This window comes from Brevundimonas sp. (assembly GCF_016463295.1).
In the GTDB taxonomy this organism is placed as follows: Bacteria; Pseudomonadota; Alphaproteobacteria; order Caulobacterales; family Caulobacteraceae; genus Brevundimonas.
Window position 1 is genome coordinate 1 of the sequence record NZ_JAEMRO010000006.1, and the last position, 55,418, is coordinate 55,418.

54 protein-coding genes, 1 tRNA gene and 1 other annotated feature (1 of these 56 running past the window's edge) are annotated in these 55,418 nt (G+C 66.8%); of the genes, 22 read left to right on the forward strand and 33 right to left on the reverse strand.

The genetic code is table 11. From position 1 onward, the window contains the following. The 3 genes from JHC81_RS03120 to JHC81_RS03130 all read left to right on the forward strand — a co-directional run. Nucleotides 1-638 (forward strand): NADP-dependent isocitrate dehydrogenase (locus JHC81_RS03120; RefSeq protein ID WP_292170534.1); only part of this gene is annotated, 638 nt, incomplete at its 5' end. A 161-nt stretch (nucleotides 639-799) separates the two neighbouring features. Next, nucleotides 800-1,369 carry a DUF2939 domain-containing protein gene (locus JHC81_RS03125; RefSeq protein ID WP_292170536.1) on the forward strand — a complete coding sequence of 190 codons (570 nt, stop codon included), beginning with the start codon at nucleotides 800-802 and terminating at the stop codon, nucleotides 1,367-1,369. A gap of 70 nt (nucleotides 1,370-1,439) precedes the next feature. Continuing rightward, nucleotides 1,440-1,988, forward strand: coding sequence for a DUF2939 domain-containing protein (locus tag JHC81_RS03130; protein WP_292170538.1), 549 nt, complete (start codon nucleotides 1,440-1,442; stop codon nucleotides 1,986-1,988). 6 nt (nucleotides 1,989-1,994) lie between these two features. Here the strand turns inward: JHC81_RS03130 and alaS are convergent, their stop codons facing one another. Continuing rightward, entirely contained in the window at nucleotides 1,995-4,640 is a 2,646-nt protein-coding gene (gene alaS / locus JHC81_RS03135; protein ID WP_292170541.1) for an alanine--tRNA ligase, read from the reverse strand. Nucleotides 4,641-4,947: 307 nt separating this feature from the next. Beyond that, nucleotides 4,948-6,030, reverse strand: coding sequence for a recombinase RecA (gene recA / locus JHC81_RS03140; protein WP_292170544.1), 1,083 nt, complete (start codon nucleotides 6,028-6,030; stop codon nucleotides 4,948-4,950). A 225-nt stretch (nucleotides 6,031-6,255) separates the two neighbouring features. Here recA and JHC81_RS03145 point away from each other — a divergent pair, with 225 nt between their 5' ends. Continuing rightward, a complete protein-coding gene (locus tag JHC81_RS03145; RefSeq protein WP_292170548.1) occupies nucleotides 6,256-7,806 on the forward strand; it encodes a bifunctional GNAT family N-acetyltransferase/carbon-nitrogen hydrolase family protein in 1,551 nt (516 codons plus the stop codon). On the opposite strand, the gene JHC81_RS03150 is transcribed toward JHC81_RS03145, so the two are convergent. The 4 genes from JHC81_RS03150 to chpT form a co-directional block, all read right to left on the reverse strand. Continuing rightward, nucleotides 7,776-9,674 (reverse strand): M20/M25/M40 family metallo-hydrolase, encoded by a 1,899-nt coding sequence (locus JHC81_RS03150; RefSeq protein WP_292170551.1) that lies wholly within the window; start codon nucleotides 9,672-9,674, stop codon nucleotides 7,776-7,778. The genes JHC81_RS03145 and JHC81_RS03150 overlap by 31 nt on opposite strands. Before the next feature lie 214 nt (nucleotides 9,675-9,888). After that, complete coding sequence (locus JHC81_RS03155; RefSeq protein ID WP_292170553.1) at nucleotides 9,889-10,704, reverse strand: protein-glutamate O-methyltransferase CheR; 816 nt, start codon at nucleotides 10,702-10,704, stop codon at nucleotides 9,889-9,891. 4 nt (nucleotides 10,705-10,708) lie between these two features. Beyond that, nucleotides 10,709-11,080 (reverse strand): response regulator, encoded by a 372-nt coding sequence (locus tag JHC81_RS03160; protein WP_292170556.1) that lies wholly within the window; start codon nucleotides 11,078-11,080, stop codon nucleotides 10,709-10,711. Between the two features lie 100 nt (nucleotides 11,081-11,180). After that, nucleotides 11,181-11,858, reverse strand: coding sequence for a histidine phosphotransferase ChpT (gene chpT / locus JHC81_RS03165; protein ID WP_292170559.1), 678 nt, complete (start codon nucleotides 11,856-11,858; stop codon nucleotides 11,181-11,183). Nucleotides 11,859-11,951: 93 nt separating this feature from the next. Here chpT and cysQ point away from each other — a divergent pair, with 93 nt between their 5' ends. Next, the gene (gene cysQ, locus JHC81_RS03170) at nucleotides 11,952-12,752 is read left to right on the forward strand and encodes a 3'(2'),5'-bisphosphate nucleotidase CysQ (RefSeq protein ID WP_292170562.1); all 801 of its coding nucleotides are present in this window, start codon (nucleotides 11,952-11,954) and stop codon (nucleotides 12,750-12,752) included. Here the strand turns inward: cysQ and JHC81_RS03175 are convergent. The 4 genes from JHC81_RS03175 to JHC81_RS03190 form a co-directional block, all read right to left on the reverse strand. Beyond that, nucleotides 12,749-13,990 (reverse strand): hypothetical protein, encoded by a 1,242-nt coding sequence (locus tag JHC81_RS03175; RefSeq protein ID WP_292170565.1) that lies wholly within the window; start codon nucleotides 13,988-13,990, stop codon nucleotides 12,749-12,751. The genes cysQ and JHC81_RS03175 overlap by 4 nt on opposite strands. 106 nt (nucleotides 13,991-14,096) lie before the next feature. Further along, the gene (locus JHC81_RS03180) at nucleotides 14,097-14,681 is read right to left on the reverse strand and encodes a YbjN domain-containing protein (protein WP_292170568.1); all 585 of its coding nucleotides are present in this window, start codon (nucleotides 14,679-14,681) and stop codon (nucleotides 14,097-14,099) included. A 37-nt stretch (nucleotides 14,682-14,718) separates the two neighbouring features. Beyond that, on the reverse strand, nucleotides 14,719-15,069 hold the full coding sequence (locus JHC81_RS03185; protein ID WP_292170570.1) for a hypothetical protein: 351 nt from the start codon (nucleotides 15,067-15,069) through the stop codon (nucleotides 14,719-14,721). A gap of 85 nt (nucleotides 15,070-15,154) precedes the next feature. Next, a complete protein-coding gene (locus JHC81_RS03190) occupies nucleotides 15,155-16,801 on the reverse strand; it encodes a peptide chain release factor 3 (protein WP_292170571.1) in 1,647 nt (548 codons plus the stop codon). 189 nt (nucleotides 16,802-16,990) lie between these two features. Between JHC81_RS03190 and JHC81_RS03195 the strand changes: the two genes are divergently transcribed. Beyond that, nucleotides 16,991-17,128, forward strand: a complete 138-nt coding sequence (locus JHC81_RS03195; RefSeq protein WP_292170574.1) for a hypothetical protein — start codon at nucleotides 16,991-16,993, stop codon at nucleotides 17,126-17,128. Here JHC81_RS03195 and JHC81_RS03200 read toward each other — a convergent pair. After that, on the reverse strand, nucleotides 17,125-17,505 hold the full coding sequence (locus JHC81_RS03200; RefSeq protein ID WP_292170576.1) for a hypothetical protein: 381 nt from the start codon (nucleotides 17,503-17,505) through the stop codon (nucleotides 17,125-17,127). The two genes, JHC81_RS03195 and JHC81_RS03200, sit on opposite strands and share 4 nt — an antisense overlap. Before the next feature lie 128 nt (nucleotides 17,506-17,633). Further along, nucleotides 17,634-17,972 (reverse strand): DUF1491 family protein, encoded by a 339-nt coding sequence (locus JHC81_RS03205; protein ID WP_292170671.1) that lies wholly within the window; start codon nucleotides 17,970-17,972, stop codon nucleotides 17,634-17,636. 57 nt (nucleotides 17,973-18,029) lie between these two features. Between JHC81_RS03205 and JHC81_RS03210 the strand changes: the two genes are divergently transcribed. Next, nucleotides 18,030-18,902, forward strand: a complete 873-nt coding sequence (locus JHC81_RS03210) for a hypothetical protein (RefSeq protein ID WP_292170579.1) — start codon at nucleotides 18,030-18,032, stop codon at nucleotides 18,900-18,902. Nucleotides 18,903-18,925: 23 nt separating this feature from the next. Here the strand turns inward: JHC81_RS03210 and JHC81_RS03215 are convergent, their stop codons facing one another. Both JHC81_RS03215 and JHC81_RS03220 read right to left on the reverse strand, forming a co-directional pair. Then, nucleotides 18,926-20,167 (reverse strand): MFS transporter, encoded by a 1,242-nt coding sequence (locus JHC81_RS03215; protein ID WP_292170581.1) that lies wholly within the window; start codon nucleotides 20,165-20,167, stop codon nucleotides 18,926-18,928. Nucleotides 20,168-20,271: 104 nt separating this feature from the next. Further along, nucleotides 20,272-22,974 carry a TonB-dependent receptor gene (locus JHC81_RS03220; protein WP_292170584.1) on the reverse strand — a complete coding sequence of 901 codons (2,703 nt, stop codon included), beginning with the start codon at nucleotides 22,972-22,974 and terminating at the stop codon, nucleotides 20,272-20,274. A gap of 174 nt (nucleotides 22,975-23,148) precedes the next feature. On the opposite strand from JHC81_RS03220, the gene JHC81_RS03225 reads away from it, so the two are divergent. Then, nucleotides 23,149-24,186: a LacI family DNA-binding transcriptional regulator gene (locus JHC81_RS03225; protein ID WP_292170586.1), complete on the forward strand. Its 1,038-nt coding sequence runs from the start codon at nucleotides 23,149-23,151 to the stop codon at nucleotides 24,184-24,186. 8 nt (nucleotides 24,187-24,194) lie between these two features. Here JHC81_RS03225 and JHC81_RS03230 read toward each other — a convergent pair whose 3' ends face one another. Further along, a complete protein-coding gene (locus JHC81_RS03230; protein ID WP_292170588.1) occupies nucleotides 24,195-26,672 on the reverse strand; it encodes a glycoside hydrolase family 3 protein in 2,478 nt (825 codons plus the stop codon). 111 nt (nucleotides 26,673-26,783) lie between these two features. On the opposite strand from JHC81_RS03230, the gene JHC81_RS03235 reads away from it, so the two are divergent. The 3 genes from JHC81_RS03235 to JHC81_RS03245 all read left to right on the forward strand — a co-directional run bounded on the left by JHC81_RS03235 (nucleotide 26,784) and on the right by JHC81_RS03245 (nucleotide 30,239). Then, nucleotides 26,784-27,641, forward strand: coding sequence for a glycoside hydrolase family 16 protein (locus JHC81_RS03235; RefSeq protein ID WP_292170590.1), 858 nt, complete (start codon nucleotides 26,784-26,786; stop codon nucleotides 27,639-27,641). Between the two features lie 316 nt (nucleotides 27,642-27,957). After that, the gene (locus JHC81_RS03240) at nucleotides 27,958-29,460 is read left to right on the forward strand and encodes a DEAD/DEAH box helicase (protein ID WP_292170592.1); all 1,503 of its coding nucleotides are present in this window, start codon (nucleotides 27,958-27,960) and stop codon (nucleotides 29,458-29,460) included. Nucleotides 29,461-29,612: 152 nt separating this feature from the next. Continuing rightward, nucleotides 29,613-30,239: a hypothetical protein gene (locus JHC81_RS03245; protein WP_292170594.1), complete on the forward strand. Its 627-nt coding sequence runs from the start codon at nucleotides 29,613-29,615 to the stop codon at nucleotides 30,237-30,239. Nucleotides 30,240-30,357: 118 nt separating this feature from the next. Here the strand turns inward: JHC81_RS03245 and JHC81_RS03250 are convergent, their stop codons facing one another. Further along, nucleotides 30,358-31,647, reverse strand: a complete 1,290-nt coding sequence (locus JHC81_RS03250) for an outer membrane protein transport protein (RefSeq protein WP_292170595.1) — start codon at nucleotides 31,645-31,647, stop codon at nucleotides 30,358-30,360. A gap of 728 nt (nucleotides 31,648-32,375) precedes the next feature. Continuing rightward, nucleotides 32,376-32,440 (forward strand) — a sequence feature (sul1 is cis-regulatory element that is thought to sense ions involved in sulfur or methionine metabolism; They are found in Alphaproteobacteria). A 42-nt stretch (nucleotides 32,441-32,482) separates the two neighbouring features. Here JHC81_RS03250 and JHC81_RS03255 point away from each other — a divergent pair. Then, a complete protein-coding gene (locus tag JHC81_RS03255) occupies nucleotides 32,483-33,958 on the forward strand; it encodes a SulP family inorganic anion transporter (protein WP_366465523.1) in 1,476 nt (491 codons plus the stop codon). A 118-nt stretch (nucleotides 33,959-34,076) separates the two neighbouring features. Here the strand turns inward: JHC81_RS03255 and ctrA are convergent, their stop codons facing one another. Continuing rightward, a complete protein-coding gene (gene ctrA / locus JHC81_RS03260; RefSeq protein ID WP_292170600.1) occupies nucleotides 34,077-34,784 on the reverse strand; it encodes a response regulator transcription factor CtrA in 708 nt (235 codons plus the stop codon). Nucleotides 34,785-35,090: 306 nt separating this feature from the next. On the opposite strand from ctrA, the gene JHC81_RS03265 reads away from it, so the two are divergent. From JHC81_RS03265 to JHC81_RS03275, 3 genes are all read left to right on the forward strand, one after another. Then, nucleotides 35,091-35,447, forward strand: coding sequence for a chromosomal replication initiator DnaA (locus tag JHC81_RS03265; RefSeq protein WP_292170602.1), 357 nt, complete (start codon nucleotides 35,091-35,093; stop codon nucleotides 35,445-35,447). After that, nucleotides 35,444-36,148, forward strand: a complete 705-nt coding sequence (locus JHC81_RS03270) for a DUF6456 domain-containing protein (protein ID WP_292170604.1) — start codon at nucleotides 35,444-35,446, stop codon at nucleotides 36,146-36,148. Before JHC81_RS03265 ends, JHC81_RS03270 begins: the two co-directional genes overlap by 4 nt. 138 nt (nucleotides 36,149-36,286) lie before the next feature. After that, entirely contained in the window at nucleotides 36,287-36,802 is a 516-nt protein-coding gene (locus JHC81_RS03275) for a hypothetical protein (protein ID WP_292170605.1), read from the forward strand. Here the strand turns inward: JHC81_RS03275 and JHC81_RS03280 are convergent. After that, nucleotides 36,791-37,252 carry a SufE family protein gene (locus JHC81_RS03280; RefSeq protein WP_292170606.1) on the reverse strand — a complete coding sequence of 154 codons (462 nt, stop codon included), beginning with the start codon at nucleotides 37,250-37,252 and terminating at the stop codon, nucleotides 36,791-36,793. The genes JHC81_RS03275 and JHC81_RS03280 overlap by 12 nt on opposite strands. Nucleotides 37,253-37,425: 173 nt before the next feature. On the opposite strand from JHC81_RS03280, the gene JHC81_RS03285 reads away from it, so the two are divergent. Further along, entirely contained in the window at nucleotides 37,426-39,135 is a 1,710-nt protein-coding gene (locus JHC81_RS03285; RefSeq protein ID WP_292170608.1) for a HAMP domain-containing sensor histidine kinase, read from the forward strand. A 104-nt stretch (nucleotides 39,136-39,239) separates the two neighbouring features. On the opposite strand, the gene JHC81_RS03290 is transcribed toward JHC81_RS03285, so the two are convergent. Beyond that, a tRNA-Lys gene (locus JHC81_RS03290) sits at nucleotides 39,240-39,315 on the reverse strand. A gap of 244 nt (nucleotides 39,316-39,559) precedes the next feature. Here JHC81_RS03290 and JHC81_RS03295 point away from each other — a divergent pair. The 3 genes from JHC81_RS03295 (at nucleotide 39,560) to JHC81_RS03305 (ending at nucleotide 42,212) form a co-directional block, all read left to right on the forward strand. Continuing rightward, complete coding sequence (locus JHC81_RS03295; protein ID WP_292170611.1) at nucleotides 39,560-40,312, forward strand: alpha/beta hydrolase; 753 nt, start codon at nucleotides 39,560-39,562, stop codon at nucleotides 40,310-40,312. Between the two features lie 125 nt (nucleotides 40,313-40,437). Next, complete coding sequence (locus JHC81_RS03300) at nucleotides 40,438-41,859, forward strand: amino acid permease (protein ID WP_292170614.1); 1,422 nt, start codon at nucleotides 40,438-40,440, stop codon at nucleotides 41,857-41,859. Continuing rightward, nucleotides 41,859-42,212 (forward strand): Hpt domain-containing protein, encoded by a 354-nt coding sequence (locus tag JHC81_RS03305; protein ID WP_292170616.1) that lies wholly within the window; start codon nucleotides 41,859-41,861, stop codon nucleotides 42,210-42,212. Before JHC81_RS03300 ends, JHC81_RS03305 begins: the two co-directional genes overlap by 1 nt. Here the strand turns inward: JHC81_RS03305 and JHC81_RS03310 are convergent. Next, nucleotides 42,193-43,041 carry a CPBP family intramembrane glutamic endopeptidase gene (locus tag JHC81_RS03310; protein ID WP_292170619.1) on the reverse strand — a complete coding sequence of 283 codons (849 nt, stop codon included), beginning with the start codon at nucleotides 43,039-43,041 and terminating at the stop codon, nucleotides 42,193-42,195. The two genes, JHC81_RS03305 and JHC81_RS03310, sit on opposite strands and share 20 nt — an antisense overlap. Further along, on the reverse strand, nucleotides 43,038-43,394 hold the full coding sequence (locus JHC81_RS03315; RefSeq protein ID WP_292170622.1) for a hypothetical protein: 357 nt from the start codon (nucleotides 43,392-43,394) through the stop codon (nucleotides 43,038-43,040). Before JHC81_RS03315 ends, JHC81_RS03310 begins: the two co-directional genes overlap by 4 nt. Before the next feature lie 43 nt (nucleotides 43,395-43,437). On the opposite strand from JHC81_RS03315, the gene JHC81_RS03320 reads away from it, so the two are divergent. Then, nucleotides 43,438-44,232: a LytTR family DNA-binding domain-containing protein gene (locus tag JHC81_RS03320; RefSeq protein WP_292170625.1), complete on the forward strand. Its 795-nt coding sequence runs from the start codon at nucleotides 43,438-43,440 to the stop codon at nucleotides 44,230-44,232. Here JHC81_RS03320 and JHC81_RS03325 read toward each other — a convergent pair. From JHC81_RS03325 to JHC81_RS03335, 3 genes are all read right to left on the reverse strand, one after another. After that, nucleotides 44,229-44,573 carry a chorismate mutase gene (locus JHC81_RS03325; protein WP_292170627.1) on the reverse strand — a complete coding sequence of 115 codons (345 nt, stop codon included), beginning with the start codon at nucleotides 44,571-44,573 and terminating at the stop codon, nucleotides 44,229-44,231. The genes JHC81_RS03320 and JHC81_RS03325 overlap by 4 nt on opposite strands. After that, on the reverse strand, nucleotides 44,545-45,360 hold the full coding sequence (locus JHC81_RS03330; protein WP_292170630.1) for a ferredoxin--NADP reductase: 816 nt from the start codon (nucleotides 45,358-45,360) through the stop codon (nucleotides 44,545-44,547). Before JHC81_RS03330 ends, JHC81_RS03325 begins: the two co-directional genes overlap by 29 nt. 63 nt (nucleotides 45,361-45,423) lie before the next feature. Continuing rightward, nucleotides 45,424-46,218 carry a folate-binding protein gene (locus JHC81_RS03335; protein WP_292170631.1) on the reverse strand — a complete coding sequence of 265 codons (795 nt, stop codon included), beginning with the start codon at nucleotides 46,216-46,218 and terminating at the stop codon, nucleotides 45,424-45,426. 95 nt (nucleotides 46,219-46,313) lie between these two features. Here JHC81_RS03335 and JHC81_RS03340 point away from each other — a divergent pair, with 95 nt between their 5' ends. Further along, nucleotides 46,314-47,261, forward strand: a complete 948-nt coding sequence (locus JHC81_RS03340; protein WP_292170634.1) for a glycosyltransferase family 9 protein — start codon at nucleotides 46,314-46,316, stop codon at nucleotides 47,259-47,261. Nucleotides 47,262-47,426: 165 nt separating this feature from the next. Here the strand turns inward: JHC81_RS03340 and JHC81_RS03345 are convergent, their stop codons facing one another. From JHC81_RS03345 to JHC81_RS03385, 9 genes are all read right to left on the reverse strand, one after another. Next, entirely contained in the window at nucleotides 47,427-48,485 is a 1,059-nt protein-coding gene (locus JHC81_RS03345) for an endo-1,4-beta-xylanase (protein WP_292170636.1), read from the reverse strand. 236 nt (nucleotides 48,486-48,721) lie between these two features. Beyond that, nucleotides 48,722-49,132, reverse strand: coding sequence for a flagellar FliJ family protein (locus tag JHC81_RS03350; RefSeq protein ID WP_292170639.1), 411 nt, complete (start codon nucleotides 49,130-49,132; stop codon nucleotides 48,722-48,724). Nucleotides 49,133-49,160: 28 nt separating this feature from the next. Next, nucleotides 49,161-50,504 (reverse strand): flagellar protein export ATPase FliI, encoded by a 1,344-nt coding sequence (fliI, locus tag JHC81_RS03355; protein ID WP_292170641.1) that lies wholly within the window; start codon nucleotides 50,502-50,504, stop codon nucleotides 49,161-49,163. Nucleotides 50,505-50,631: 127 nt separating this feature from the next. Further along, the gene (locus JHC81_RS03360) at nucleotides 50,632-51,147 is read right to left on the reverse strand and encodes a CBS domain-containing protein (RefSeq protein ID WP_292170643.1); all 516 of its coding nucleotides are present in this window, start codon (nucleotides 51,145-51,147) and stop codon (nucleotides 50,632-50,634) included. 13 nt (nucleotides 51,148-51,160) lie between these two features. Beyond that, a complete protein-coding gene (locus JHC81_RS03365; RefSeq protein WP_292170644.1) occupies nucleotides 51,161-52,024 on the reverse strand; it encodes a Brp/Blh family beta-carotene 15,15'-dioxygenase in 864 nt (287 codons plus the stop codon). 138 nt (nucleotides 52,025-52,162) lie between these two features. Continuing rightward, complete coding sequence (locus JHC81_RS03370; RefSeq protein ID WP_292170645.1) at nucleotides 52,163-52,939, reverse strand: bacteriorhodopsin-like; 777 nt, start codon at nucleotides 52,937-52,939, stop codon at nucleotides 52,163-52,165. Nucleotides 52,940-53,045: 106 nt separating this feature from the next. After that, nucleotides 53,046-53,663, reverse strand: a complete 618-nt coding sequence (locus JHC81_RS03375) for a LuxR C-terminal-related transcriptional regulator (protein ID WP_292170647.1) — start codon at nucleotides 53,661-53,663, stop codon at nucleotides 53,046-53,048. Between the two features lie 132 nt (nucleotides 53,664-53,795). After that, entirely contained in the window at nucleotides 53,796-54,233 is a 438-nt protein-coding gene (locus JHC81_RS03380; protein ID WP_292170650.1) for a hypothetical protein, read from the reverse strand. 36 nt (nucleotides 54,234-54,269) lie between these two features. Further along, nucleotides 54,270-55,178 (reverse strand): DMT family transporter, encoded by a 909-nt coding sequence (locus JHC81_RS03385; protein ID WP_292170652.1) that lies wholly within the window; start codon nucleotides 55,176-55,178, stop codon nucleotides 54,270-54,272. 185 nt (nucleotides 55,179-55,363) lie between these two features. On the opposite strand from JHC81_RS03385, the gene cysK reads away from it, so the two are divergent. Beyond that, on the forward strand, nucleotides 55,364-55,418 hold the 5' end (the start) of the coding sequence (gene cysK / locus JHC81_RS03390; RefSeq protein WP_292170653.1) for a cysteine synthase A. Its footprint extends 929 nt past the window's final position; the window shows 55 of its 984 coding nt (coding positions 1-55); it begins with the start codon at nucleotides 55,364-55,366; the stop codon falls past the right edge of the window.

Consider the following 55,418-nt stretch of genomic DNA (forward strand, 5'->3'; position numbering starts at 1 on the left):
CCAGCTTCTCGTTCGGCCTGCAGCGCAACTATCCGGTCTATCTGTCGACCAAGAATACGATCCTGAAAGCCTATGACGGCCGCTTCAAGGACATCTTCCAGGACGTGTTCGACAAGGAGTTCGCCGCCGACTTCAAGGCCAAGGGCCTGACCTATGAGCACCGCCTGATCGACGACATGGTGGCCGCGGCCATCAAGTGGTCGGGCGGCTTCGTCTGGGCGTGCAAGAACTACGACGGCGACGTCCAGTCCGACGTGGTGGCCCAGGGCTTCGGCTCGCTGGGCCTGATGACCTCGGTCCTGATGACGCCGGACGGCAAGGTGCTGGAGTCCGAGGCCGCCCACGGCACCGTGACCCGCCACTATCGCCAGCACCAGAAGGGCGAGGCCACCTCGACCAACTCCATCGCCTCCATCTACGCCTGGACGCGCGGTTTTGCGCACCGGGCCAAGCTGGACGACAACGCCGAACTGGCCAGGTTCGCCGAGACCCTGGAGCGGGTCGTGGTCGAGACGGTCGAGGCCGGTCACATGACCAAGGACCTGGCCCTGCTGGTCGGCGATCAGCAAGGCTGGCTGACCACCGAAGGCTTCATCGACAAGGTCGCCGAAAACCTGACCAACGCGATGAAGGTCTAGTTTAAGGGCGCTACCGCTCGCCACGCGGTAGCTCGCTGCTTGAGCGCAGGACGTCATTCAACCCCGCCGGATTTGCGTCCGGCGGGGTTTGTGTTTGAACGGGTCACCGGGCGGCGCGTTGTGGTCACGCTTCCGCTGATGGAGGCGAAGAGGGCGAGCACTTGGGCCGACTGATCCGCAATCTGCTGCTGCTGGCCGTCATCGTGGCGGGGATCAGCTTCTTCGTCGCCCCGGTGGTGGCCTTCTATGGCATCCGGTCGGCGGCGGATGCGCGTGACGAGCAGGGTCTGGTCCGGCTGATCGACTTCTCCGAGGTGCGCCGCAGCCTGCGTCCGCAACTGGGTGAGGGCAACGCCGCCATTGTCGCGCCCGCGCCGTCATTTCTCGAGAATCCCATCGAGGCCATGCGGCGACAGTTCGAACAGGTGCGTCCCGCTGCGGCCCGGCCAAACCCCGACCTCTATCTGAGCCCCGCCGCTCTGGCCGCCCTGACGCGCGGCGAGGGGCGGGACGCGTCGCGCAGTGTCGCCGTCTCGCCCGATCGCCGCGACCCCTTGCCGCGCCTGGCCTATTGGGGCGTGAACCGCACGCGACTGGCGGTGCGCGATCCATCGAAGGCCCAGACCATTTTCACCTTCGAGCGCAAGGGCCCGTTTGACTGGCGGCTGGTACATATCGGTCTGCCGCCCGCTGAGCCCACCGTGCCGACGACACCCGCATCCGCACCCTGAGCCACTGGCGCAGCGCCGCGACTTCTGGCAACCCTGACCGTCAGGGGGCGTTTCGACGCCAGAGGGACCCATGATCAAGAAGTTGCTTACCGGCGTGGTGATCGCCGGCGTCATCGGCCTTGTCGGCTTCTGGGCGGCCGCGCCCGTGTTGACCGGCCAGGCCATCATCCGCGCCGCCGAACGGGGGGACGAGGCCGCCTTGGAGCGGCTGGTCGATTTCCCGGCCCTGCGCGAGAGCATGAAGGGCGAGCTGAACGACCTGCTGGTCGCCGAGATGCGCAACGACCCGCGCGTGGTCGAAAACAATCTGGGCGGTCTGGCCACCATGCTGGGCCCCATGTTCATCTCGGGCGCGGTCGATACGGTGGTGACGCCGCAGGGCGTGGCCGCCATGGTGACCACGGCCAAGGCCCCCGACGCGGATGGTGCCGTGCCGTCGGAGCCCGTTAAGGGTCGTGACGAGCCTGACCTGCATAAGGCCTGGGGCTATCGCAGCCTGGATGTCTTTGCCGTCACCCTGACCGACCGCGACCGACCGGAGAACAACCTGGCCCTGCTGCTGGAGCGCCGCGGCCTGTTCACTTGGCGGCTGGCGGCGGTGGACCTGCGGACGGAATAGGCGGGATCAGCCCGCCAGTGCCGCCCGCACGGCGGCCAGACCCTCTTCCGCCCGCAACCCATCAGGCGCTCCGCCCTGGGCAAAGTCGGGCTTGCCACCGGCACCCTGACCGCCCAGCGCCAGAACGGCGGCGCGGGCCAGGTCGGCGGCGTTGACGCGATCCGTGACGTCAGCAGTCGCGGCCACGGTGATCGCGGCCTTGCCATCGGTGACGCCGATCAGGGCGACGACGCCGCTGCCGACCTGCTTGCGGAAGTCCTCGGCCACGCCGCGCAAACCCTTGCCGTCGACGCCGTCCAGGACGCGGGCGATCAGCTTGATGCCGTTGATCTCTTCCGGGGCGGCACTGGCCGAACCGCCGCCGCCGAGCGCCAGCTGCTTCTTCAGATCGGCGACCTGCTTCTCCAGCGCCTTGCGTTCGGTGGTCAGGGCCTCGACGCGGGCCGGCACATCCAGCGGCTGTATCTTGAAGGTCTGGGCCAGCTTGCGAGCGACCCCGGCCTGGCCTTCCAGATACTGACGCGCGGCCTCACCGGTCAGGGCCTCGACACGGCGGACACCGGCGGCGATGCCGGTCTCGGCCGTGATCTTGAACAGGCCGATGTCGCCGGTGCGCGCGACATGGGTGCCGCCGCACAGTTCGACCGAATAGGGCTTGTCGTCGGTGAGGCTCTTGCCGAGCGTCAGCACACGCACCTCATCGCCGTATTTCTCGCCGAACAGGGCGACGGCGCCGGCGGCGATGGCCTCCTGCGGGGCCATCAGCTTCGTCTCGGCGGGCAGGTTCTGGCGGATCACCGCATTGACCTCGGCCTCGATGGCCTCGATCTGGGCCTCGGTCACCGGGGCGTTGTGGCTGAAGTCGAAACGCATGCGTTCGGCATCGACCAGCTGACCCTTCTGGGCGACGTGGGGGCCCAGCACATTCTTCAGCGCGGCATGCACCAGGTGGGCCGCGGAGTGGTTGGCGCGGGTCGTCAGGCGGGCGTCCGGGGCGGCGCGAAGCTGGGCGCGGGTGCCGATGGTCAGGGTGCCTGACGTTACCTCGACCGTGTGGGCATATAGGTCGCCCGTCGGCTTCTGGACGTCCAGGACGCGGGCGCTGCCGCCCTCCCATTCGATCTCGCCCTTGTCGCCGGCCTGACCGCCACCCTCACCATAGAAGGGGGTCTGGTCGAACAGGATCTCGGCGGTCTGGCCGGTTTCGACGCTGTCGACCTGGGCCCCGTCCTTCAAAATCGCCAGCACCTCGCCCGAGCCGTCGACGGCGTCATAGCCGGTGAAGACGGTCGACCCCAGACGGTCCTTCAGCGCCAGCCATTCGCCGGTCGAGGCGGTCTGGCCCGAACCCTTCCAATTGGCTTTGCCGCGCGTCTTCTGCTCTTCCATCGCCTCATCGAAGGCGGCGGTATCGACGGTGAAGCCGCGACGGCGGGCCTCGTCCTGGGTCAGGTCCAGCGGGAAGCCATAGGTGTCGTAAAGGGTGAATGCCGTCTGGCCGGGGATGACGCCGCCTTCCGTCAGATCGCGCGTGGCGTCCTCCAGCAGGCCCATGCCGCGGCCCAAGGTGGTGCGGAAACGGATCTCTTCCTGCTTCAGCGTGTCCTCGATAGTCGCCTGGGCGCGGGCCAGCTCGGGATAGGCCTCGCCCATTTCGCTGACCAGCGTCGGCACCAGCCGGTGCATCAGGGGATCACCGGCGCCCAGCAGATGGGCGTGGCGCATAGCCCGTCGCATGATCCGGCGCAGGACATAGCCCCGGCCTTCGTTCGACGGGGTTACCCCGTCGGCGATCAGGAAGGACGAGCTGCGCAGATGGTCGGCGATGACCCGGTGGCTGGCGGCGCGGTCACCCTCGGCCTTCGTCGAGGTGGCGTCCTCGGAGGCGGCGATCAGCGTCTGGAACAGGTCGGTGTCGAAGACCGAGTTCTTGCCTTGCAGCACCGAGGTCATGCGCTCCAGCCCCATGCCGGTGTCGACCGAGGGCTTGGGAAGGTTGCGAACGATCTCGTCGTTCTCCTTCTCGAACTGCATGAAGACGTTGTTCCAGATCTCCACGAACCGGTCGCCGTCCTCGTCCGGCGAACCGGGAGGGCCGCCGGGGACGTGGTCGCCATAGTCCCAGAAGATCTCGGTGCAGGGGCCGCAGGGGCCGCTGTCGCCCATGGCCCAGAAGTTGTCGGCGCCGGCGATGCGGATGATCTTGTCGTCACTGAAACCCGTGACCTTCTTCCAGATCGCGGCGGCCTCGTCGTCGTCGATATAGACGGTGACCAGCAGGCGTTTGGGGTCGAGGCCGAAGTCGTTCGTGACCAGCTTCCACGCGCTGTCGATCGCGTGGTCCTTGAAGTAGTCGCCGAAGCTGAAATTCCCCAGCATCTCGAAGAAGGTCAGGTGGCGGGCGGTGTAGCCGACGTTGTCCAGGTCGTTGTGCTTGCCCCCGGCACGGACGCATTTCTGCGACGACGTGGCGCGCGGGTAGGGCGGTGTCGCCGCGCCGGTGAAATAGTCCTTGAACGGCACCATGCCCGCATTGACGAACATCAGGGTCGGATCGTTCTGAGGGACCAGCGGTGCCGAGTGGACCTTGGCGTGACCGTCGGCCGCGAAATAGTCGAGGAAGGTCGATCGGATCTGTTTCAGGCTGGACATGGCGAACGGTCGTCTCGGTCAGGAAAAGGCGGAACGGGCGTCATATAGGGCTTTGGAACCCAATGCATCACCAGCAGCCTCGTCTGCCGGGCTCGGGTTCACAAAAAAGGCCGCCCGATCCGCGTGAGATCGGGCGGCCGCTTCGTCCGGTCTGGCCCGGCAGGGTCATGGCGGGTCACCTGGACCCGACCGGAGAAGGTTGGTTTGGACTCCGATAAGCCGAGTCCAAAAGTGCAAAGTCAGAAGGTGATCTTTCTTTGGGCGCTAACGCTTGCCACGCGGTGGCTCGCGACCTGAGCGCGGTTGATCACCCCTCCAGGTCCTGACCTTCGTCCGGCTCGGGCGTGCCCAGCAGTTCGTCGGCGATCTTGGTCGTGGAGGCGCGGACGGCCTTTTCGATCGAGTCGGCGACGTCGGGGTTAGCCTTCAGGAAGTTGCGCACATTCTCGCGCCCCTGACCGATCCGCTGGCTGTCATAGGAGAACCAGCTGCCCGACTTCTCGACGATGCCGGCCTTCACGCCCAGGTCGATGATCTCGCCCAGCTTGGAAATGCCTTCGCCGTACATGATGTCGAAGATGACCTCGCGGAACGGCGGTGCGACCTTGTTCTTGACGACCTTGACGCGGGTGGTGTTGCCCACGACCTCGTCGCGGTCCTTGATCGCGCCGGTGCGGCGGATGTCGAGGCGGACCGAGGCGTAGAACTTCAGCGCATTGCCGCCCGTCGTCGTCTCGGGGCTGCCGTACATCACCCCGATCTTGTGACGGATCTGGTTGATGAACAGGACGATGCACTGCGACTTGTTGATCGAGGCGGTCAGCTTGCGCAGGGCCTGGCTCATCAGGCGCGCCTGAAGACCGGGCAGGCTGTCGCCCATTTCGCCTTCGATTTCGGCACGGGGCGTCAGGGCGGCGACCGAGTCGACCACCACGATGTCCACGGCCCCGGAGCGCACCAGGGTGTCGACGATCTCCAGCGCCTGTTCGCCCGTGTCGGGTTGCGAGACCAGCAGGTCATCCAGATTGACGCCCAGCTTCTGGGCATACCCCGGATCCAGCGCATGTTCGGCGTCAACGAAGGCGGCGACGCCGCCGGCCTTCTGGATTTCGGCCACGGTGTGCAGGGCCAGTGTGGTCTTGCCCGAGCTTTCCGGCCCGAACACCTCGATCACCCGTCCGCGCGGCAGGCCGCCGATGCCCAGGGCCATGTCCAGACCCAGCGAACCGGTCGAGACCGAGGGAATGGCCTCGGTCGTGCCGTTCTTGCCCAGCTTCATGACCGAGCCCTTGCCGAAGGCGCGGTCGATCTGCGCGATCGCCGCCTCCAAGGCGCGTTGCTTGTCGCCGTCGTCCTTGCCCACCAATTTCAATGCCGCCTGTGCTGCCACCTTACCACTCTCCCTTGCCATGATTCCCGTTCGGTACCCGTAGAGGGAGAGGCCCGCCTTCGATCCTGTGATCGTGACCCGCTCCCTGTGAGATGGACTATGTGCACGGTTTGTTCCGGTTGCCAATATGTTCTTTTTGGCGCGCTGAACGATGCGACCGATTTTGACGTATCGCATTTCCCCGCACGGCGCTGATCCAATGGCCAAGCTGAGCGTTAGGGGCGCATGACAAAATCCGCAAAGCCTGCCGTCCTGACCATCCGCAATGCCGCCCTGACCGATGTCGACGCGATCACCCGGCTAGGAACCAAGGTATACCGGCAGGGGGGCATGTCCCTGACGCCCGGCATGCTGAGGGGCCAGATCGCCACATATCCCGAAGGGCAGTTCGTGGTGGAATATGAGGGGGCCATCGTCGGCTATGCCGCCGGTTTCCGCATCGACGAGGCCATCGCCATGGCCCCGCACACCTGGGATCAGATCACCGGCAACGGCTATGCGGCGCGCCACGACCCCGACGGCGACTGGTTCTATGGCATGGAGGTCTGTGTCGACCCCAGCCGTCGTCGCCTACGTATCGGCCAGAGGCTGTACGACGCCCGGCGCGAACTGTGCGAGGCCGAAAATTTGAAGGGAATAGTCTTTGGCGGCCGCATGCCCGGGCTGGCGAAGAAGAAGGGGGCCTATCCCCAGGCCCGCGACTATCTGGATGCGGTGACGGCGCGCCAGCTGAACGACCCGGTCATCGGCTTTCACCTGCGCGGCGGGTTCGAGCCGGTCGGGGTGCTGGAAAACTATATGACGTCCGACACCGCCTCGATGGGACACGCGGCCCACATGGTCTGGCGCAATCCCTATCACGTCGAGGCGCGGGGCAAGGGCGCGGCCTTCGCCACCAAGGAGACGGTGCGTGTCGCGACCGTCCAGCTTCAGGCCCGCAAGGTCGAGAGCTTCGAGGAGTTCATCTCGAACGTCGAATATTTCGTCGATGTGACCTCGGATTACCGGTCAGACTTTGTGGTCTTTCCCGAGCTGTTCACCCTCCAGCTGCTGTCGCTGGAGAAGAAGAAGCTGACGCCCCAGGAATCGATCGAGGCCCTGACCCGCTATACGCCGCGTTTCGTCGAGGCCCTGCGCAAGCTGGCGGTGGAATACAACATCAACATCATCGGCGGTTCGCACCCGACGCGGGCCGAGGACGGCGACATCCAGAACGTCGCCTATGTCTTCCTGCGCGACGGCTCGGTGCACGAGCAGGAGAAGATCCACCCCACCCCGAACGAGCGGCACTGGTGGAACATCAAGGGCGGCGACCGGGTCCATGCCATCCCGACCGACTGCGGGCCGATCGGGGTGCTGATCTGTTACGACAGCGAATTTCCGGAGCTGGCGCGGCGATTGGTGGACGAGGGGGCGCGGCTGCTCTTCGTGCCCTTCTGCACCGACAACCGGCAGGGCTATCTGCGCGTGCGGTACTGTTCGCAGGCTCGGGCCATCGAGAACCAGTGCTATGTCACCATGTCGGGCAATGTCGGCAATCTCCCCAATGTCGAGAACATGGACATCCAGTATGCCCAGTCCTGCATCCTGACGCCGTGCGACTTCCCCTTCGCCCGCGACGGCATCGCGGCTGAGGCGTCGGAGAATGTAGAGACGGTCACGGTCGCCGATCTGGACCTGTCGGACCTGGCCTGGGCGAAGTCGCAGGGGACGGTGCGCAACCTGCGCGACCGCCGCTTCGACCTCTACAAGACGGTCTGGACCGACGGCGGCTGAGGCGGCGGCGAGGGCTCGGCGATCCGGCTGGCCAGCGACAGGGCTCCGCCCAGCATGAGAGCGATCAGGCCCGCCGCAAGCAGCGGTCGCACCGCCGACCGCTCCGGCGACAGCGGTCTTACGAACATCAGCATCAGCAGGCCCAGCAGCACCAGGACGGCGGGCAGGTCCATGCCGATGCCCAGGAACACCGGATGGGCCAGGGTCATCAGCCAGCCGACGCCGAGAACGGCTCCGATACCGATGGGGATGAGGCTGGCGCGCCGGGTCAGGCCGGGATCGATGAAGGCCGTGATCGCGGCGACGACGCCGGCCAGCAGGGCGGGCCACAGGAACAGGAAGGCGGTCTGCGGCGCGGCGAACTGGGCCAGACCTGCCAGCACGACGACCAGGCCGATCAGGCCGCTCCAGCCGCCCCAGACGGTCTTCACCGCCAGTTTGGGCAGGAAGGACAGGGCGATGGCGACAGCGGCTGCCCCGACGACCACATAGTCCACGCCGCCCAGGCCTATGGTCATCAGCGCGGCCAGGGCGATTCCGCCTGCCGTCACGCGCGGGTCGGACCGAGCGCGCCCGCCCAGCACTGCCAGCCCGACAGCCAGAACAGTCAACACGGTGCCTGCCTCGATCCACGGCAGGCGGGCCAGCAGGATGTAGTAGGCCTCCGCACTCTCGGCGCGGGCGGACAGCGGCCCGGCCAGCAGCCGTACGGCCTGGGTCAGGACGATGCCGGTGGAGACGAACCAGACGGCCTCGATGACACCGCGCCCGCTGTCCGCGAGGGTCAGACCCGCATGCGACCGCGCCCGCCAGACGGCGATGCCCAGCGCACCGATCGCGAGTAGAAGCAGGCTCCAGCCCCAGGCCGGATGATGGCCGATCACCGCTCGCCCGAAGAGGTCGGCATAGACGGTGTCGTAGGCCGCGGTGGGCAGGGCCTCGGCCCTCAGCAGCGCATCGGTCATCTCTAGCGCCTGGCTGCCGATATGCTGGACGCTGCCCTGATCCAGGGCGTCGGGCGTGGAGGCCTGGGCGTGATACTGGTCCGGTCGCCCAATAAAGGCCAGGTTGATGCCCTGCACGCCCCGCTCGCGCGGCACGGTGAAGTCGGTGCCGTTGGGCATAACGCTGTAGACGAAGACAGCCAGGGCGTTGGACGTCACCCCTCCGTCCACACGTCCGGCGATGTCGGCGAACAGGTCGATGGTCTGGGCATTGCCGCGCCCGGTCTCGAACATCATGGCCCGACCGCCGCCGCCGCGCGCCTCCAGATTGACCACCGCTCCGATGCGGTCGCGCAAGGGATGCCCGCCCCAGAAGATGCGGGCCCCGTCCAGGTTCAACTCCTCCGCATCGGTCAGGATGACCACCAGCGTCCGCTCCGCCGGACCGCGCGCGCGGATGGCGCGGACGGATTCCAGAATGGCGGCCACGCCCGTGGAGTCGTCCGCCGCGCCGGGGCTTTCGGGCACGGTGTCATAGTGCGCCATCATGGCGACAGCCGGCAGGTCGGGACGGCTGCCGGGCAGTACGCCGATCAGATTGGTCGCCGTCAGGGCCTCTGGCGGCAGGGTCAGGCCCGAGCGCTCGATACGCTGCACGGCCCGGGGCGACAGCGGCCCGCGTTGGGCCGAGACTTGCAGGCCCAGCGCCTGCATGCGCCGGACCAGCAGGGCTTGCACGCGCGCATGGTCCGCCGAGCCTATGGGATGGGGGCGCTGGGCGATCTCGCGGACGATGATCATGGCGCGAGTGGCGGAAAAGAGATCACCGTTGGCGCTGGCGTCGCGCGGCGAGGGACTCTGCAAGGCGAGCACGGCCAGCAGCAGCGCCAGAGCCAGTGATCCAACCAGTGCGACCAGACGCATGCGCGGTTCCTCCCCCAAGACGGATGCAAGCTAGCGGCCTATTCGAGCAGCGTCATCCCGGGACGATCACACACGATTTCCGCTCATCCCGGCGAATGCCGGGATCCAGATCACATGACTCGCTTTCGCTTGCCCGTGCACTGAGCATACTGCTTCGGCTGTCTGAGTTTCTGCATCTGGGTCCCGGCATTCGCCGGGATGAGCGGACAAAAAACTAAGCCGCGCGCCTCAGCGCCGACGGGGCCTTGACGTACAGGCCCTTGCGGCCCGCCACGGGTCGGAAGGCCACGCTGTCGCCGGCCAGTTGCTCGTCAGGCCCCAGGAACAGGCAGCCGTCGTCGACCAGCCGACGCTCCAGATTGTCCAGGATGTCGCCCCGCCGCGACGGCTCGGCGTCGCTGAGCACATGGCGGCAGAAGATGACATCGAAGCGATAGTCGTCCTTGGGCGGCTCGACCAGGTTGGAGCGGGCGAACTGCACCGCGGCCTTCAGTTGCGGCTTGGCGACCCAGGTGTCCTCGACCTGATCGAACCAGCGCAGCATGGTCTGGGCCTTCAGCCCCCGCTGGATCTCGAAACCGGTGTAGGCGCCCGACTTGGCCTTCTCCAGCGCCCGGCGTGACAGGTCGGTCCCCGTAACCTCGATGGCCAGCCCTTGTTCCAGCGCCGGCATGGCCAGGGACCAGGCCTCCTGCCCCGTCGAACACCCTGCGGACCAGACGGTGACGGGCGCTCCGCCCCGCGCGGCAGACAGGGCGGGCAGAAGTTCCCCGGCGAAGGTGTCGAACGATGACCGATCACGTCGAAACCAGGTCTCCGGCGTCAGCAGGGCCTCGATCACCGCCCAGCCCAGCGAGGCCACCGGCTTGGCCCACAGCGCCGCCAGCATGGTCTCGACGCTTTCGAACGATTGCGCCCGTGCCACCGGCCCCAGCCGATGCTCGACCAGCTTCATCCGCTCGCGCGTCAGCCGCATCCCCGCACGCGAGGACATCAGGGCTTGCAGGCGATCGAAATCGTCCGGTGACATCAGGTCAGACGGCTCCCACTTCGGCGAATTTGGAGGTCAGGATGTCGCCGTCGAACGGCTTCATTACATAGTCGTCGGCCCCGGCGGAAAGGGCCTCGGCGATGCGTTCGGCGCGGGTCTCGATGGTGCAGAACAGGACCTTCGGCGCGCCGCCGCCGGGCAGGGTGCGCAGCCGACGCAGAAAGGCCATCCCATCCATCACCGGCATGGACCAGTCCAGCAGGATCACCTCCGGCATGGAAGACGAGCAGAAGATCAAGGCCTCGGCACCGTCGCCTGCCTCGTCGACCTCGAAGCCCAGGCCCTCGACGATCCGGCGCGCCACCTTGCGGATGATGCGGCTGTCATCGACGATCAGACAGGTTCTGGGGGTCAAGACAGTGTCACTCCGACTGGCGTCCACAACGTTTACGTGTGCGACGCCCCTATGATGGTCGGAGCCGGTTAACGGAACCTTGGCAAGCCGCGTTAAGACATTACGCGGGTATTGTGACGGTGAGGATAACTCGCCCCTCTTCGGCCTGTACCGTCAGGTTTCCCCCCGCATCGTGGGCCGTCAGCCACAGCCAGTAGGGCTGAATCCATTGGCCTTGGAGGCCCTCGGTCAGCGGTTGACCCGCCAGGCCAGCGATCGCCTCGGGTTTCAAGCGCGCACGCGTGCCCTCGGCCAGGCCCTCGAACACAACCATACCGTCCTCGACGCGGCTGGACACGGTGGCGATGCCGCCGGACGGCAGGGCCGCCATGGTCAGATAGGCCAGATTGACCAGCGCCCGCGACTGGGCTTTGGACCAGGTCTGGTCCGGCACTTTCCAGACCAGGCTGGCGCGACCGCCGCCGGTCAGGGCATCGACGATCCCACCCAGTTCGCCACCCGAAAACGTCTCCGAGGTCGTGGCGGCCCCGAAGGCGACGCGGGCGAAGGCGACGAGGGCGACCATCTTGGCCGCGCTGGCCTCGATCAGGCCCATGGCGTCGTCGCGCATGTCCTGGGCCGAAGGGTCCTTCAGCAGGTCCAGACCGGACGAGATCGCCCCCGCCGGGCTGATAAAGTCGTGGCACAGCTTGCCCGCGATCAGGGCGGCCAGGGCTTGGCCGTCTGGCATGTCGGCGGCAGGGCGGGCAGGGGCGTCGAGCGTATCGGTATCGGTCATCGGGCCTTGGAAACGGATTACTTGAGGAGATGCGGCGACGCTGCCCTGATTTGCCGGTTCATGAAACCGTGCGGATGCTCTATCGCAGCGCGAATGATCGCCGCCGCCAGACCCGACCTGATCGCAGACCTTGCCTCCGGTGCCCTGACCGAAGCCCTGGCCGACATCGCCGAGGACGCCGCTCGGGTCATTCTGCCCTACTGGCGGACCGGCACGGTGGTGACCACCAAAGCCGACGACAGCCCCGTCACCCTGGCCGATCAGCAGGCCGAGGCCCTGATCCTGTCGCGGCTGGCAGCTCTGTATCCGGACGTGCAGGCCGTGGCGGAAGAAGCGGTGGCCGACGGCGGTGTGCCCGCCATCACCGGCGACTGGTTCTGGCTGATCGATCCGCTGGACGGCACGCGCGGCTTCGTGGCGGGCAAGGAAAGCTTCACCGTCAACATCGCCTTAGTGCGCGGCGATGCGGTGGTCGCCGGGGTGGTGACGGCGCCCGCGACCTCGACCACCTGGCGCAGCGGCCCGCATCCCGACGGCGGAGCCTTCCGTCGCCGCTTCGGTGAGGGCTGGCAGGCTATCAAGGTCCGCGACCGCCCGGCTCGCCCTGTCGCGGTCATGAGCCACAGCCTGACGGACGAGGAGGCCCAGCGACTGGCCTCGCGCCACGGCTGCATGGACTGGCAGGGCACGGATTCATCGCTCAAGTTCTGCCTGATCGCCGAGGGGCGCTTTGATGCCTATCCCCGCACCGGCCCGACCTCGGAATGGGACACCGCGGCGGGCCAGGCGGTGCTTGAGGCCGCCGGCGGGCGGGTCATGGCCGAGGACGGCACGCCGTTCCGCTATGGCAAGCCCGGCTTCCTGAACGGTGGCTTCGTGGCGGTCGGCAGCTAGGCCCGCGCCATCCGAAGCGACACCTGCTCGGCGCGTTCGGCCAGGGCGGTCGCGCCCCATTCCCGCGCGGTCGTCGATGCCTCGGCCAGCATCATGCCGACGGCGCTCGCTGACGTACCGGTCAGACGACTACGCGCCAGCATCAGATGCGCCATGCCGATCTGGTCGGCCGCCCAGTCCAGCGGGGGTCGGCTGACAGGCGCGGCAAGGCGGCGATGCACCATCGCCTCCAGACCCTGGATGGCCTTCACATCGCCCATGGCCTCGGCCAGCGACGCCTCGGCGGACAGGCGACGCTCGCGGGCCATGGCCCCCAGCATCAGGCCCGGCTCGCGCGTCATCGCCTCGGCCTGGGCCAGGATCAGCAGCGGCGTCTGGGTCGGGCCCTGGGCCAACTGGACCGCCGCCCAGTCCAGCGGGCTGTGGTCCGGCGTGAACTGATCGGCGGCGGCGTCGAACAGGGCCTGCCCCTGGGCTTCGGCTGTCGTGTCGCCCGCCAGACCGGCCAGCGCCTTCAGCCCGACCGCTGCCAGCGTCAGGGCCCGCGCCCGCGTGATCGGGCGCTGTTCCGGTGCGGAGGCTTCGACCAGGGCACGCAAGTCCTGACCCACCCGGTCCAGCAGGACGATGTCGCGTCGCTCGATCCCGAGCCGCAGGGCCAGCCCGGCCCAATCCAGGGTCAACTCGTCGGCGACGGTGGCGGGCAGGTGACGCTGCTCGCGACGGGCGGCGTCGAACAGCGCGAGCGCCGTGGGTGCAGCGTCCTGCGAGGGGTTCATGTCGGTGCGGCGCGCGGCCAGTCTTGCGCCGAGCGCCACGGCCCAAGCCTGTGTTCTCGCGCGCTCCGGGTACAAGGCCTGCACATCGCCGGTGGCCACAATCAGCCGTTCCGGTCCGCCGAACAGATCGAAGCGGGCCAGGTGGATTTCGCCAGCCTCCAGCCCCGCGGCCGCGGCTTGATCGGTCGTGCGGGCGTGTCTCGCGGCATCGGATGCACAGGACGCGGCCTTGGTCAGCGACGCCGCCGACCCGGTGCGCCGCGCATGGTCGCGCCAGAGAAGAGAGGCCCGCATCCAGGCTTCGAAGGGACGGGCACAGGACACCCGGCCCGCGTCGGTGGTCTCGCGCCGCGCCTCGGCCTCGATCAGGTCGGCGCCGATGAGTTCCAGCCAGCCCAGATCGTCGCTCTCGCGCGCCTTTTCGAACAGCTTACGCAGGTCACGACCGAACTCGAACATGGGCGATGCGACTCCGTTATCCCGGTTCGGGACGAAGGATGCGCCCCGGGGCCGTCCCACGCAAACGCGACGCCAGCCCGGCGGTTCGGCTTGGCCGTGGGGAAGTCTATTTCAGGGCGTCAAACAGGTTGGCCCGCAGAGCGTCAGCCGACCCCAGAAACTCGTCCACCTCTTCACCGATGTGATCCAGCGTCACGCCGCCGTCAGTGATCACGTAGCGTTCCAGATAGACGGAGTCGTCCTCGATCAAGGCCTTGCCGATCCGGAAGCGCGAGTTGAAATCCGCGACCACCGGAGTGACCTTGGGTGCATTGCCATCCTCAATGATCCAGGCCGCGCGCAGCATCAGACCCAGGCATCCCGGGGGATGGCCTTCTACATCGCACGCCATCAACTGCGCACGGAAACGGAAGCCGCTCGTGGTGGTGATGCTGAACTCGGTTTCGCTCTTCTTTTCCACGGACTTGTAGCCCTGACGGCCCAAAACGTCGCTCACCTCTGCGGCGCTCAAAGACCTGAAGACGGTGGCGGTCACCGTCCGCTCCAGCCCTCGCGCGTCCTGGGCTGTGACGCCCGAAGGGTAAGCGGCCAGCAGCGCAGCGGCTGTGGACAGCGACAGGATGGCGGTGATTTTCATGACACGGTTCCCCAGTTGAGCGGCCAGATAGCCGTCGGTTGTATGGCGGAACAAGCCCCCCGAATCCGACGAAAGCTGACGTGGGTGGGCTTCAGCCCAAGGACGGCGTGCGCGCACGGCAAGCGCTCAAGGCCGTCTGCGCGGTCTCATTCCGCGCCGTCAGTTCGCGCACGGCCTGCACCCGCGCGCGCGTCATCTCGGCCTCCACCGTCGCCGTCGGACGCCGCGCGGCCTGGCCGGACTGGATCGTGGTCAGCGACCAGTAAAGCGCTGCATCATATAGCGCCTGACCCTCGCCGCTCTCCCCACCTTCCAGCTCCGACGCCGCCTGGGTCAGGCCCGAACAGCGCAGAGCCTCGGCATAGGTGGGCGCCGTCAGACGCGGGGCCGCAGCCGCCTGCGGCTCCATAACGCTCCAGGCCATCAAAGCCGCGACAAGCATTCAGACCTCCACGCCATCGGTGGCGTCTTCGGGCCGCACACAACCACGGCGAGGCGGCACGGAAAAGGCCAAATCGGCTCGGGTTCTAGCCCCGCTCCTTCGTGCGTGTGAAGGCCACATTCGGGAAGCGTTCGCCGACATAGCCGGTTTCCCAGCTGGACTTTGCGAGGAAGACGGGGTCGTTGTTGATATCGGTGGCCATCTGGCCGCGGTATTTGCCGGCGAAATCCTCGACGTCGGCCTTTGAGCCGCCGACCCAGCGGGCTTCGGCGTAAGGGCTCGGCTCGAAGATGACTTCCAGCCCGTATTCCTCGCCCAGACGGTCGGCCATGACCTCGAACTGCAACTGGCCGACGGCTCCGACGATGAAGTCGCTGCCCAATTCGGGGCGGAACAGCTGGGTGACGCCTTCCTCGGCCAGGCCGTCGAGCGCCTTTTTCAGGTGTTTGGCCTTCAGCGGATCCTTGACCCGGACGCGCTGCAGGATTTCCGGCGCGAAGTTGGGCAGGCCGGCGAACCGGATCAGGCCGCTTTCCGACAGGCTGTCGCCGACCCGCAGGACGCCGTGGTTCGGAATGCCGATCACGTCGCCGGCAAAGGCGTCCTCGGCCAGTTCGCGGTCGCTGGCGAAGAACATGATCGGGGCGTTGACCGACAGCTGCTTGCCGGTGTTCTGGACCTTCAGCTTCATGCCGCGCTTGAACGAGCCGCTGGCCATGCGGAACATGGCGATGCGGTCGCGGTGGTTCGGGTCCATATTGGCCTGGACCTTGAAGACGAAGCCGGTAACTTCGCTGCTGCCCGGATCGACCGTCAGATCGACGGGGGCGGGGGCGTTGCGGGTTTCGGGTGGAGCCGCCTTCTGGGCCTTCATGACCTTGGGCGGCGGGGCCCATTCGCCGATGGCAGCCAGCAGTTCGTCGATGCCGAAATGGCGCAGGGCCGAGCCCCACAGCACAGGCGTCATATGACCTTCCAGGAACGACTGACGGTCGAAAGTCGGGTAGCCGGCCTCGACCAGCTCCTGCGCCTCGATCATCTCCTGATGCTCGCCCTCTTCGAAATAGTGTGCGGCGTCGGCCAGGGGCAGGGCCTCGGGGTGGGGTACGTCCTCCTTGGATCCCGCAGGCTTCTTGGCATAGGGCTGGAACCGGCCGGTGCCCATCTCGACCATGCCGCGCAGACGGTTGCCGCTCTGGGCCGGCCACCAGATGGGCGCGGGGTCAAGCTGAAGGCGGCTGGCGATCTCGTCCAGCAGGGCCATCGGATCCTGGGCCTCGCGGTCCAGCTTGTTGATGAAGGTGATGATCGGGATATCCCGAAGACGACACACCTCGAACAGCTTCAGCGTTTGCGGCTCGATCCCCTTGGCGGCGTCCAGAACCATGATGGCGCAGTCGGCGGCGGTCAAAGTGCGATAGGTGTCCTCGGAAAAGTCCTCGTGGCCCGGGGTGTCCAGCAGGTTGAACATCTTGGCGACGCCGTCGGATGTCGTGTGCTCGAACGTCATGACCGAGGCGCTGACGGAGATCCCGCGTTCCTTCTCGATCTTCATCCAGTCGGACTGCGTGCGCCGGTTCTCGCCCCGCGCCCGCACGGCCCCGGCCGCACGAATGGCCCCGCCCGCCAGCAGGATATGCTCGGTTAGGGTGGTCTTGCCGGCGTCGGGGTGGGCAATGATGGCGAAGGTCCTGCGACGCAGGGCCTCCTGTTCGATGGTCAGTTTAGACATGGAGTTTCCTTGAGCCGCGCGACCTAGCGCGGACCGCCCCAAAAGTCACCCGATGCGCGGACGCAGGCAACGTCTACCGGCGAGTGCGAATACCCCTTGGCAAGGCAGGGTTATCGGGTCCATTGTCCTTGCAGGCGAGACGTTCCGGTCACGCAATCGGGCGCCGCCTTTGGAAACGAAGGAACGGACATGGCCCTGATCCACGACCACAAACCCCCGAACTCCCACCGCGACGGCCCGCATCCGGCGATCTGTTTGATGACCGGTTTCGGCGTGATCATCGCCGCAGCGGTGATCGTGCACACGGTATTCCGTCTGGTGCTTTAGGCCGCCAGGCGGTTCCAGACGGCGCGGTCGGCGGCGACGGCGTCCAGCTTGCCGCGCGCATTCTTGCGCTGAAGCTGGCCCAGAACAACGTCGGGCAGGGCGCAGAATCGTGGCTCGACCAGGTCGGGGTCGCAACCGGCCTCCGGCGCGGCGAACAGGGCGGCGTTCACTTCCGGGCTGCGGTCGTGGATCAGCCAGGCCAGACGACGCGCCCGCTGCGGATCGTTCAGATGCAGCAGTGGGTCCTCGGCGAACAGCTCGCAGCCCAGCTCCAGCACATAGTCCAGCCCCAGCGTCTCGAAACGGCGCGCGTCGCCGGGCGTGACCGGGCAGGTCGCGTCCAGGTCGAACACCACGTCGTTCAGAAGAAACAGCATCGGGACACACCACCACAGGCCGGACCGTTCTGGCCCGTTGGAGGTGACCCTAGCGAGATGCACTTGCGGTTCCGTTTGCGAACGCGGTTAAGGATTTCGCACCAACCGCCTTTACGGCTCAGCTTTGGTTAGCCACGCTCGTCCGCCACCTTTTCCGTAATGAAGTGCCGTCCCTCGCGGTCCTCGATCTCGACCACCCAGACGTCGGGGTCATAGCCGATCTGGCGCTGGACATAGGCGTCCAGCTCGCTTTCGAGCTCGCTCTCGACCGGCTGCATCCACAGGCGCTCGCCATCGGGGCCGAAGGCTTCACTATAAAGACGGGCGCGGCGCGTGGAGGTGTCGAAGGCCTTGACGATGACGGTGCCGGCGCGCGCGTCGCCCTTGCGCGCCACGGTCGCAAATGAGCCTGCCAGTTCGGCGCGGCGGATCAGGGCGGACACCCACAGATCGCTGGAAAGAAGCAATTCGTTCACCCTGCTCGGAAACCGGACCGGAACGCATGGGCGTCTAAGGGTCGCCTCATGACGATAGGGCAGAACGCCGAAAAGACGAAGCGCGACCGGTCACGGACGCGCGGTGCGCGTGCCGCCATGCTGGCGGCCGGGCTGCTGGTCATGGCCGCGCCCGCCCGGGCCGATCCGGCGCAGACTTATTACGAACGCAGCTTCGTCCTGGCGGCCGATGCCCGCTGCGACCTGTTCCAGCCGCGCGTAAATGCCGCCCTGACCGCCGCCGCCTATCAGGCCCGGGGCGCGGCCCTGCGCTCAGGGGCGGCGCATGCCGACCTCAGCGCCACCGCCGCCCGGGCCCACTCGCGCGCCGCCGCGATCTCGTGCGCCAATCCGGACCTGAAGACGGTGAGGGCCCGCGTCGACAATGCCTTCGCCGGCTGGTCGCGCATGCCGCGCATGGATTTCGAAGGCTGGTCGGCCAATCGCGGCAGCTACTCCACCCCGACCTGGCGTCTGATGCAGGCCTCGGCCAGCGGCGCGGCCCCGGTTCAGTTTGGGTTCGGCGGCACCGATCCGGTGCTTAGCACGGTCGTTTCCTTCCCGGGCAAGCCCCGCCCGGTCGCGGCGCGTGTCGTCATGCGCGACGCGTCCCTCCTGCCGCGCCCGTGGCTGTTACATGACACTCTCCCACCCGTGTCGGTCCGCACCAGCCTGTGGGCCACGGGCGTGTCGCCAGCGGACGAAGGTCTTCTGGCTGCCGAGCGCCGCTCGGGCGAGGCCTGGCGCTTCCCGGCCCAGACGACTTCGGCGCTGGCGGCGCTGGACCCACGCGAACCCTTTCTGGTCGAGTTCCACTTCCGCGACGGCAGCGTGGCGACGGCGCGTTTCATCGCTGGTGATTTCAGCGCCGGGCGCGCCTTTCTCGCGATGGGCTCGACTTAAGGGATCAGGGAGCCGCCAACCGTTCAGCGCACGCGAGACAGGCCCAGCACCAGAAATCCGCCCAGCATCGCCAATGCGGATCCTGCCAGATAGACAATCCGTAAATCCTCGCTCCACCAGGCCAGGGCGGCCAGCGCCAGAGCGGGTGCCAGCATCTGTGCAGCGGTGGAGGCCACATTCATCAGGCCGAGGTCTCTGCCGGCGTCTTCTGGGCTGGGCAGCACCTCTGCGGCAAGAACCGCCTCGGTTATCCCGTACATTCCGACGCCGATGCCGAAGACGGCTTGTGCGATCAGCGGTCCCGGCCACTGCGGGAACGCCGCCATCAGGAGGGTTCCCGCAGCCAGAAGAGCGGCACCGGTGAACACGATCCGGCGGCGTTTTCCGATCCTGTCGGACAACCGTCCGCCGACCAGACCCGCGACGACGGCGAGACCGGTGGAAACGATGAGCAGGCCCCCGGCCACCATCTCGATGCGTACCGATGGCAGGACGCGCGCGATGTTCGTGTCCTGATCCAGGAAGAACAGCAGATAGAGCACATTCATCGCCACGGCCGTCTGGACCAGCAGGCGCGACGCGAAGGCGAGCAGGAAGTCGCGATCGGCCAGGGCCGTGAATGACACGCTCCGACCTGTGCGAACGCCGCCCAGCGAGGGTGCACGGACAGTGGTCGCGATGAAGGGCAGCACCATCGCGACCGTCACCGCCACGACGGCGACCAACCTGTCGATCTCGACCGTCAGCCAAAGGCCGATCGCCACGGCTCCGAACAGATTGGACAGCGGATAGGCCAGACCCGTGAAGCCGGCGACCATGCCCCGCTGATGGGCCGGCACGCGCTCGGGCAGGACCGCGGCCAGGGGGTTGAGCATGAAGTTCAGGCTGATCTGCAAGACGATGATCGCCGCGATCAGGGACGGCGCGGTCGCCGCGCGGTGAATCAGGACGTAGCTGAAGACGGTGCCGATCAGGCCGCCGATCAGCCACAGCGACCGGCCGCCGGGCCAGTGGCGGGAACGGTCGCCGATCATGCCGGCCACGACGCCAGCCAGACCGGCCGTCATGGCCCCCCAGAGCGCCGCCTGGCTGAGCACCTCCGCCCGTCCTTCGGGATCGATCGCCGCGGCCTTGAGCGGGAGTAGGATCGTCAGCAGGGGAATGAAGGCGATGTAGGCACCGACCTGGGCCGCCATATAGGCCGCGACGAAGCCCGGCCGCACCGCAGGCAGAGACGTATTGGCTTGAGGCGTATCGCGAGGCATGCGCCGCGACCTTGGCCGTTCGGCCTGTCGATGTCACCGCACAAAAGAAGCGGCGCCTCCCGTTCGGGAGGCACCGCCAGAGGGCCGCTCAGGAAGGCAGCGGATCAATATTGGACGCGAAGGCGTGCGCCGAAGGTCCGGGGGCGCGTGAAGAAGCGCGTATTGTCGAACTGGGTGATGATGATGGCGGCCTCGTTCTGCTCGTCCGTCAGATTGTTGACGAAGCCTTCCAGCCTGACCCGTCCGTCGCCGGGCGGGGTCCAGCCGAAACCGACGTCGAACGTCCAGTAGCCATCCACCTTGTCGTCCAGGCGGCGACGCGGATTGTCGGGCTGCAGATAGTCCTCGCCATTGAAGATGGTCGTGAACATCGACGAGCGGTAGCCGCTGGAGATCACATAGTCGAACTGGCCCATGCGCTCGGTCGGGAAGGCCTGGGTCAGGTTGATGTTGAACTGCCATTCCGGTGTGCGGGGCAGGGTCTTGCCTTCGATCGAGCGGAACACCGCCTCGGTCGGCGCGACGTCGGCCTGGAAGCGGAAGTCCTGAATTTCTTCGGCTTCGGTGACTTCAGCCTTCAGATAGAGGAGGTTGAAATCGATGCCCAGATTCCAGGGCAGGTCGATGCCACCCTCGAACTGCGCGCCATAGATGCGGGACTTGGCCGCGTTGTAGGAATAGGAGACGACCAGGGCCAGCGAGGAATCCTCGGGCACCGGCACTTCCTGCGGTCCGCCCAGGAAGTCGACGATCTGGGCGACGGACAGCAGGGACGTCAGCACCTGATCGCTATAGTCGTTGTAGAACAGCGAGCCGTTCAGGCGGGCCTTGTAATCGCCGACGTAGAACTCGTTCTTGGAGCCGACTTCGTACAAGGTGACGGTCTCGGGCCCATAGGTCGGGGCCAGGCCGGCGTTGCCGATGTTGTCGTTGAAGCCACCCGACTTGTTGCCGGTCGTGATCAGGCCGTACAGCAGGTTGTCATCCGTGAGGTCGTATTCCGCGCGCAGACGCCAATCGACAAAGTCGACCTTGCTCTCGCCGACCTGCTGGAAGATCTGACCGGCGAAGGGCACGGCGAAGCTGACGGTGCCGTCAGGCGGGCAGACGAAGAAGTCGCCGGTGATGGTGTCCAGGCACGGCGGGCGGTTGGGGGCTCCGCCCGGCACGGGGCCGTTGCCGAAGATGGTCTGGACGTTGTCGCGCGCACCGAAGCGGGAGACGCCGTTGAAGTAGAAGTCCAGCACTTCCTGATCGCTGATGGTGCCGTTGCCGTCGGTATCCGGATTGAAGATGCTGCGGCTGCGTCCGGCGAACTCGAAGCCTTCGGTACCGACGCGCACACCGCCGCAGCATGAGAAGTTGTCCCCGCCGATGGCGAAGCCATAGCGCGCCGCCACGCCGCGACGGCTCTTTTCGTCCTCGGTGTAGCGAAGGCCGCCGGTCAGACGGAACCGGTCGGTCACGCTGTAGGTCGTATCGGCATAGAGGGCATAGGACGAGGTATCGACGTCGGGCATGTTGAACTCGACGCCCTGGAAGAACAGCCCCCGGTCACCGGTCGAGCCCAGGAAGGAGTACTGATCCTCCTCCAGGTAGAAGGCCCCGGCGCTCCAGATCCACGGACCCTCATTGTCGTAGAAGCGCAACTCGTGCGTCTTGGACTGGCTGTCGGTGATCGACTGGAACTGGGAGAAGTTGTCCAGCGTCTCTCCCAGTCCGCCCGGACCCGTCAGATTCTCCAGCACGCCCGGATAGAAGGGCGAGAGCGGCGTGACCGCCTTGTAGTCGTAGACCAGGTCGCGATAGCTGGCGGTGTATTCGATGTCGAACAGGTCGCCGTCATAGGCGATATGCGCGCGCGCGCCCCAGTGGCGGGTGTCGAGTTCCGGCGTGAAGGCCCGCGCCACCACCCGGCGCGGATCCTCGATATCGTCCGGGTCGATGCCCTCACCCAGGGGGTTGGCATAGTTGGTGCCGGTATAGCCGCTGCCCGTCTCGCGGATGTAGTCGGCACCCAGCAGGATGCTCCAACGGCTGTCGGGCTCCCACAGGAACTGTACGCGACCGGCGCTGTTCTTCTCCGCCTCGGCCACGCCGACCTGAGCGGGTCCGACATCGGTGTAATAGCTGTCGTGCTCCAGGTGATAACCGGCGATGCGCAGGGCGGCCGTCTCGCCGACCGGCAGGTTCAGCATCCCTTGGAAAACGCGCTGCTGATAGTTGCCCAGCTCGAACTCGGCGCTGGCGTCGAGGATGTTCAGGCCCGGCTTCCAGGTCACGATGTTGACGGAGCCCGCCGTCGCATTGCGGCCGCGCAGCGTGCCCTGAGGCCCGATGTTCACCTCGACCCGCTGGATGTCGAAGAAGGCCGAGCCGATGCCCGCCGGACGCGGCAGATAGACACCGTCATAGTGGGTGGCCGCTGCCGGATCGCCCAGCTCGGTATTGTTCGAGGAGCCCACGCCGCGGATGTAGATTTCGATATTGCCGCCGTTATTGGCGACCGACAGGCCGGGCACGCGGCCCTCCAGATCGGTGATGTCCTGGACGCCAACAGCCTTCAGGTCCGCACCGCTCAGGGCCACGGCCGTGCCGGCATAGTCCTGCAGATTCTGCTCGCGACGCTCGACGGTCACGACGACATCGTCGAGCGTCGTGGCCGGGTCGTCGGCCTGAGGGCTGCCCGCCTCTTGATTGGCCGGGTCTTGCGGCGGTGTCTCCGCAGGCGTCTGCGCCAGCGCCACGCCGGGGAGGATAAAAGCCAGGGTCGCGCCACAAAGCAGCGCCGTTTTGCGATTGCGCATTCGATAATCCTCCCGATGCGGATTGTTGGTCATTCCGCTTGCCTTTAATGCGCCATTGTTTGACAACGTTGTCAACGGTCGTTTTTCGACTGGCGTCGGAGGGTGGGATTGGTGCAACACGGGCAGGACGCGCCTGGCTCGCTCCGGGAGCAGGGCCGCTCCAGGGGAGGTGCAATGACCAAGGTCACCATCCGTCACGTCGCGGAAGCCGCGGGCGTCGCGGTCAAGACCGTGTCGCGCGTAATGAATGGTGAGCCCAACGTCACCAAGGACCTGCAGGACAGGGTCGTGAAGGCGGTCGAGGATCTGGGGTATGTCCCCAGCATGGCGGCGCGGCGCATGGGCGGCAGCCGGTCCTATCTGCTGGTCGCGCTGAACGACCGTCAGAACACGATCAACAACTGGCAGAGCGGGCGCGGCAACGACTGGATCGACCAGATGCTGCACGGTGCGATGCTGACCTGCGAAGCGCACGGCTATCGCATGCTGTTCGAACTGGTCGAGGCGGGATCGCCCGATCTGGACCGCAAGGTTGTGGCCATCCTGTCGGCCCTTCAGCCGGACGGGGTCATCCTGACCCCGCCCCATTCCCAGAACCTGGCGCTGGTCGAGATGCTGACGCGCCGAAACGTGCCGGTGGTGCGGATGGGCGTGCCGGGCGAGGGTGTCGGCTTCGGCGTCTTCATGGACGACCGGGCGGCGGCTGCCGAGGCGACGCGGCACCTGATAGACCTCGGTCACCGCCGGATCGGCTTCATCGCCGGCAGCCCGCGCTTCGAGGCTAGCGGCCAGCGACGCGACGGCTATCGCGATGCCCTGACGCAGGCGGGTATCGCGATCGATGATGACCTGATCGCGCCCGGCGATTTCACTTTCGAGAGCGGTGTCGCCGCCGCCGAGACCCTGCTGTCGCGGCCTGAGCCGCCGACCGCTATCCTGGCCAGCAACGACGAAATGGCGCTGGCAACCCTGCACGTCGCCTCCCGCCACGGCCTCCGCGTGCCCGACCTGTCGCTGGTCAGTTTCGACGACACGCCCGGCGTCCGTCTCAGCGTGCCGGGCCTGACCAGCGTGCGCCAGCCGATCTCTGAGATGGCCGCCAGGGCCGCCGAATTGCTGATCGGCGTCAGCAGGACGGGCGAGGCCAGCCCGTCCGATCACCTCTTGCCGTTCGGGCTGGAAGTCCGGGGCTCGACCGCGCCCCGGACCTGATCAAGCCTCTAATCTACCGATGCAGGACAGGTGTCCGCCGCGGCCGTGTCCAGACGAATGTCCTCGACCGCCACGGTCGCCGCGGCTGTGGCCGACAGGATCCAGGCCCGGTCCACGCCAGTCAGACCGCCCTGACCGGACGCAAAACAGCGCAGCGGCACCGACGCCTGCTGCCAGCCCTGTCCGCCACCCAACCGCACCACGCCATTACCGAGCCCGAGGCTGAGCGCCGAGGCATGGCCCGCATCGATACGGTAGCGGAAGGTCAGAGCGACACCCGCATAGTCCGGCCCCGACAGATCGATCGCCGGGCCGGTCACGATCGCCTGTCCCGGCCCGGTGAAGGTCAGCAGTCTGGCGGATTCCTGGCCTTGACCATCGACCGGTGCCACGGTCACCACCGACCGCGGGCTGACACCCCGCGCCCCGTCCGCGATCCGCGCCTCGCCGCCCTCGTCGCGCACGACGAGCGACCAGGGCGTCACGAACCGGCCGTCGGCGAAGAACCGCATCGACGATGCCTCCGACCCTTCCTCCACCTCGGCCAGCGCGGGGGTCTCGGCCGCCGCCGCATAGGTGAGACCGAAGCCATAGGCGAACTGGGGATCATAGTCCGGACCGCCCCGGTTCTGCGGCGCCTGATCCGGGCTGCGGGGCCAGCTGAACGACAGCCTGCCCCTGAAGTCGTGACGCGCCGCGCCGTCCGTGCCTGCGACCAGCACATCGGCGATCCCGCCACCCTCCGACCCCGGCAACCAGGCGGCGACGAACGCGTCCGAGGCGTTGATCTCCGGGTTCACATACAGGGGCCGGCCAGACAGGAAGACCGCCACGGTCGGTATGCCCTCGGCCTTCAGCCGGCGCAGCAGGGCCAGTGGCTCGCGCGGGCGAAAGTCCAGATCGGACAGGTCGCCCTGGAATTCAGCATAGGGTTCCTCGCCGAAGACGACGATGGCCACATCGGGTTTCGTCTCGAACGTGCCCGCCGCGTTCAGCTCGGCCGTACCGCCCGAGGCCTCGACCGCCTCCTTCAATCCCTCCCAGACCGACTGGCCATTGGGGAAGTCGGCCCGGGTATTGCCCGTTCCCTGCCAGTTGATGGTCCATCCGCCGGCCGCCTGGCCGATGTCGTCGGCACTGCCCGCGACCAGCACGCGCGCGCCCGGCCTGATGGGCAGGACCGAGCCGTTGTTCTTCAGCAGCACCAGCGATTGCCGTACCGCCTCGCGCGCCAGGGCCCGGTGCTCGGGCGAGCCCAGCACCTCGACCCGACCCTCCACGGGACGGTCGGCCTCGAAGACCCCCGTCTTGACCTTGACGGTCAGGATGCGGCGCACGGCCTCGTCCAGTCGGGCCATGGTGATCTCACCCGACTTCACCTGGGCCAGGGTGTTCTCGTACAGAGGCTTCCAGCTGTCCGGGGCCATGAACATGTCCAGCCCGGCATTGAAGGCGGCGGCGCAGCTTTCGTTGGTGCAGCCCTCGATCTGGCCGTGCGCGTTCCAGTCGCCGACCACGAAACCGTCGAAGCCCAGCGGCCCACGAAGCACGTCGGTCAGCAGATCGGGATTGGCCGTATGCTTGACCCCGTTCCAGCTGGAGAAGCTGGCCATGATGGTCAGGACCCCGGCGTCGATCGCCGGCGGATAGCCCGCCGCATGGACGTCGATCAGCTCGCGTTCGGAGATGACGGCATCGCCCTGGTCCTTGCCGTTCAGCGTGCCGCCGTCGGCCAGATAGTGTTTGGCCGAACCGGCGATATGGCCCGGGGCCAGATGCCCCTGGCCCAGCGCCCCCTGAAGACCGAGCGTCATCCGCCCGGCATAGGCCGCGACGATTTCCGGGTCCTCGCCATAGCCTTCATAGGTCCGGCCCCAGCGGTCGTCGCGGGGCACCGCCACCGTCGGCCCGAACGTCCAGTCCGCGCCCGTGGCCGCGACCTCCAGTGCCGTGGCCACGCCGATCCGCTCGATCAGCTCGGGATTGCGCGTCGCCCCCAGGCCGATGTTGTGCGGAAACAGGGTCGCGCCGACGACATTGTTGTGGCCGTGCACCGCGTCGATGCCGAACATCAGCGGCACCTTGGCCCCCGGTCGCTGGGCCGCCGCCGCCCGGAACGCCTGGGCCAGCTCGACCCAGGCCTGGGCCGGGGCCCGCTCGTCGGCCCCGGGCGCAGAGTTGCCGCCCGCGAGGATCGACCCCAGCGGATAGGTCGCCAGATCGGCCGGCGTGATCGAGCCGATGTCGGCCTGAATCACCTGGCCGACCTTTTCCTCGACCGTCATCCGGGCCAGCAGATCCTCGACGAAGGCCAGGGTCGCGGCATCGGTCATCGCATCCGGGCTGTTCGCGCTGGGCCAAGCGGTCAGATCGACGACCGCAGAGGGCGGCGGCGTCTGGGCCAGCGCCGGCCCCGAGGCCATCATGAGCGCTGTCAGCGACACGGCGACCGTCGCGAGGCCACGCTTGCAGGAGAGGTTGATCATGTGTTCCGTCCCTGTGGTCGTCTTTTCCCGCAAGGTGTCGGGAGTTGACAACGTTGTCAAACCGCGATTGCCTGAGTGCAGGTCGTCGCAGAATGATCACGGGAGGACGCAATGCGAGTTCTGGCACCGACGCTTGGGGCATTGGCCGCTCTGGTCTGTATTGGTGCGGCGCCCGCGCCAGCATCCGCTCCCCCGCCGCAGGACGGCAGCCTGACCGGCTATCGCCTCGTCTGGAACGACGAGTTCAACACTGACGGCCCGCCCGACCCGACCCGCTGGTCCTATGACACCCATCGCAACCGCGAGGGCTGGTACAACAACGAGCGCCAGTACTATTCCGCCGACCGGCCCGAGAACGCCCGCGTCGAGAACGGTCACCTGATCATCGAAGCCCGGCGTGAGACCCTGACGCCCGAACAGGTCGCCGATGCGGGAGGACAGGCCTATACCTCCGCCCGGCTGATCACGCGCGGCAAGGCCGAATGGACCTATGGCTTCTATGAGGTGAAGGCGAAAATCCCGTGCGGTCGCGGCAGCTGGCCCGCCATCTGGATGCTGCCGGTCGCGGAGGCCGAATGGCCCGCAGGCGGCGAGATCGACATCATGGAACACGTCGGCCATGAGCGCGGCGAGGTTCACGGCACCGTCCACACCACCCGCTACAACCATACCCAGGGCACCGAGCGCGGCGGCCGCAAGCGCGTCCGCGACGCCTGCGACGCCTTTCACCGCTATCAGGTGCTGTGGACACCCGAGGGGATCAACTTCGGCATCGACGATGTCGGCTACTATCGCTTTCCCAACGACGGCCGAGGCGACCGCGCCACCTGGCCGTTCGATGCCCCCTTCTACATGATCCTGAACATCGCCGTCGGCGGCGACTGGGGCGGGGCGGAGGGCATCGACGACCGCGCATTCCCCCAGCGGATGGAGGTCGATTACGTGCGGGTGTTCAGCCGAAATCCGTGAGCGTCCTTGGAGGACGCGGCAGCCGCCAAAAGCCGAACGCCTTGACTTGGCCGTATTGAGCGTCCATTTGTGCTGCGTCGCACAATAGCGATATCCGGTGCGCTCCAGCGCGTGTGGGTCTTCCGTCTATCGAAGACCTGACTGTAGCAGCGGCCGGCCCTCAAGATTCATTCGCTGCCCGGACACGCGGGGCGGCGCCCGACCACCCCGGCGGCCTCGATCTCGAGGCTCTATCGGGACTGGCGGTGCGCGGCCTTTTCGGCGTTGAGCCATGGCCGTTTGCGCGTCGCCACATACGCGAAAGAAACGGCTCCACATGAGCAACAAGACATTCGAATCCTTCGGTCTGAACCCGGCCCTGCTGCAGGCGCTGACCAGTGAAGGCTACACCATCCCCACCCCGATCCAGGCCCAGGCCATTCCGGACGTGATGGCCGGCAAGGACCTGCTGGGCATCGCCCAGACGGGTACCGGCAAGACGGCTGCCTTCGCCCTGCCGATCCTGCACCGTCTGGCCGCCAACCGCATCGCGCCGGTGCCGCGCACCACGCGCTGCCTGGTGCTGAGCCCTACGCGCGAACTGGCCACCCAGATCGGCGAGAGCTTCAAATCCTATGGCAAGCACCTGGGCTTCCGCGTCGCCGTCATCTTCGGCGGCGTGAAATACGGCGGTCAGGAACGCGCCCTGAACCAGGGTCTGGACATTCTGGTGGCCGCGCCCGGTCGCCTGCTGGACCATCTTCAACAGCGCAATCTGGACCTGTCGCAGACCGAGATCTTCGTGCTGGACGAGGCCGACCAGATGCTGGACCTGGGCTTCATCAAGCCGATCCGCCAGATCGTGTCGCGCATCCCGGCCAAGCGCCAGAACCTGTTCTTCTCGGCCACCATGCCCAGCGAGATCGGCAAGCTGGCGGGCGAGCTGCTGAAGGACCCGGTCAAGGTCCAGGTCACACCCCAGTCGACGACCGTCGAGCGCATCAATCAGTCGATCATCCACATCGAACAGGGCAAGAAGCGCGCCCTGTTGACCGAGATGTTCGCCGATCCGGAATATACGCGCTGCCTGGTCTTCACCAAGACCAAGCACGGCGCCGACAAGGTCGCGGCCTATCTGGAGGCCGGCGGCGTCCAGGCCGGGGCGATCCACGGCAACAAGTCCCAGCCCCAGCGTGAACGCACCCTGGCCGCCTTCAAGGCCGGCAAGCTGCGCGTCCTGGTCGCCACCGACATCGCCGCGCGCGGCATCGACGTGGACGGCGTCTCGCACGTCGTGAACTTCGAGCTGCCGCATGTGCCGGAAAGCTATGTGCACCGCATCGGCCGCACCGCGCGGGCGGGCAAGGACGGCTCGGCCGTCAGCTTCGTGGCCGGCGACGAGATGAAGCTGCTGCGCGACATCGAAAAGGTCACGCGCCAGAAGATCCCGGCCACCGACCGTCGCAATGACAAGTCGCTGGCCCTGCTGGACCAGTCGATCATGGCCTCGGGCGTCAAGTCCAAGGCCTCCATGCCCGACGACGGGCGCGGCGATCGTCAGCTGCAGCGCGGCCCGCGCAACCCGCGCCGCGATGGTGTCAAGCTGGAAGGCGGCGGTCAGCCGCACCGCATCCGCAAGGCGGGTCCGGGCCGCGACGCCCGTCCGGTGCCGGAACGCGCCTTCGATCCGCTGGCGCGCGAGCGTCCGCGCAACAGCAACAACGACCCGCGCCACACCTCGGGCCCCGCCGCCGAGGGCAAGCCCGCCGGCGAGATCAAGCGCCGCCCCCGCAACCGCCGCCCCTCCAACGGTGGCAAGGGCTATGTAGCCAAGGGCTGATCGCCTTGAAGTGACCTGAGAACAGCAACGCCCGCCGGAGCGACCCGGCGGGCGTTGTCGTGTCTGCGATCAGGAGCCGAGGTCAGCCTTCGACCGATTGCGGACATTCGACGCCACTTGGAAATCTCAAGCGACTATGATCTGAAAGTGTGATGATCGACGCCGTCGAGCTTTATGGTTTGGAAGCACTGAACGATCCCTTTCGCGAGGACTTCGAACGTGCTCGCGCGCTGCTCGACGGCCCAGAGTGGGAGCGTGGTCTAGAAGAGCTCGAGATGCTCGCACACGCCGGTTCGATGCTCAGCACTATTTGTGTGGCGGGCTGTATGACGAAGGGTTGGTACGATCATAAAGATTTTGCCGGTGCCGAAGCTTGGTACCGAGTTGCGGCGGAAGCGGGCTACGCCGCAGGGCACTTCGGGCTGGGCGTCACTTATCATCAGATGGGCCGCTTCTCGGATGCGTCGGTTGAGTTTCAAGAAGCGGCGTCTAGAGATTACGGCCCGGCCTACAACGCGCTCGCGCACCTTTACTCGCGCGGAGAAGGCGTGGCGCTTGATCGACGAAAAGCTTTAGCTCTCTTGAGGACGGGCGCTTCTCGAGGTCATCAGCGAGCCAAGGCCTCCTTGGCCAAGGCGCTTATTCATGGCTACGGAGGAATCCGGGGCCGCTTTGAGGGACTCGCTCGACTATTCCAATTGTTCGCAGAGGTTTGGCGGCAAACTGGTGCCGAAGAGAGCGCGGTAAAGCGGATGACGCCGCTTCCTACCGCTCATTGAACGTCGGCTCCCCACCCACAGCGGACATTCAACACCCCGCTCTCTGCCCCACTCCGCACGCGAAAACGCCCGCCGGAGCGATCCGGCGGGCGTCGTCGTGTCCGGGGTCTCAGTTCTCCTAGAACGCCCAGCGTGTGCCCAGCGACCAGGCCAGGCCATAGCCCTCGGCGGTGCCGCGCAGGCTGGACAGTGTGGCGGCGGGGGTGCCTTCGTACAGGGTGCGGTCGCTGAAGATGTCGCCGTCCTCGAAGGCGACATAGGTCAGGCCCAGGTCCATCGTCAGCCGATCGGTCGCCTTGACCGAGACGCCGCCCGAGACCAGCCAGCGGTTGGCGTCGGGGATGCGGGCCGTGCGTTCGGTGTCGCGCGTCGGCGTGGGCGTGTAGCCCACCCCGCCCCGGAAGGTCAGGGTGTCGGTGGCGACATAGTCGAAGCCGACCGCGCCGGTCGTCACATCCTTGTAGTCCTGAACGATGGTCTGGCCGCCGGTCGGATAGACCACGCGGATAGCGTCGAATTCTGACCAGCCGATACGGTTGACCTGGGCGTTCAGGGTCAGCCTGTCCGTCGCGCGATAGCGGACGGAGGCGGCGAGGAAGGACGGGACGCTGAAACCGGCGGTGCCTGCCGTGTCCACATTGGCCCCCTCCAGCGGCCCGACCAGGCCGGAGATCAGGACGTCGCCGTCCAGCTCATGCTCGATGGACGACCGATAGCTGAGCCCCAGGTCGAAGCGACCAAAGCGGGCCTGCGCGCCCACGTTCCAGCCATAGGCGATACCGTCGCCTTCCAGCGAGGAGAACCCGTCCGGCAGCGCGGGCGACAGATTCGGCAGGGCGGAGGTCAGCTTGGCCTTGGCATACTGGGCGTCGAAGCCCGCGCCGATATCGAGCCAGTCCGTCACCTTCATCGCCCCCACCAGGCCGATGTTGGCCGAGCGCAGTTCGGACGTCAGGGCGTCATAGCGGGCGAAGGCCTCCGGCTGATACTTTGTGGTGAAATTGTACGGCGCGGCGATGGCCAGGCCGACGGCGAACCGGTCGCCGACGGGCGTGGCGATGGCGAAGTTGGGTACCAGGCCGCTCTCGATCGGGGTGTTGGCGTCATTGCCGGACACCGGCACCGTGACGTCGCCGGGATACGTCAGAGTCGAACCCGTGTTCTTCACCTCAGAGCCGACGGCGACCGCATGGATGCTGGCGGTCACCTCGCGCCCGCTGCGGGCGATGGCGGCGGGGTTCCACCACAGCGACGAGACGCCGGTATCGGCCGCCTCGCCCGAATAGGCCCGGCCGGCCGCGCGGGCGGACTGTTCCTGCAGATAATAGGCCTGGGCGGCGGCAGGCGATGCGGCGGCGACGGCGACGACCGAGGCCGCGCCGGCCAGAAGAAGGCGGGACGTGTTCATGGGACTGACTTTCGGAAACGCGGCACCGATCGGATCGGCGGCGGGACTGGAACTGTGCCGGGGAGGCCCGCGTGGAATGAGCGACCCGGCTACAGGCCGCAATGCCTGCGCGGCCGTCTCGCGCGAAGGTGATCGATGTTTAGTGGGTCACCGAACGATGGGTGTCGAGCTCAGGCGTCAGCGTATGTTGATGTGCACGACGGTACCGACATCTGTCGTCTTGTCTTCTGATAACGGGACCCTGGCTGGTAATCACGATACGCCGGCATTGGAGAGTAGACGGGCCCCAGACGGTGCAGAACACATCGCCCTTGACCGTGTATGTTCCTTGCATGGGGATGATTTCTCCCGTCGAAGCCCAAGTCCCATCCGCGCCAAAGAACTCTGAGATATGCTTATCCTTCCAAAAGTCGCCGCGCACGAGGACTGTCCGGACTTCGGCTTCAGTCGCGGGTCGTGGATCTGCACTGAATGGTCCGGAATTTGAGTTCGGCGGACAACCTACCAGCCCCGCGCCGACCACGGGTCCGACTATCGACCTGAGGAGGATAGCGATTGTCCGCATCTTTGACCTCCAGGCTGCGAGAGTATTGTTCTACAGGGTGCCCGCTTCTGCTCCAATCGCCATTCAGGTGGCCAATCCAACTGGTGCTCGCGACATATGAGAAATGCTGGCCCGACCTAACCCTTGCGTCTCGCCGATCTTGGGGGCATTGAGGCGACTTCACCTTGGACCCGCGGGCTGCTCACAGTCCAAGGGTGGCTATCCTGACCGCCCATCCGTCAGGAAATCGGATCGCCCGATGCGATCCATCCAGATGAAATCCTCATGACCATCCTCGCTTCCGCGCGCCAGCAATGGCTCGCCAATCCCCGCCGCGATCTGCTGGCGGGCACCGTCGTGGCCCTCGCCCTGATACCGGAGGCTATCGCCTTCTCGATCATCGCCGGGGTCGATCCGGCGGTGGGCCTGTACGCCAGTTTCGTCATCGCGGTGACCATCGCCTTCGTCGGCGGTCGCCCGGCCATGATCTCGGCCGCGACAGGGGCCATGGCCTTGCTGATGGTCGGCCTCGTGCGCGATCACGGGCTGGAATATCTGTTCGCGGCCTCGCTGTTGACCGGTGTGTTCCAGATCCTCATCGGCCTGCTGAAACTGGGCCGCTACATCAAGTTCGTGTCGCGCAGTGTGATGACCGGTTTCGTCAACTCTTTGGCCATCCTGATCTTCCTGGCCCAGATGCCCGAGCTGATCGGGGCCAACTGGCAGACCTTCGCCCTGGTCGGCGCGTCCCTCGTCATCATCTACGGCTTCCCCCGCATCACGAGGGCGGTGCCGTCGCCCCTGATCGCCATCGTGGCCATCAGCGCGCTGGTGATCTTCATTGGGCTGGACGTGCGGACCGTGGGCGACATGGGCCAGATGCCCTCGACCCTGCCGATGTTCCATCTGCCCAATGTGCCGCTGACGTGGGAGACGCTGGCGATCATCGGACCGGTGGCGGCCACCCTGGCCTTCGTCGGCCTGCTGGAAAGCCTGCTGACGGCCAATCTGCTGGACGACATCACCGACACGCCGTCCGACAAGGATCGCGAGACGCGCGGCCAGGGCATCGCCAACATCGCCTCATCCCTGTTCGGCGGCATGGCCGGCTGTGCCATGATCGGCCAGTCGATCATCAATGTGACCAGCGGCGCGCGGGGACGGCTGTCGACCCTGTGGGCCGGATTATTCCTGCTGTTCCTCATCCTGGTGCTTCAGGACTGGGTGGCGCAGATCCCGATGGCGGCGCTGGTGGCCGTCATGATCATGGTCTCGATCGGCACCTTCGACTGGAAGTCGGTGGCGAACCTGCGCTCCACGCCCATCCAGTCGTCCATCGTGATGATCGCCACCACGGCGACCGTGGTGATCACCCACGACCTGTCAAAAGGAGTGGTGCTGGGCGTGGTCCTGTCGGCCGTCTTCTTCATGCGCAAGGTCGGCAAGACTGTCGTGGTCGAGGAGATCGAGACGCCGGAAGAAGGACGTCTGCGCTACCGGGTGACCGGCAATCTGTTCTTTGCCTCCGCCGATGTCTTTGCCGCCGCCTTCGAGCATCACGGCCATCCAACGCGCGTCGAGATCGACATGACGGGTGCCCATCTGTGGGATCTGACCGGCGTCGCCGCCGTGGACAAGGTCGTCTTCCGCTATCGCCGCCAAGGGGCCGAGGTCGAGGTCATCGGCATGAACAAGGCCGGACAGGGCCTGATCGACAGGGTTGGCAGGCACGACAAGGATCACCTGCCTGCGGGCGCTACACATTAGGCGATGGTATCAGATTGCCGGCCCGGCGACGGCCCCGGTCGTCGGGCCGCACATACGAGAACGCCCGCCGGAGCGATCCGGCGGGCGTCGTTAGTTTCTGGTGTTTCGTCCCTGTAGATCAGGCCGCGGCGCTGGCGGGCTGCTGGCCTTCCGACGGGTCGCGCAGGACGTAGCCCCGGCCCCAGACGGTCTCGATATAGTGTTTGCCGCCGGCGGCGGTGGCCAGCTTCTTGCGCAGCTTGCAGATGAAGACGTCGATGATCTTCAGCTCGGGCTCGTCCATGCCGCCGTACAGGTGGTTCAGGAACATTTCCTTGGTCAGGGTGGTGCCCTTGCGGAGCGAGAGCAGCTCCAGCATCTGGTATTCCTTGCCCGTCAGATGGACGCGGTGACCGTTCACCTCGACCGTCTTGCCGTCCAGGTTCACCGCGATCTCGCCGGTGTGGATGATGGCCTGGGCGTGACCCTTGGAGCGGCGGACCACGGCGTGGGTGCGCGCGATCAGTTCGTCCTTGTGGAACGGCTTGGTCATGTAGTCGTCGGCGCCGCCGCCAAACGTCTTGACCTTGGTTTCGATCTCGGTCGAACCCGACAGGATCATCACCGGCGTGTTGACCTTGCCGACGCGCAGCTGGCGCAGGACTTCCAGGCCGTTCATGTCGGGCAGGTTGAGGTCCAGCAGGATCAGGTCGTAGTCATAGATCTTGCCCAGATCGATGCCTTCTTCACCAAGATCGGTCGTGTAGACGTTGAAGCCTTCCGACTTCAGCATCAGCTCGATGCTTTGCGCGGTCGCGTGATCGTCTTCGATAAGCAGAACGCGCATTCAAGCCCCTCCAGGCCAAGCTCAGCCGTATGAATATGGTCCCGCTTAACGGGTAACCTTGTTCGCACGTTAATCTCTCAAAACCTTAAGAAAGGTTAACGGCGTCCCGATATGAGAATCACTAGGCTGATTTGCGAATCGCCGTCGAGACTCCGCGAGTCAATCCGGCGGTTTTTTTCGATCCCCAGCGCCGCGAGAGGCTTTCCCGACGCCTACGACCGCAACTGACGCAACAGGACTATATTCCTATTTTCAAGACCGGGTCGGTTTGAACGACCGGTCGATCAGTGGATGAGGGGTGTATCGATGACGCAGGCGTATCGAGTTCAGGTGACGGTCGCGGACCGGATCAAGGCGGGGCTGGCCCTGCAGATGGTGGCGGCCACCACGGGCGTGCCGGTGGAGGTCATGACGGCGCGGGCGCGGCTGTCGGGGGCGGCGGGCAAGGCGCGCTGGCTGGCCCTGTATCTGGCGCATGTGACCTACAGCTGGACCCTGGATCACGTGGGCCATGCGTTCGGCATGAACCGGGCGACGGTCGCCGCCGCCTGTCGCTGGGCCGAAGACGAGCGGGATCAGCCGCGTCTCGATGCGCTGATGGACCGGCTGGAGCGCAATCTGCGCGATGTTCTGGACGCCCCGCGCTGCGAGCTGTCGGCATGAGCGATCTGGCCAAGGCTAGGCGGCTGCTGGCACGCAACGGGGCCTGGATCGACGGTGTCGGCCACGGTTACGTCTTGAGGGTCGGTGCCAATCGACGCACGCGCGTTCTGCTGACCTTGAACGAGGCGACGTTTCGGGACCTGATCGACCAGCCGGGCCTGCGTGTCCGGCCGGGCGGCGGCTGGTTGCCGCGACCCGCGCCTGTCACCGACGCTACGTCACCGCCGGGTCGGCCAGGGATGATCGAGGGCGTGGCCTTGGTCGCCGAGCGCGACGGACGGTTCACGCCGCGACGCGCCAATCTGGGCCAGTCGGCCATCGGCTGGCTGGCCCGACACAAGGACGAGGCTGGCCGGCCCTGGCTGTCACCGGCCCAGGTGGCGGCGGCGCAGCGCCTGAGCCTGGACGCAGAGGCTGCTCTGCGCGGGCCATCGTTGACCATGCGCTGGGACGCCTTGCCGCGCTCCGGCGGTGGCTCGGCTACACGCGCCGAGCCGGGCGATCAGGCTCTCGCGGCGGGACGCCGGGTCGAGGCGGCGTTGAGCGCCTGCGGGCCTGCGCGACGAATGGTCGAGGCCGTCTGCATCCGCGCTTCATCCCTGCAGTTGGCCGAACAGGATCTGGGCCTGCGCCGCCGCACCGGTAGAGCCATGTTGATCCAAGGGCTGACGGCCTTGGCCGCGCATTATCGGATCGGGTGACCGGGCGAACCGACGATTTCTGACGATTACAGTCTCGTAACTTTCCGTTCCGGCCAGGGCCGCCTAGGAATAGCCCGTAACGGGTCGCCGCGGCCCCGCGCGCGAACTCGTCGGCCGCACGCCACGATCTGAGCGAGAATGAAGTTGAAGTCAGTTATTCTGGTCGCAGGAATTGCGGCCGCGTTGTTGTCCGCACCACCGGCCCAGGCCCAGACTGTCGATCCGGCGGTCGTACTGAACAGGGTCTGCCTGCCGTATGCGGGTCGGTCTGCCAGTTTCGAGCGAGCTATGCGCGCCGCGCAGGATCTGCGCTTCGGACGACCAGCCGGGAGTCCGCCGCTGGACGATTACGCGTCCGAGGTCGAACTGACTTCCAGGGACGGCGTCTGGAGAATCCGGCTGCAGGAACGCGCGGTTACCCGCGGTGACCGCGATGCCTACGCCCTGACTTGCGCCTTGTCGTCCGAGCGCGCCAGCGCGACGGACCTGGGCCGACTGATTGATGGGGTCGTGAACGGCAACGCACGCTGGACGGCGGGCGGCAACGGTGTGCGCTGGCAACGGCATGGTGGGGATGACGCCCTCACGGAGGTGGTCGTGAAGGAGGCGGAGGGTCAACGCCCGGTGCTGGACGTGACGGGCCTATATTTCTGATGCGTCTGCCAAGGTGGCGGCCCCGGCTGCTGCTCGGATACGCCCGACCATGTTGTTCAGCCCATTGGCGCGCTGGGGCGTCAGCGCTTGTGGCAGGCCTAGACGATCCAAAGCCGCGCGCGCGTCGAAGGCCAGGATTTCATCCGGGGTCCGGTCGGAATAGAGGCCGAGCAACAGGGCAATATTACCCTTGGAAATGGCGCTGTCGCTGTCGGCGGTGAAGACCAGGCGGTCGCCGGTCGGATGCACGGCCAGCCAGACCTGGGCCGCGCAGCCGGGTACCTTGTGCGACTCGATCCGGTCCGCCTCGGCCAGCGGGGCCAGGCTCTTGCCCAGGTCGATGACGTATTCGATCCGCCCCTCCCAGTCGCCCAGCAGGTCGAACTCCTCCACCAGTTCGGCCAGGGTCTCGTCGATGGACTTGCGGTCTAGTGAAGCGGTCGAGGTCATGGGCGGCAGATAGGCTCATAGATCATTAACGACAACCGCCCGAACGCTCCCCTGAAATCAGCGCTGGCAGGCTTGAACCAGTCGCCTGTGGCGGGAACCGCCTTGGGGCGACTCACCCCGTTCGCTAACCTGCAAGCATCGGAGATTTGCTCCGGACACAGCACGACGCCGACTTGAACCTACCGCCGCAGCCCGATCACGCGCCGCCCCGCCCCCACGCCGGTTCCGACCGCGCCGAGGATGGACCGGCGCTGGCTGCCTGGCATGCCGCATGGGCGGTGGCGGCTGCCCTGCTGGCGCTGGGTGGACGCTGGCTGGGAGCGGTCGACGGAGCGATCTTCTACGGCATCGTGGCCATGGTGGTGCCCGGCCTGATCGGGGTGGGCCTGCTGATCCGCAACGGCCAGGCCGAGCGTCTGCTGCTGCTGGCGGCCTGGGGACTGGCGGCAGTAATCACGGCGGCGTTTTCGGGCGGACTGAGCGGGCCTCTGGCCGGGTTTGTCTTCCTGCCGCTGGCGGCCGGCCTGGCCATGGGCGGGTCGAGGGCGGTGCAGATCGGAGCGTTGGGCGTAGCGCTTGCGACCCTGGCCGGGCTGTTCTCCACCCTGCTGGTCGATGTCGGGCCGCATCGGCCCGTGCTGGCGACGGTCGCGGCCCTGCTGACAGCGGGGGCGGCCATACCGGCGGTGCGCCTGTCCTGGCGTCAGGCCGAGCGGCGACTGGGCCGCGCCGAGGCCGAGACGCAGCGTCTGGAGCGCCTGCTGGCATCGCAGGGCAGCCTGACGCTGGTGGTCTCGCCCGACGGACAGGTGCGCGCCGCCTATGGCCAGCCGCCGGCGGGGGTCTCGGTCGATCCCCTGTTTGCCGAAGGCCTGATCGCCACGTCCCATGCACCGGACCGCCCGGCCCTGCTGGCGGCGATGTCCAAGGCCCTGGCGGGTCAGGACGCCACGGTGCGGATTGCGCCGCGCGGGGCCCTGGACCGTAGGCTGCAACTGCACCTCAGCCGGATGGACGAGGCGGATGGCCTGCGCCTGATCGTCCAGGCCTTCGACGCGACATCGCAGTATGCCCATGAGCTGGGCCTGGAGGCCGCACGGTTCGAGGCCGAGACGCGCGAGGCGGGAAAGACTCGCTTCCTGGCCAATATGAGCCACGAGCTGCGCACGCCGCTGAACGCCGTTCTGGGATTTGCCGACATGATGCGGCAGCGGCTGTTCGGCCCCCTGCCCGATCGATATGGACAGTATGCCGACAACATCCATGAGGCGGGCGGGCATCTGCTGGACCTGATCAATGACGTGCTGGACGTCTCCAAGATCGAGGCCGAACGCTATACCCTGTCGCTGGAACGTTTCGATGCGCGCGAAATCCTGTCGGCGGCCGTGGCCCTGGTGCGCGTCACCGCCGACGAGCGGGGCGTCAACCTGTCGGCCATCCTGCCGTCCGATCCGCTGGAGGTCTCGGCCGACAAGCGGGCGCTCAAGCAGATCACGCTGAACCTGCTGTCCAATGCGGTGAAGTTCACGCCCGCAGGCGGGGCCGTGACGATCACCAGCGAGGCGGTCGGATCGTGGCTGGAACTGGCGGTGGCCGACACCGGCGTCGGCATCGCGCCGGAAGATGTCAAACGCCTGGGCCGTCCGTTCGAACAGGCCGGGGCCATCGAGCAGCGCCGTCAGGGCACCGGCCTGGGCCTTTCGTTGGTTCGGGCGCTCGCCGAACTGCACGGCGGCCAGATGAGCATCGACAGCACCCTGGGCGAAGGCACGGCCGTGACAGTACGCATGCCCGTAGCCGTCCCTGCGCGCGCGCCGGTGCCGGAGGGCGGGGCTGAGATCATCCCGATGCCGCTGGCTGGGGCCTTGGGGAATACGAACTAGCGACCAGGGACGCCTCCATGCCGCCCGAAGCGGCCTAGAGAACCGAAAGCCGTAACGGTCCCGATCAAAGCAGGACCTAGGCATGTCTGATAATCAGATGACGATGGTGGGTGATGTAGGGTTCGAACCTACGACCCGCTGATTAAGAGTCAGCTGCTCTACCAACTGAGCTAATCACCCGTACCATGTCGTCCGGGCAGGCTCTCGCAAGAGCCGTGCCGTCCGCGCCTGTGCCATTGCTGGACGGGCGAGAACGGGCGGACATAGAGGCGAACGGCGGTCAAGGCAAGGCGTTTCCGCCCGCCGTTCCGCTTTGTCGCAGGGCCGATTTCGACAGCCGCCAGCCGGGTGCCGGTCACGGACATGTCGCAAGCCTGGCCTAGCGTAGCCATTGGCTATTCTGCCGAAACCAGGGAGAGACTGCATGTCCGCCTCGCTGTACCCTTTCGCTTCCCCCGTATTCGCCGCCGAAGGCTCCGCTTCGGCCTCCTCGTCCGGACCCACCGTCGTGCTGGTGCACGGCGCCTGGGCCGACGGTTCGTGTTGGGAGTATGTGATCCCGCATCTGCACGACGCCGGATTGAAGGTCGTGGCCGTTCAGAACCCCCTGTCCAGTCTGGATGCCGACGTCGCCAACGTCACCCGCGTGCTGGACGATATCGAGGGCGACATCCTGCTGGTCGGCCATTCCTATGGCGGGGTGGTGATTTCCGAGGTGGGCAACCATCCCCGTGTCGTGGGCCTGGTCTATGTCACGGCCTTTGCGCCGGCGCCGGGTCAGAGCATCAACAGCCTGCTGGCCTCCGCGCCCGAGGCTCCGCCCTGGGTCGGGCTGCTGCACGCCGATGCCGGCGGCTGGGTCACCTGGCCGGCCGAAGCCATGGCGACCTGGTTCGCGACCGGCCTGTCGCCGGAGCGTCAGGCGGTCCTGGCCGCGACCCAGCATCCGACCTTCTATCAGGTCAATGACGGAGCGGTGGGTGAGGTCGCGGCCTGGACCGTGCGCCCGACGACCTATGTGATCGCCACCCAGGACCAGATCATTCCCCCGCCGCTGCAGCACATGTTTGCAGAGGCGATGAACGCCGAGGTCGTCGAGGTCGATGGCGGCCACCTGGTCATGCTGAACCAGCCGGACGCCGTGGCCGCAGCGATCGTCTCGGCGGCGGGGCGGTAGAGTCGCCGAAACTTGGTTGCTTCCACGGGCGGGTCTCCCGCTCGAGAGTTGCGTTTCCTTCGTCAGGGCCTCGCGCTAGGCTGCCGTGAATCGGCGCGACAGGTGCCGGACGGGGAAACGCACTCATGGCCTTCTGGAACCGCCGTCGTTCGATCGACGCCATGCTGGCCCCGCACGACGGACCGACGCTGAAGAAGACGCTGGGCTGGCCGCATCTGATGCTGCTGGGCATCGGGGCCATCGTGGGCACCGGCATCTACACGCTGACCGGCGTCGGCGTGGAGAAGGCCGGGCCGGGCATCATCGTGGCCTTCGCCATCGTCGGCGTGATCTGCGCCTGCGTGGCGCTGGCCTACGCCGAACTGGCGACCATGATGCCGGCGTCTGGCGGGGCCTATACCTACAGCTATGCCGCCTTGGGCGAAGCCATCGCCTGGATCATCGGCTGGAGTCTGATCCTGGAATATTCTCTGGTGGTCAGTGCCGTGGCCGTGGGCTGGTCTGAATATGCGGTCGGCTTCCTGCGAACCATCGACATCGTTCTTCCCCAGGCCTTGACCGCAGGGCCGCATGCGGACGGCATCATCAACATCCCGGCGGTGCTGATCATCCTGGCGGTGACCGGCCTGCTGCTGCTGGGCACCAAGGAGAGCGCGACGGTCAATGCGGTACTGGTCGTCATCAAATGCAGTGCCCTGCTGGTCTTCATCGCGGTCGTCGCGCCCGCGTTCGATCCGGCGAACTTCGAGCCGCTGATGCCCTTCGGCTTCAACAAGAACGGACCGGCGGGGGCCGAGGTCGGGGTGATGGCCGGGGCAGCCATTGTCTTCTTTGCCTTCTACGGCTTCGATGCGGTGGCGACGGCGGCGGAGGAGACGCGTAATCCGGCCCGAGACCTGACCATCGGCATCCTGGGCTCCATGGTCATCTGCACCATCCTTTACATGCTGGTCGCGGCCCTGGCGGTGGGCTCCATGCCGTTCGGCCAGTTCGCCGACAGCGGCGAGCCCCTGGCCCTGATCCTGCGCATTCTCGAACAGCCCCTGGCCGCCCAGATCGTGGCCGCCGCCGTCATCGTCGGCGTGCCGACAGTGATCCTGGCCTTCTTCTATGGTCAGACCCGAATCTTCTACGTCATGGCGCGCGACGGCCTGTTGCCGCGCCGCCTGGGCCAGGTGTCGGCCCGCGGGGTGCCGGTGGTCGTCACCCTGTTCACCGCCGTGATAGTCAGCATTCTGGCCGGGCTGCTGCCGCTGGACGAGATCGCGGCCCTGGCCAATGCCGGGACGCTGGCCGCCTTCACGGCCGTCTGTGCCAGCCTGCTGGTGCTGCGGGTCCGGGATGCGGTGCGCACGCGGGTATTCAAGGCCCCGCTGGCCTGGATCATCGGCCCGCTGGGCATCGCGGGCTGCCTGTATCTGTTGTTCAGCCTGCCGGTGAACACCCAGGTCTGGTTTCTGATCTGGAACGTCGGTGGGCTGCTGATCTACTTCGCCTGGTCGGCCCGCCACTCGCGCCTGGCCAAGGGCGAAGAGACTGCTGGCTGATGGCTCTGCGCGACGTCTCCGGCGCGGTCGACTTCACCGTGCTGGAGGCCATGACCGCCGGCGACGACGCCATCGGGGAAGAGGTGCTGGGCCTGTTCGTCCAGCAGGCCTCGCTCTGGTCGCCCATGCTGGATGTGCGCGAAGAAGGCTGGCGTGACGCGGTCCACACCATCCGCGGGGCCGCGCTCGGGATCGGGGCAGGGGCTCTGGCCGAACTCTGCGCCGAGGCCGAAGGCGGCGACAAGGCAACGGTCGCCCCCCTGCTGGACCGGGTCCGCACGGCCCTGGATGCGGCACTGGCCGACGTGGCCGCCTATCGGCATGCGCTGATGCTCAGGTCGCTGCGGGCCTGAGGGCCAAACGACGCAAGGCGAAGGCGATCCCGACCAGCGCCAGCATGATGGCGGCGTCGGCTGCGATTTGATCCCAGGCGAACCCGGAGGCGCTGGGGGCATTGGCGTCGGCCAGGTCCTGAAACAGAAAGCCCACGACCAGATTGTTGGCGACATGGATCCCCATCGCCATCTCCAGCCCGTCCAGCAGAAGGACACAGGCGGTCAGGCCGACGGCGGTGATCAGGCTGAAGACCGCCGACTCCACGCCATAGCCATAGTGCGCCACCGTAAAGAGGCCGATGCTGAGGGCCGCTGCCGCCCATCGCGCGCGCAGGGCCCGCCGGGCGACCTGCAGGATATAGCCGCGAAACAGCACCTCTTCCGCCGAGGCCTGGATGCCGAAGCCGATCAACATGGCGACCAGGCTGAAGGCGACGATGGCCGGATCGAAATCGGCCAGAGACTTGACCCCGCCGGGATCTATCAGGATGCCAACGCCACCCACCAGAACGACGGTCAGAGTGAAGCCGATCGCCGCATGGTTCACACGGAAGCGCGGGGCGATGGTCAGCACGCTGGCTACGCTGCGGCGATGCAGCCACCGCAACCCCAGAAACAGTCCGGCCAGTACGCCCGCGAACAAGGCACCCGCGGCCAGCGCCAGGATGCCCGAGCGCATCGGCTCCGGCATGTCGGTCCCATTGGCCTGAAGCCAGGGAAATACCAGCATCCTGACGGGAATCAGAACGACGATCGCACCCGCGATGATCAGGCCAAGGGTGCCCAGGGTCCGAAGCCAGCCGTGCCGGCCCTGGCCCTGGGCGTCGATGAAGGCTGCGCGCGTCATCGTGCACCGTCCCGATCGGCACCGTCGCGGCAAATCCAGACGGCCCCGCCCAGCCAGCGGCGCTCGTCCCCGCAGGTTTCGGGTCTGGCGAGGACCACCTTTGGCGAATCGACCCTGACCGTGAGGGTGTCGGAGGCCGCGACACGACCCGAGTGGGGCGCGCACCGTCCCCGTGTGTCGGACACATAGGCCCCCCAGGCCAGGGTGGTGACCCGGCCCTCGCACGGACGTGAGGCGTCATTGCGGGCCTGCGCAGTCGGGCGGTCCGGCGTGGCCGCCAGAGCTGCGCCTGTAAGAGTGGTCAGGACGGCGGCGATCAGTGCGGTCCGGGCGGTAGGGAAGGGAATGGTCATGGTCTTGCTCCGAGGCGTTGGCGATGCGACAGGCTTGGCCGTAATGACCGGATCGATGCCAGCCTCGACGGACGAACGACGCCCTGCGGTGACGAACGACCGTCGGCTGGATCGCATCGCCTGGCTGGCGGTCGCGGCGGCCTGGCTGCTGGCCGCCGGCCTCTTGTCCATTCTGATCTGGAGCGAGGAAGGCGCAGGTCGGGCCAGCCTGCTGGCCCTGGCCATCATCACCACGTCGGCGGCGACGGCGCATTCGGTCGTATGGCTGCACGACCGGATGTCGGGACACTGGCGCTGGCCGGTCATGGCGGCGACCGTCCTGCTCGGCGCGACCGTGGGCCATGCGGTGCTGATGCATCTCGGCATGGACCAGTCCTGGGCGCAGGACCTGCTGAACCTTGTGGTGATCTCCGGCATAGCCCTGGCCATCCGTCTGGCCTGGGGCGGGTATCGCACCCGCCTGATCCTGGAGGCGGAGGTTCGGCGGCGCGAGCTGGCCGAGGCTCAGTTGACGATGTCACGCCTGGCGGCGGATCGCCCGCATGGGCCCGTGGCGGTCAAGGTCGGGCATGGCCAGGTCCTGCTGGACCCCACGACCATCGTCTGTCTGGAGGCCGAGGCCAACTTCGCGCGCATCGTCAGCGATACGGGCGAGGTCTTCGCCTCCGAGCTCTTGAAGACCCTGGCGGAACGGCTGGCACCCTATGGATTTGTCCGTGTCCACAAGTCGTTCGTCGTCAACCGCAGCCGTGTACGCCGCCGTGGTGCCGAAGGGCTGTCGATGGATGACGGCGCGCGTGTTCCGGTGGGGCGCGCCTACAGGGCGGCGCTGGATTAGCCCCGCGTCTGGTCCCACACCGCCAGCTCATGGGCGATGCAGCGGTCGATCAGGGTGCGCCAGACGGGCTCGGCGATGTCGGGCGACAGGCCGGCGGGCCCTGCGGCGGCCAGCACCTTGGCCACGACGTCCTCGATGCGGGCGTCGTCATGGACCACGTCGCGGCTGGGCTTGATGCGGGCGGCCGCGTGCATATAGCGCTGGCGCTCGGCCAGCAGGGTCACCAGGGCGCGGTCCAGGGCGTCGACGCCCTGGCGCACCTGAACCATCGTCTCGCAGGCCTCGGGGGCCGTTCGCGCATCGATCAGGACTTCATCCGACAAAGGCGCGCTCCAGCACATAGTCGCCGGGCTCGGCGTTGGAGCCTTCCTTAAGGCCATAGGTTTCCAGCAGCTCGCCGGTCTCCTTGATCATGGCCATCGACCCGCACAGCATGACGCGGTCGGTATTGGGCGAAAAGCCGATGGGCAGGCCCAGGTCGGCGAAGACGTCGCCAGACTTGATCCGTTCGGTGATCCGTCCCGGCGTTTCGAACCGCTCGCGCGTGACGGTAGGATAATAGACCAGCTGGGCCTTCGCCTCCTCGCCGATCAGAGGGTCGTCATGGATGCCGGCGGTGAAGAAATCGCGATAGGCCAGATCGGCGACATTGCGCACCGTATGGCAGACGATCACCTGACCGAACCGTGCGTAGGTGTCCGGGTCCCGCGCGACCGACAGCCAGGGAGCCAGGCCCGTGCCCGTCCCAATCAGCCACAGCCGTTCTCCGCCCGTCAGCGCATCCAGCACCAGGGTGCCGGTCGGCTTCTTGCCCATCAGGACAGTGTCGCCCGGCTTGATCTTGACCAGGCGCGAGGTCAGAGGGCCGTCGGGCACGGCGATGGACAGGAACTCCAGCTCCTCGTCCCAGTGCGGGCTGGCGATGGAATAGGCCCGCAGGATCGGTTTTCCGCCATCCTCGCCAGGCAGGCCGATCATCACGAACTCGCCGGAGCGAAAGCGGAAGTCCTCGGGCCGAGCGATGCGGAAGCTAAACAGCTGATCGGTCCAGTGGCGCACCGACAGCACCTCCAGTTCATGGAAGGGGCTGGCCTTGACGGGAGGGGGGGATACGGCGGCGTCGGTCATGTGCGGCGTCTGTTAGCGGTTGAGGGCGTCCGGCGAAAGGGATGGGGTGTCGCTGTGGAGGTGTCAGCCGGCGTCGTGCGGCATCCATTGGGGCCAATGGGCGGTGACGGGCCGTCCGTCGACACTCAGCGCCCCGTCCAGCCGATCGACGCGCAACAGGGCGATGGCAGCACCCTCGTGCCCGCCCAGAACCTCTCCGGCGCGCAAGCTCCCGTTCAGCACCTCGGCCCCGAATGGAGGCGGCGGACCGTCGAAGGTCAGGCCCATCATCCGGTTCTTGACCGTGCCGCGCCGGTGCATGCGCGAGGCCGTCTCCTGGCCGATGAAACAGCCCTTGTGGAAGTCGATGCCGTTCAGCAGGTCGAAGTTGGCCTCGATCGGCCAGGTCTTGTCCGGCACCGTGTCCAGCGCCGGATCGGCCACGCCATGCCGAATGCCGTGGGCGCGATAGTCGTCCTCGCTCGCCGTCGTCTCGACGTTCAGGCCCCAGGCCCGCCCGCCCAGCGCGGCCAGTCGCGGGTCGGCCGCGAAGCCCGCCGCCTCGCCGTCCCAGGCGGCAAACACCGGCTCGTCCAGTGCCGCGATCTGCACATCCGAGCGCAGGCGATACATCGACAGCCGCTGGATCAACGCCTCGCGCCGGTCCGCCGCCACATCCAGCACCACACCGTCCGCTTCGCCCCACAGGAACAGGTCGAACAGCAGCCGCCCCGGCGGCGACAGCAGGGCCCCATACCGCACGGTGCCGTCGGCCAGCGTCTCCACGTCCTGGGTCAGCAGATTGTGCAGGAACGGGCGGGCATCGGGGCCCGACACCCGGATCAGGGCGCGGCTGTCGAGGCGGGCAATCTGTGTCATGGGCGCAAGATAGGCACGGCGGCACCCGCGAACCATAGCTGGGGATAGGTTGTGTCCCCCTGATCTCAGAACGAGAATCCGTATACGGTCCAGTCATGTCGGCCCGTTTCCCCATTCTGTACATTGCCGAGACCAGTCCGGAGGATGCCGTCCTGTCGTCCGGCGTGCTGGCCTATCTGGTCGAGGCGATGCCGACGGCGGACTTCACCATCGTGGGGTCCAGGACAAGTGCGCCGCTGTTCGCCGACACCCCGCGTCTGCGCCGCCTGATCGTGCTGGACAAGGAGACGCGGCTGGACTGGCTGGGCCTGTGGAACCAGGTGCGCGACACCCGCTGGGGGCTGGTGGTCGACATGCGCGGCTCGACCATTTCCGGCAAGCTGAAACGCCAGAAGCGGGCCGTGCGCGGTCCGGGCGAGGCGGGCGTGCATGCCGTCGAACTGGCCGCCCGGGTGCTGCATCTGGACGACATCCCGGCACCCCGCCTGTTCGTGTCGGAAGATACGCAGGCGACTGTCGACGCCCTGATCCCTCCGATCACCGGCCCCATCATCGCCGTGGCCCCCGGCACCGACTGGATGGGTCGCCACTGGCCCGCCGAACGCTATGCCAAGGTCGCCGCGCCCCTGATGGCCGACGACGGTCCCTTGGCGGGCGGACGGCTGCTGATCCTGGGCGACGAAAAGGACCGCGACGACGCCCACACCATTCGCCTGGCGGTCAGCCGGGGCCGGGCGACCGAACTGGTTGGCCGTCTGACGCCGTTGCAGGCCGTGGCTCTACTGGGTCGCGCGACGCTGTATCTGGGTCCGGATTCGCTGTGGACCCATCTGGCCACGGCGGCCGGTGCGCCCGTGGTTGCCGCCTTCGGCCCGTCCGACGAGGCCGAGCGCGGCCCCTGGACCGGCGTCGCCGTGCGCGGTCCCCGCTCGGTCGAGGAATACCGCAAGATCGACCCGCGCCTGAACCAGGCCATCCAGCACATGAACGACCTGCCGGCAGAGCGGGTGCTGAAGGCGGCGCGAAAAATTCTACAGACCTGATCCTTCTCCCCTTGCGGGAGAAGGTGGCAGCCGAAGGCTGCCGGATGAGGGGTCGCGCCAGTCTATCCATCCTGGCGGCAAACGCGCGCTACTCGAAGGGCCAGTGCGACCCCTCATCCGACCTCGCTGCGCTCGGCCACCTTCTCCCGCAAGGGGAGAAGGGCGTTAGCTTACCGCCCCCACCACCGCCTGATACGCCGGATTGGCCCGGCCGTCGGCGTCCAGCAGCAGGGGGCTGTCGCTGCTCTTGCCCTCGCGGACCAGCCAGCTGTCGATGTCGCGCAGGCCCCAGGTGGTGAAGGCGTACCGCTGGCGCTCCGGCAAAGCCATGAACGCCTCCGCCAGTTCGCCCACCCGCGCCACCTGCTGCGCCCGCTTGTCGGCGACGCTGCGCAGGTCGGGCATCCGCCCCTCGCGCTGCATCGGGAAATCCAACTCCGACACATGGATGGGCAGGCCAAGAGACGCGGCGTCGCGCATGAAGGCCGTGATCTGACCCGCCGGGATTTCGATATCCAGATGCGACTGGGTGCCGATGCCGCCGATGGGCGCGCCCAGTTTCAGCAGCCGCTCGACCAGCTTCAGGAAGGTCGCGCCCTTCTTCGGGATGTTCTCCAGATTGTATTCGTTCAGGAACAGGACCGCATCCGGATCGGCGGCTTTCGCCTGTTCGAACGCCCGGACCATATAGCCGTCCATGCCCAGCGCCCGGCTCCAGTGGCAGTCGCGCAGGCCCTCGCCGTCCTCGGCCACCGGCTCGTTGACCACGTCCCAGCCCGCCATCTGGCCCTTGTAGCGACCCACGAAGGTGGAGATGTAGCGGTCGTACTCGGCGGCGAACCGATCGCGCGGCACGGTGGCGTCATCGAACACCTCGGCCCCTTGCGAATACCAGATCACCGTATGGCCATGGACGCGCAGACCGTTGTCGCGGGCAAAGCCGACGACGCGGTCCGACGGCTCGAAATCATAGGTGAAGCCGGGCCCCAGGGTCCGCTCCATCTTCTGCTCCCACTCCGGCGTCAGCTGGGAACAGTGTTTCAGCGTCTGGGCGATCCAGTCCGCCTGATCCAGCTGCCAGGTCATGCCCGTTGCCCCGAACGGGCAGGGCAGGATGTCCTTCAGCGGCGCAGCCTCCGGTCCCGGCGCGGGCGCAGCGGAAGCGAAGCGGTCGCAGGCGGCCAGGGCGATTGGCGCGGTGAGGAGAAGACGGCGATTGATCATGCGGCAGGACCGCTTCTGGTCAGGACTTTCCGAAACCAATGAAGAGCGATGGCACATGCTGCCGCTGCCAAGCAGGCCAAACTGGCCGATTGCAAATCCGAGAGTGGTGCGCCGGTAAACAAGTCGGCAATGACCATCAATCCGCTGCCGGCGCTAACAATCGCGGCGGCATAGAAGGGCCATTGCAAGCCCCATGCGAGCCTGTGGCCAAGGGCTCGCTCTTTGGGCATCGGCCTTTATACGGCCCGCCGCCGCAATCCCATCTCGTCGAACGCGGCCGTCTCGCGCTTTCCGGCGGCGAGAAGGGCGTTCAGGCGGGTGGTTTCGGCGACGTGTTCGAACTTCTTCAGCTCCTCGAAGGCGCTGGTCAGGGCGTCGCGCGCCCCTTCTTCTTCGGCCTCGATGGCGGCGACGTCGGCCTGGACGGCGGCCTTCTTCTGCTTCCAGCCGTCCAGATAGGCCCGCAGCATCATGGCGGCGTCGACATCCTGACGCGCGCGGCCCTGCTCGCCCTCGGCCTCGGCCTCCAGCATGGCCAGACGCATTTCGGTGCGGGCCTTGCGATCGCTGATCTCGGCCAGACGCTTCTGCAGCGTCTCGACCTCATAGTTGGAAATGCGGATAAGCGATTGCGCCCAGGTCGTCATGCGTACTCTCTCGTTCCAACAGCCAGGGTCACTGGATCAGACCTTGGTTCAGAATGCTTTCCAACCGGTTGAAGGATTCGGCCAAAGGCGTGTGATCGTCCTTGTCCTGACCCAGGAAGGCTTCCAACGCCGGATTCAGGGCGATGGCGCGGTCGACGATGGGGTCGGCACCGGTCCGGTAAGCGCCGATCTTGATCAGCTCTTCCATATTGGCATAGGCGCTCAGGCACTGGCGGGCGCGCTTGTTCAGCTCGCGCTCGGGCGGCGTCTGACAGGCGGGCAGGGTGCGGCTGACGGATTTCAGCACATCGATGGCGGGGAAACGCCCGCGCTCGGCGATCTTGCGGTCCATCACGATGTGGCCGTCCAGGATACCGCGCACGGCATCGGCGATCGGCTCGTCATGGTCCCCGCCGTCCACCAGCACGGTGAACAGGGCGGTGATCGGCCCCGCCGTCGTCCCGTCCGCCCGCACCGGCCCGGGCCCGGCCCGCTCCAGCAGCTTGGGCAGTTCGGTGAAGACGGTGGGGGTGTAGCCCTTGGTCGTCGGCGGCTCGCCCGCGGCAAGCCCGATCTCGCGCTGGGCCATGGCAAAGCGGGTGACGCTGTCCATCAGGCACAGCACCTCCAGGTCCTGATCCCGGAAATATTCGCTGATCGCCATGGTCATATAGGCCGACTGGCGCCGCTTCAGCGCGGGCTCGTCCGACGTCGCCACCACCACGACGGCGCGGCGCAGGCCCTCTTCGCCCAGCGTCTCCTCGACGAACTCGCGCACCTCCCGGCCCCGCTCGCCGATCAGGCCGACCACGACGACATCGCAGGTGGCCTCCTTGGCCAGCATGGACAGCAGCACCGACTTGCCGACGCCCGAGCCGGCAAAGATGCCCAGGCGCTGACCCCGGCAGGTGGTGGTGAAGACGTCCATCGACCGCACGCCCAGGTCCAGCCGCTCGCCCACGCGTCCGCGCGAATGAGCGGGCGGCGGCGGCGCACGCAGCGGATAGGCCGCCGGGCCTTGCGGCAGGGGGCCTTTGCCGTCGATCGGCTGGCCAAAGGCGTCGATGATCCGGCCGAGCCAAGCGGTCGTCGGCCGCACGCTGGCGGCACTGTCGATGATGCGGATGTCGGCTCCGGGGGCCACGCCCTCGACCGGCCCGAATGGCATCAGCAGGGCCTTGGCATCGCGGAACCCCACGACCTCGGCCGGCAGGGGATTGAGGCCGCGCCCCCGTTGAATCTCCGCCCGCGCCCCGACCGACAGCCGCGACAGCCCGCCCCTGGACTCGATCAGCAGACCGTTCACCCCCGCGACCTTGCCGGTCACGACCAGCGGATCGATCGCTTCGACGGCGGCGGTGAGTGAGCGCACGATGCAGAGGACCCCGAAGGCCGCGCTGAGCCAGCCCGGCAAATACTGCCTCTACGGATGGGTGATCGTGGTTAACAGGGGGTGAAGGCAGCGGCGCTGTCCACCGCCCAGCCGGACGCCTCCCGCCCTACTGAAGCTGCGTGAAGATCGTCACGACGGAGGCTGCGAACACCGCGACGCCGGCGATCATCAGCACGATGGACGGGCTGACGTCGAAGGTGGCCTTGGCCTGTTCCTTCAGTCGTCCCATCAGTTCGGGCCAGGTGTAGCTGACGAAGTCGCCCTGGCTCATCATGCTGATGATGATGCCCTGATCGTCGATGACGGGCAGGTGGCGAAATCGCTCGTTGGACATCAGGCGCAGCCAGTCCAGCAGGTCGTCATCGGCCCGCGCCATCTTCAGATCCGTGGTCATGATCTGGTCCAGCGTGGTCTTGTCCGGATCCAGCCGCTTGTTCAGCAGCCGACGCATGAAGTCACGCTCCGTCACGATCCCCAGCGGCTTGCGATCGGGGCTGACGATGACCGCTGCGCCATAGTTGCGTTCGCTCATGATGGCGACGGCTTCGGAGACAAGCGCCTTGGGGCCGAAGGTCAGCACGGCCGCCTTGCTGCGAAACTCGGGTCTGTCCTTGATCTTCATGGGCGTCGTCCTTTCAGGCCGTTTCCGTCTTGAGCGCGTGGGGATGTCGCAGTTTCGAAAGGGTTGCGATCAGGGGCGGTACCAGCATGTGCGGCACCGTCAGGATCGACAGGGTCATGAAGCTGGCCGCCATGATCCGCTCGGGCATGGCCGCGCGGATCTCCAGGCCGAAGACCAGCACCCCGATCGCCCCCGCCGCCAGCGTCAGCGGCAGCACGACCCCGCCCCAGCTCGCCACGCCGCGCCAGTTCAGCGTCAGCAGGCTTTCACGGAAATGCCGGGGCGAATGGAACAGGCAGAAGTACAGCGCAAAGCCTATGATCGGCGGCAGGACCAGCATGCCGGTCAGGGCCGCCAGCCCCCCGATGGCCTGATCGCGCCGCCCGGCCTGCCACAGCGAGGCGATGGCGATCAGACCCAGGCCGACGGCCACCGGCAGGACCAGCATCAGCCCGTCCGTCACCGCCGATGCACCCGCTCTGTCCGTCAGGCCGATGAAGATGGCGTCCAGTTCGGCCCGGTGCAGCAGCGTCGGTGCCGCCAGCAGGGCCAGGGCCAGACCGGCCCTCAGGATGACGGGGCCCGCCCCGTCCCAGTCTTCCGAAAAATGCGCGACGGCGATGGCGATGAAGGCCGCCAGGGCCAGCACCGGCTCGGCTCGCCACAGGCCGTACATGGCCGCCGCCAATCCCAGGTACAGCAGAACCAGTGTGACCATCCCGGTCCACGGGCCCGCCTGCTGTGCGCGGATGATCTCGAGGTCCAGCGTGCCGTGCGGCAGGCCGAACACCAGCAAGGCCAGACAGGCGACGGCCGTGGCCATGCCCCCCGACAGCGGCACTCCGGCGGCCAGCGCCAGAAGGGTGAGGGCGAGCACGCCGATCACAAGCGTCGACCCCGACAGTGATCGTGGCAACCCCGGTCTCGATGCAAAGGTGACAGGCATCGTGATGCCTCCTGTTGCGACACTGTCCGGACGGGCGCGAACCCGTCCGGACGTCGTTTCCTGCAGCCGTCAGGACGCGGTGGTGACCGTGTGGCCTGGCTCACCGTATTCGACCGCCGATTTGCGGACGGCGATCATGTAGACCAGCACGCCCACGCCGGCCTTGGCGATGATGTCGGCGATGGTGTAGCCGATCTGGACCGCCGTCTCGACGCTGCCGCCCCCCATGTTGGTGAAGGGGATCATGTAGACGATGGGATAGAAGCCCCACGATGCGAAGGTCAGCATGCGGGCCCCCTTGATCAGACCCTTGACGCTTTCCGGCTGGCGCTCGATCGAAGCGCCCAGACCCTTGAACAGCTCCCACACGATGTACAGGAACGGCACGGTTGACAGTGTGCCCCAGATGGCGCGCGTGGCGTTGTCGTCGGCGATCTCGCCCGGATAGCCCAGCACGATCATCAGCGCCGCAGCAAAGCCCAGCTTGATCGACTTGGACATGGTTTCCGACTGCGACAGCCGCATGACCAGGATCAGTTCGATCAGCAGCAGCGGCACGGTCAGCAGCCAGTCGACGTAGCGATAGGCGTCGTTGAAGGCCAGGCCCGTGACCTGGATCACGCCGTTGCGGACTTCGTAGGCGGACTCCCAGCTCTCGAAGATGCGGAAGTAGTGATAGGCGGCGATGGCGGTCACCAGTCCCGAGATGACCAGGGCCGAGCGATAGGCGGGACCGACCTGCGAGCGGCTCAGCCACAGGAACAGGGTCGCCGCCGCCATGGTGGCGAAGGTGAAAGAGAAGGCGTTGTAGACGAGCAGGTACTGCCCGACGTCGATGGTTGGCATTGTGAATCCTCCAGTCGGCCCTTGTCTGGCCTTGCTGGAGAACCGTCAGCCTTTAAGCCCATCTGCGCCATACGGCCTTTAGGCCGTACCCGGAGTGTCGCATCCCCTAGAGCCCAGCCTCGACGGCCAGGCGGATGGCGTCTGCGACATTGTGGGTGCCGATCTTTTCCAGGATCAGGCCCCGGTGCATCTTCACCGTCTTTTCGCTGAGCGACAGGTTGTAGGCGATCTGCTTGCTGCGATGGCCGGCCGCGATCTGCTGCAGGATTTCGCGCTGTCGCGGCGAGAGGGTCCGTACCACCTCGACGGCATGGTGATGGCGGCTGGACGAGGGCCCCACCGCATCCGGTTCCAGCTCGACCTGGGAGCCCAGAAAGTACTCCAGTTCGCCATCGGGCGTGAAGACCGGCGCCACCAGAACGGCGTTGCGGAAAGGCTGGCCGTCGCGCTTGTAGTTCAGGATTTCGACCAGGGTCGCCCGGCGATCTCGCGTGCCCTGGCGGATGCGTTCGGTCAGCCAGGGCTCGGTCGCCGGCCCGGCCAGAAAGCGGCAGTTGCGGCCCAGGATTTCGTCGTCGCTATAGCCGGTGAGGTCGCAGAAGGCCTGGTTGACGGCGATGATCGGATTGTCGGGCAGGCGCGGATCGCTGACGACCGACGCGATCGGACTGCGGACGATGGAGTCCCTCAGGCTGATACCGTCCTCGTCCAGTTCGTAGGCCATTCGCTCCGTCGTCCCCCGACCAGGACCCTACGCCCAGGATCGGGGGTGTCAAAGCGGGCATCCCGTCGCGGTCTTTCTCAGGCAGGCGCGACCCCCTCGGCCCACGTGCCCATCGACGTCACGATCTCGATGCTAGCGAAACCAGAAGGCGTCCGGGTCAGCCGTGACCTCGCTGCCCTTGTCGATCACGCGGCCGTCGCGTTCCACGTCGATGCCTCTGATCGCGTAGGAGACGGATCCATCGATTGCGGCGGAGGCGCGATAGACGGTCAGCATCACCCCGGGTCCGCTCTCAGGGCATGTGCCGGAAATCCGAAAACTTGCGGCCCGCTCGCCGACGAAGAAGTCTGTAAGTTCCGGCGAGATATCGACCCGCCTTCCGTTGTAGCGGATGCGGGGCCCCTCGAATTCAGACCCCCACCCGTTCAGGCCTTCGATTGAAACGCGTCGCCCCCGACACACGACTTCGGTCGATGTCGAGACCAGAACAGGCAGCGGCGGCCTGCTCGTTCGCATGACCACCTCCTGATGGGGAAGCAGGACCGACAGGACGAAGGCTGTTGAGAGCATCGCACGACCACCAGGTTTACTCGACTGACGGGCAGACTAGGCTGGCACGACGGGTTCTGCCAGCGTCACTTCCCGCTGCCCCGTCGTCAGGATGGCCCCGACCGAGGCCATGACGATGAAGCCGATGGCCAGCCATTGCAGGCCGCTGAGCTGTTCGTGCAACAGGAACAACCCCGCCACCGCCCCGATGGCCGGTTCGCCCGACAGCAGGACACCGAAGGTGCGTTTGGGGATGTGACGCAGGGCGATCATCTCCAGCGAATAGGGCAGGGCACTGGACACCAGGGCGACCCCCAGGCCGATCAGCAGGACCGACGGGGCCAGCAGGGCGGCACCGGCACTGACCACGCCGAAGGGCAGGATGACCACCGCCGCCGTGCTCATGCCCAGGGCCACCGACTGGCCGGCATGCATGTGCGACAGCCGCTTTCCAAAGACGATGTACAGCGCCCAGAACAGGCCCGCTGCCGCCGCGAACGCCACGCCGACCGGGTCCAGCGCATTCAGCCCGCGCCGGATCGGCAACAGCAAGCCCAGGCCTGCGACGGCACAGACGATCCAGACGAAATGGATGGGCTTGCGCGCATGGATCAGCGCCAGCGTCAGAGGCCCGGCGAACTCGATGGCGATGGCCAGCCCCAGCGGAATGGTCCGCAGCGACATGTAGAAGCACAGGTTCATCAGCCCCAGAACCAGGCCGTACAGCAGCACCCCCTTCGCGTCCGCTCGACCCAGAGCGAACCGCCACGGTCGCCAGATCGCCACCAGCACCAAGGCCGACAGCCCGACCCTCAGCGCCGAGGTCCCTTCTGCTCCCACCACCGGAAACAGCTGTTTCGCGAACGACGTCCCCACCGCCAGCGACACCATACCGCCCAGCAGCGCCAGATAGGGCAGGGCGGCGCTCGGGAGTGACGGTCTGTAGCTATGGGAAGGGGTCGGCATCTCTCGTCCATAGACGCGAACGGCGACCTTGGCCTCGACAAATGGCACGCGCTCTTGCGTGTCGTTTGCCATCCCGCGTTGCGCCGCGCCCCCGCCGTGCCTAGATCGATGGCTACGCTTTCGACCCCGATGAGAGAAAGTAGAGTCGACTCTCACGGACTCTCACATCTGCCGGAGACCTCCCCATGTCCGACACCGCCGCCTATGACGCCTCGCGCCACCTGAAAGCCGGTCGGGGCA

Excerpts from the sequence above, each read along its gene's own strand:
- JHC81_RS03315 (WP_292170622.1), bottom strand. The coding sequence starts at position 43,394 with ATGACCATTCCCTTCCCTACCGCCCGGACCGCACTGATCGCCGCCGTC.
- JHC81_RS03130 (WP_292170538.1), top strand. The coding sequence starts at position 1,440 with ATGATCAAGAAGTTGCTTACCGGCGTGGTGATCGCCGGCGTCATCGGC.
- JHC81_RS03360 (WP_292170643.1), bottom strand. The coding sequence starts at position 51,147 with ATGAAGATCAAGGACAGACCCGAGTTTCGCAGCAAGGCGGCCGTGCTG.
- JHC81_RS03175 (WP_292170565.1), bottom strand. The coding sequence starts at position 13,990 with ATGTTCGAGTTCGGTCGTGACCTGCGTAAGCTGTTCGAAAAGGCGCGC.
- JHC81_RS03225 (WP_292170586.1), top strand. The coding sequence starts at position 23,149 with ATGACCAAGGTCACCATCCGTCACGTCGCGGAAGCCGCGGGCGTCGCG.
- JHC81_RS03380 (WP_292170650.1), bottom strand. The coding sequence starts at position 54,233 with ATGCTCTCAACAGCCTTCGTCCTGTCGGTCCTGCTTCCCCATCAGGAG.
- JHC81_RS03240 (WP_292170592.1), top strand. The coding sequence starts at position 27,958 with ATGAGCAACAAGACATTCGAATCCTTCGGTCTGAACCCGGCCCTGCTG.
- JHC81_RS03275 (WP_292170605.1), top strand. The coding sequence starts at position 36,287 with ATGAAGTTGAAGTCAGTTATTCTGGTCGCAGGAATTGCGGCCGCGTTG.
- JHC81_RS03280 (WP_292170606.1), bottom strand. The coding sequence starts at position 37,252 with ATGACCTCGACCGCTTCACTAGACCGCAAGTCCATCGACGAGACCCTG.
- JHC81_RS03375 (WP_292170647.1), bottom strand. The coding sequence starts at position 53,663 with ATGGCCTACGAACTGGACGAGGACGGTATCAGCCTGAGGGACTCCATC.
- JHC81_RS03215 (WP_292170581.1), bottom strand. The coding sequence starts at position 20,167 with ATGCCTCGCGATACGCCTCAAGCCAATACGTCTCTGCCTGCGGTGCGG.
- JHC81_RS03270 (WP_292170604.1), top strand. The coding sequence starts at position 35,444 with ATGAGCGATCTGGCCAAGGCTAGGCGGCTGCTGGCACGCAACGGGGCC.
- JHC81_RS03370 (WP_292170645.1), bottom strand. The coding sequence starts at position 52,939 with ATGCCAACCATCGACGTCGGGCAGTACCTGCTCGTCTACAACGCCTTC.
- JHC81_RS03265 (WP_292170602.1), top strand. The coding sequence starts at position 35,091 with ATGACGCAGGCGTATCGAGTTCAGGTGACGGTCGCGGACCGGATCAAG.
- JHC81_RS03330 (WP_292170630.1), bottom strand. The coding sequence starts at position 45,360 with ATGACCGACGCCGCCGTATCCCCCCCTCCCGTCAAGGCCAGCCCCTTC.
- JHC81_RS03220 (WP_292170584.1), bottom strand. The coding sequence starts at position 22,974 with ATGCGCAATCGCAAAACGGCGCTGCTTTGTGGCGCGACCCTGGCTTTT.
- JHC81_RS03300 (WP_292170614.1), top strand. The coding sequence starts at position 40,438 with ATGGCCTTCTGGAACCGCCGTCGTTCGATCGACGCCATGCTGGCCCCG.
- JHC81_RS03250 (WP_292170595.1), bottom strand. The coding sequence starts at position 31,647 with ATGAACACGTCCCGCCTTCTTCTGGCCGGCGCGGCCTCGGTCGTCGCC.
- JHC81_RS03295 (WP_292170611.1), top strand. The coding sequence starts at position 39,560 with ATGTCCGCCTCGCTGTACCCTTTCGCTTCCCCCGTATTCGCCGCCGAA.
- chpT (WP_292170559.1), bottom strand. The coding sequence starts at position 11,858 with ATGACCGATACCGATACGCTCGACGCCCCTGCCCGCCCTGCCGCCGAC.
- JHC81_RS03320 (WP_292170625.1), top strand. The coding sequence starts at position 43,438 with ATGACCGGATCGATGCCAGCCTCGACGGACGAACGACGCCCTGCGGTG.
- JHC81_RS03195 (WP_292170574.1), top strand. The coding sequence starts at position 16,991 with ATGGCCCTGATCCACGACCACAAACCCCCGAACTCCCACCGCGACGGC.
- JHC81_RS03305 (WP_292170616.1), top strand. The coding sequence starts at position 41,859 with ATGGCTCTGCGCGACGTCTCCGGCGCGGTCGACTTCACCGTGCTGGAG.
- JHC81_RS03325 (WP_292170627.1), bottom strand. The coding sequence starts at position 44,573 with ATGTGCTGGAGCGCGCCTTTGTCGGATGAAGTCCTGATCGATGCGCGA.
- JHC81_RS03150 (WP_292170551.1), bottom strand. The coding sequence starts at position 9,674 with ATGCGTCTGGTCGCACTGGTTGGATCACTGGCTCTGGCGCTGCTGCTG.
- JHC81_RS03190 (WP_292170571.1), bottom strand. The coding sequence starts at position 16,801 with ATGTCTAAACTGACCATCGAACAGGAGGCCCTGCGTCGCAGGACCTTC.
- alaS (WP_292170541.1), bottom strand. The coding sequence starts at position 4,640 with ATGTCCAGCCTGAAACAGATCCGATCGACCTTCCTCGACTATTTCGCG.
- JHC81_RS03155 (WP_292170553.1), bottom strand. The coding sequence starts at position 10,704 with ATGTCACCGGACGATTTCGATCGCCTGCAAGCCCTGATGTCCTCGCGT.
- JHC81_RS03335 (WP_292170631.1), bottom strand. The coding sequence starts at position 46,218 with ATGACACAGATTGCCCGCCTCGACAGCCGCGCCCTGATCCGGGTGTCG.
- JHC81_RS03340 (WP_292170634.1), top strand. The coding sequence starts at position 46,314 with ATGTCGGCCCGTTTCCCCATTCTGTACATTGCCGAGACCAGTCCGGAG.
- ctrA (WP_292170600.1), bottom strand. The coding sequence starts at position 34,784 with ATGCGCGTTCTGCTTATCGAAGACGATCACGCGACCGCGCAAAGCATC.
- JHC81_RS03235 (WP_292170590.1), top strand. The coding sequence starts at position 26,784 with ATGCGAGTTCTGGCACCGACGCTTGGGGCATTGGCCGCTCTGGTCTGT.
- JHC81_RS03345 (WP_292170636.1), bottom strand. The coding sequence starts at position 48,485 with ATGATCAATCGCCGTCTTCTCCTCACCGCGCCAATCGCCCTGGCCGCC.
- cysQ (WP_292170562.1), top strand. The coding sequence starts at position 11,952 with ATGATCGCCGCCGCCAGACCCGACCTGATCGCAGACCTTGCCTCCGGT.
- JHC81_RS03310 (WP_292170619.1), bottom strand. The coding sequence starts at position 43,041 with ATGACGCGCGCAGCCTTCATCGACGCCCAGGGCCAGGGCCGGCACGGC.
- JHC81_RS03230 (WP_292170588.1), bottom strand. The coding sequence starts at position 26,672 with ATGATCAACCTCTCCTGCAAGCGTGGCCTCGCGACGGTCGCCGTGTCG.
- JHC81_RS03245 (WP_292170594.1), top strand. The coding sequence starts at position 29,613 with ATGATCGACGCCGTCGAGCTTTATGGTTTGGAAGCACTGAACGATCCC.
- JHC81_RS03385 (WP_292170652.1), bottom strand. The coding sequence starts at position 55,178 with ATGCCGACCCCTTCCCATAGCTACAGACCGTCACTCCCGAGCGCCGCC.
- JHC81_RS03210 (WP_292170579.1), top strand. The coding sequence starts at position 18,030 with ATGACGATAGGGCAGAACGCCGAAAAGACGAAGCGCGACCGGTCACGG.
- JHC81_RS03145 (WP_292170548.1), top strand. The coding sequence starts at position 6,256 with ATGACAAAATCCGCAAAGCCTGCCGTCCTGACCATCCGCAATGCCGCC.
- JHC81_RS03200 (WP_292170576.1), bottom strand. The coding sequence starts at position 17,505 with ATGCTGTTTCTTCTGAACGACGTGGTGTTCGACCTGGACGCGACCTGC.
- JHC81_RS03350 (WP_292170639.1), bottom strand. The coding sequence starts at position 49,132 with ATGACGACCTGGGCGCAATCGCTTATCCGCATTTCCAACTATGAGGTC.
- JHC81_RS03185 (WP_292170570.1), bottom strand. The coding sequence starts at position 15,069 with ATGCTTGTCGCGGCTTTGATGGCCTGGAGCGTTATGGAGCCGCAGGCG.